Genomic DNA, 57671 nt, shown 5'->3' on the forward strand with positions numbered 1-57671 from the left:
TCAATCCGGGAAAAGAGATTCAGGAGTTGCTCACAAAGGTGGGCCTTGACCCGAAAGATAAGAAGTGTACCAGGAAATTTTCCATGGGTATGAAGCAGCGTCTGGGGATTGCCATGGCACTTTTGGGAGGACCGGATCTGCTCCTTTTGGACGAGCCGATCAACGGTCTGGATCCGGAGGGAATGAACGCAATCCGTTCTTATCTGGTAGAATTAAATGAAAAAAGGGGAATGACCATCCTGGTCAGCTCTCATATTCTTGGAGAGCTTTCCAAGATGGCGACCTGCTTCGGAATCATCAAAGACGGGTGCCTGATACAGGAGCTTACCAGCGAGGAATTAAACGCCCGGTGCCGGGACTACCTGTACTTAAAAACAGGGAATACAAAGACTGCCTCCGTGATCCTGGAGCAGAGGCTTGGGATCACGGATTATGAGGTGCGGCCTGATGGCGAGATCCGGATCTTTCAGGAGACGGATTCCGCTGCTGTGACACAGGAAATGGCTAAGGCAGGAGTGGATGTTTACTCGGTTTATGCGCATCAGCAGGATCTGGAGGGATATTTTATCGAGCTGATGGGACAGGAAGAAAAACAGCAGGGAAATGCCGGACAGAAGGGAGGAAGACGTCATGCTTAATCTTTTCAGAATGGACCTCCGAAGTGTGTTCCGGGATAAGGGGATTTATATTTGCCTGGGCGTTATTTTCCTGATCATCCTCATTGGTATCGGAACCATGAAAATGGTTATCAATGCTGTGCCGGAAGGACAGGGCAGCGCGGCAGTGTCAGCGGAAGACGGTGATGTTACGGTAAAGAAGGAATTGGAATTTGCAGGTATGAACCTGGGGATGGAGTTTGAGGCGGACGATGTGGAGGATGCGCGGGAATTCCAGAATATGAGCCAGACAGAGTTTATCGGAAATCTTCTTTTTTCCGGCGGATTGATGGCAGCGCTGATGGGCGTTTTTGGCTCCCTTGTTATCTGCGGCGATTTCACCACCGGTGTAGCGAAAAATATTTTTTCTTATCATGCGGACCGGAGAAAGTATGTGGTAAGCAAGCTTTTTACCATGGCTGTGGTCAGTGCATTTTATATGGCTGCGCTGGTGCTTTTGACGTTTTTGGCCTATAAAATGATGGGAATGCACAGCAGCATTGGGGATGTGAAAAAGCTGATCCTGATGCTGGTTGTGGGCTGGTTTTGCCTTTTAAGTCATTCTGCACAGAATCTTCTTTTCTGCATTCTGACCAGGAGTTCGGTGATCAGCGCTATCCTTTCCGTTGCCTGCGGGGTGGGCGCGGCAGCAGGCATCCTGAACTTTTTCGCAGGGTATTTCGGATTCCAGATCGCACAGTTTCTTCCCGCATATAATCTGATGACAGCCCTTTTTATCAGCGGAAAGGATGTACGGATAACATCGGGACTGATGTCTCTCATGGACGGAAGCCAGGAGCCAAATGTAGTTCTGGCTATTGTAACAGCATTGATCTGGACTGTTTTCTACGTGTTGGTTTCCGGTCATGTGCTGAAGAAAAAGGATATCTGCTGACAGAAATAGTGTTTGGGAGAGAAAAAAGCTGCGGAGGAGGCAGAGGGAATGATGATTACAGTGACCCTAGTTTTGGGCATTATCATATTGATCCTGGCGGTGCGTCTGTATCTGTACCGCAGACAGGTAAAGGAGTTTTCCAGACAGCTTATGGAGCTAAAGGAGGGCAGCAATCAGCGGCTGACCTGCTTTCTCCATACCCCTGCCGTGACGCAGCTAGGGAGAGAGATCAACCGCTGCATTGATCTGAATCAGGAGGCCGTTCTGAAATCCAGAGAAGCAGAGCAGGAGCTGAAATATACTATCGCCTGTGTTTCTCATGATATCCGTACGCCCCTGACAGGAGCGGCAGGCTATGTACAGCTTCTGGAACAGACTGAAGAAAAGGAGAAGAAGAGCGCATATTGCCGGATCGTTAGGGGACGTTTAAAGGATCTGGAACAGCTTTTGGATGAGCTGTTTCTTTATACAAGGCTTGCAGGCGGCGAGGTGGAGCTGCACTGTCAACCCTGCCAGCTTTTGCCTGTATTAAGCGAATGTCTCATGGGAGGCTATGAGAAGCTTACAGAAAAAAATATGGAACCGTCACTAGATTTTTCACAGGAGAACATCCAGGTTACGGCGGATGTCCAACAGCTTAAAAGGGTGATGGGAAACCTGATCTCCAATGCAGCAGCACACGGAAAAGGAACGCTTTTTATCGCACAGGAAGGGAAAAAACTGACCTTTTCCAACCAGGTGGAAGATCCTTCACAGATAGATCCGGACCGGATGTTTGAGCGTTTTTACCGTGCGGACAATGCACGCAGAGGTTCCCATGCAGGGCTGGGACTTTCCATTGCCAGGGAGCTGATGGAGCGCATGGGAGGAAAGCTTTATGCCCGGCTCGAGGAAGATATGCTGAAGATCACGGTGGAATTTTTGTAGCTGCAGTCAGAAATATTGGGAAAAAGAGAAGAGGTCGGCTTTCATGGATTTAGATAAGATTGAATATTTTTTCAAAGCGGCAGAGCTTAAAAATTTTACAAAAGCAGCAAAGGAATGCCACATCGCGCAGACGACTATGAGCAAATATATCCGTGTTCTGGAGGAGGAGCTGGGCTGCCCTCTGTTTGTGCGGAACCACCATCAGGCGGTGATGACAGCCCAGGGACAGCAGTTTTACGAGGGAATGAAGCCGATTTTTGAACAGTATCAGAGACTTTGCAGAGAGCTTGTCAGGAACAGGGAACAGGAGCTGCGGATCGGAATGATCACCACAGACTATGTGGATTTTCCGATCCTGAGGGCCTTTGAGCAGGAATATCCGCAGTATTCCCTTTATTTTTCATTCGGAAGTGAAGATAGGCTGGCAGAGGAATTGTCTGCGGGGCGGCTGGATGCCCTGATCTGTCCGGATATTCTCAGAGTAGACAGGCGGATTGGAGAAAAGAAGCCTGTGGGCCGGGTTCCGGTGCTTTCCGCTGAGGCGGTCCTGGTATGCTCAAAGGAAGTTTTATCCAGACTTGGCTCCATAGAAAAGGTGATCGAAAGCCAGCCGCTGATCACAAAGACAGAAGGCTCAGGCTACCATGATTTTTGCAGACAGGAACTTGAAAAAATCTACGGTGTGTCCTTTTCGGAGGTGATCACAGTAAAGGGGCTTTCTCAGCAGCTTCTCATGGTCAATATGGCAAACGGCTTCGCTGTCATTCCGAGAAGGAGTCGGATTGAAGCGGGAAATCTTGCATGCTTTCCTTTGCCGGACGTATTTGATGAGGTGTCAGAGCTTTTGTATCCATCCGAAAATATGCCGGAGCCATTGGAACGGCTGGTGCAATACATCCATGAAAAAAAGTGCTGACAAAAGCAAAAGAAATCGTTTTTCAGATCGGTGATTTTCCGTTATGATATGGTTGCTGGCGTAACCGCGCTCCGACGCGAGTGTGCGCCAAAGAGCACACTTTTATCAGGGAGGAAAATCAATGCAGAAGGATTTGACAAAAGGCAGTGTATTCCGGGTATTGATCCAGTTTTCACTGCCTTATCTTTTATCATGTTTCCTTCAGACCTTTTACGGTCTGGCGGATTTATTTATTACAGGGCAGTTTAACGGAGCAGATGCTATCTCTGCTGTTTCCATCGGAAGCCAGGTGATGCACATGCTCACGGTGATCATTGTGGGACTTGCCATGGGATCCACGGTTACCATCAGCCATCATGTAGGGGAAAAGGATCTGAAAAAAGCAGGAAGAGCTGTGGGAAACACGGTGACTCTTTTTCTCATATTTGCAGTACTGCTGACGGCGGGGCTTCTTCTTGGCGTAAACGGAATCTTAAAGTGGATCTCCGTTCCCACGGAGGCGTATTCCCAGGCAAAAATATATCTGATCATCTGCTTTGCAGGGGTGCCGTTTATCACGGCTTATAACATTATAAGCTGCATTTTCAGAGGAATGGGCGATTCCAAAAGCCCGCTGTATTTTGTGGCTGCAGCCTGTGTGCTGAATGTGGCGCTGGATTTTATTTTCATTGGCGGGCTCTCTATGGGAGCGGCGGGAGCTGCCCTTGGAACTGTCATTTCCCAGACGGCAAGTGTGGTGATCGCGCTGGTGACCATCCGGCGGAAAAGCTTTGGGCTGTCTGTAAAAAAAGAGGATTTCAGACCGCATAAAACAAGCATGGGAGGCATTTTAAAAATCGGAATCCCCATTGCTTTCCAGGATGGATTGATCCAGGTTTCCTTTATGATCATTACCATTATTGCAAATAAAAGAGGTGTGACGGCAGCCGCCAGCGTGGGGATCGTGGAGAAGCTCATCAGCTTTTTCTTCCTGGTTCCGTCGGCAATGCTGTCTTCCATTTCTTCCATTACAGCCCAGAATGTAGGGGCAGGAGAGTACAAAAGGGGCGCAAGAACACTGCGTTACGGCGTGACCATTGCAGTTTCCTTCGGGGCTTTGATGGCTGTGATCTGCCAGTTCTTTTCCCCGCAGATCCTGTCGCTGTTTACAGACGATGCCATGGTGGTGGAAATGGGAACACAATACCTGAAGGCTTATGTTCTGGACTGCATTGTGGCAGGTGTGCATTTCTGCTTCAGCGGATATTTCTGCGCTTATGGATATTCGGGAATTTCGTTTATACAGAATGTGGCGTCCATTGTGCTGCTGCGTGTACCGGGGGCTTACCTGGCATCCAAATATTATCCGGATACTCTTTACCCCATGGGGCTGGCTGCGCCTGCAGGCTCTCTTTTGTCTGCGATCATCTGTGTGGCGGTGTTTTTGATATGGAAGAAAAAATTTCTGCCCTCTTCCAGAACTTCCCTGAGGTAAAAGGTTATCCGTTATTACAAATGTGTTACAAAGTGCGTTATAATGTATAAGATATGAAAAAAGACAGGTTCCTCCGGATGGAGGAATTGCAGTGAGGCAAAGCGGATGAAGCAGCTTTGTTGAAAATATGGAGGTATCTTATGAAAAAACGTAATGTGATATTATTGGCAGGAATCCTTACTCTTACGGGAATGACTGGCTGCGGAACCGGGGAGGTAAAGGAAATTCTGGATGAATCCCGTGAAAATACAAAAGAAATCGCTTCTGCATCCGGCGATGTGGAGGTTACCACAGGGGTAAACCTGTCGCAGTGGGGAATGGATATGGATGTAGACCTGGTGCTCGCGGGAGAATGGGAGACGGCGGTGAATCCGGCTGCCTTTCATTTTGATGGAACCCTGGGGCTGGATGTGATGGGACTCGGTATGGATTTCGAAATATATGGAGTGGAGGAGGACGGTAAATACGTCACCTACGCAAAGACAGCAGGCCAGTGGAGTAAATTTGAAGGCCAGGCGAAATCCTTTGACAACTGGGATGGATTTTATGAACTGGAGCCGGACAGCATAGAGCTTTCTCAGGAGAGCGGAGAAGTAAACGAAAAAGAAACCAGCGTGATACATACGGAAATCAGCGGTGAGGATGTAATTGAGCTGATGAAAAAGGCAGAGTTTTTGGAGGATGACCTGGGAGACGCAGATATTTCCGGTTTGAAAGCGGATATTGCATTGGAGATTTATAAAGAAAGCGGCCTTCCGGCATCCGTGAATGTGGATTTCGGCGATAGTCTGAGCAGTGCCGCACAGTCTTCGGAAGAGCTGGCGGGCCTGCCAGGAGTCGGAAAATGCGTGATAAATGTAAATGTGATGGAATACAACAGCGTTGACAGCATTGAGGTGCCTCAGGAGGCGCTGACAGCGGAGGAAACGGAAGGAAATCCACTGAAGGATCTGACAGATGATATGTTTGGCACCGATGGACAGGAGGATGTCTATACACCGGAGGAAGCGGAGGTATCTGAGGACGGCTCATATGTCCTGACCTCATACAGCGGAGACGTAAGCGCCAGGGTGACTGCTCCGGAAGGCTACACGGCAGATTCCACGGAAAAGACCTTCTTAAGCTTTTCAAGGACATCAGAAGATAATAAGCAGACATTTGCGGTGTATCAGATCACGGAGTTAAGCGATAGCTTTACGGAAGAGGATTTTGTTAAAACATATATGGTTTCCGAGGATGAGCTGGCTGATTACGGATATCGTTACTATCGTACGGCAGGACCGGAGGAAATGGAATTGGGTGACATGACAGTTTCCTGCGTGACGGCAGTGTATTCCTACGAGGAGGGAACCGTATGTACCCAGACTGAGATATGGACAAAGCTTGACGATAACCATATTTTACAGTGTATGGTTACAGAAACGGAAGCGGGAGATGACCGGGAGCCGTCCCTGGATGCGGAACTGGCAAAGGAAGTGTTTTCCGGTGTAAGTGCGGATACCCCTTGACATCCGAAAGAGGGCTATGCTATTATCATGTCCAGGTAAACAGAGAGGAGTTGTGGGGATGATTATTTTTTCTTGCTAATGTGATGAACTACACAGTGTGCTTTTATACAGACAGGGGGACTGTCTGTTGTTTGGCACGGCAGGAATAATAAGGATTTCCATAACCGGATTTTAAATATGAGGGTTGGGAAAGCGGCTTGTGAGCCGCTTTCTTTGTAAGCCTCCTTTACGGCAACGGGAAAAGCCTGCTGTGCGTAAAGGAGGTTTTTATTTATGGCAATGATACAAGTGGTAAATCTCACCTTTGAGTATGAGAACAGCCCGGATGCTGTGTTTGAGAATCTGTCCTTCCGGCTTGATACAGACTGGAAGCTGGGGCTGATCGCCCGCAACGGAAAGGGAAAAACCACGCTTTTGAAGCTTCTGTCGGGAGAGCTTTCCGGTCAGGGGAAAATTTCCATGCCTGCTGCGGCGGAATATTTTCCCCCGGTGATAAAAGAGAAAGAATGCCTTACGATCGATGTGGTGGAGGAAGTGGAACCGGGTTACGAGTTGTGGAAGGTCTGCAGGGAATGTAGTTTGCTGGAGCTGGACGCAGAGGTTTTATACCGTCCCTTTAGCACTTTAAGCAACGGGGAGCAGACCAAGGTACTGCTGGCAGTGCTTTTTGCCAGGGAGAGTGCGTTTTTGCTCCTTGATGAGCCGACGAACCATCTGGATGGAGAAGCGAGGGAAGCCATTGCACGATATCTGAAAAAGAAAAAAGGATTTCTTCTGGTTTCCCATGACAGGATGCTTCTGGATGCATGTATAGACCATGTGATGGCAATAAACAGGGAAACTGTGGAAATCCGCCAGGGGAATTTTTCTGACTGGTGGAGAGATAAGGAGAATCGGGATGATTTTGAGCGAAAAGAAAATGAAAAGCTGAAGAAGGAGATTGGGCATCTGCGGGCTGCCTCCCGCCAGTCCGGTTCCTGGGCAGATGCAGTAGAGAGCACAAAAATCGGGCACGATCCTTATGATTCACGGTATGACCATGTGACAAGAGCATACATTGGTGAAAAATCCAGAAAGCTGCAGATGCGGCGCAAAAGTTTGGAAAAGCGCATGGAAAGGGCGATAGAGGAAAAGAAAGGGCTTTTGAAAGACATAGAGGAAACGGAGGGCCTGAAGCTGTTTCCACTTTTCTATCACAAGGAGATTCTGGCAGAGGCAAAGGACTGTACCCTGGCATATCCGGGGAAAACGGCGGTGAATGGCATAACGTTTTCCATAAGGCGCGGCGAAAAGCTGTTTTTAAGCGGAAAAAACGGCAGTGGAAAAAGCAGCGTGATAAAGGCAGTGCTGGGACAGAAGGAGCCTGTGGTCAGTGCAGGCAGTCTTTGGACGGCGCCGGGTCTTGTGATTTCCTATGTCCCTCAGGATGCCTCCTTCCTGACCGGACGGCTGGAGGATTACGCAGAAGAACAGAAAATCGACAGAACGGCTTTTCTGACCCTCCTTCGGAAGCTGGATTTTTCCAGAGAAATGTTTGCGCACAAAATGGAGGATTTCAGCGCCGGACAGAAGAAAAAGGTACTGCTGGCTGCCAGCATGTGCAAAAGGGCTCATTTATATATCTGGGATGAGCCGCTGAATTATATCGATGTTTTTTCCAGAATGCAGATCGAGAGCCTGATCAATGCTTACGGTTTTACCCTGCTTGCAGTGGAGCACGACAAGGCCTTCCGTGAAACAGTCGGAGGGCGGGAGATCCTGCTTTGATGTTATTAGATTTATCTTATCCTTGCTGATTCCTGTGGACGGGAGTATACTATTTATAGATTTTGAAAGAAAAAAGGAAAGGTACATCACATGAATCCTGTATATGAAAAATTGATGAATTGCTATGAAAGTGTAAAGAAAAAAGTGGATTTTACACCTCTTGTTGCGCTGGTTCTTGGCTCAGGGCTGGGAGGATATGCAGAGGAGATCAAAGTAGTACAAACACTGGATTACCGTGAGATTGAGGGCTTTCCCGTATCCACCGTGCCGGGACATAAGGGCAGATTTATATTTGGATATGTGGGGGAGATCCCGGTGGTGATCATGCAGGGAAGAATCCACTATTACGAGGGATATCCCATACAGGACGTGGTTCTTCCTGCCAGGCTTATGAAGCTGATGGGCGCAAAGATTCTGTTTCTCACAAATGCCGCTGGAGGTGTCAATTACGATTTTGCCGCCGGAGATTTTATGATGATAACAGATCAGATCTCAAACTTTGTACCGTCTCCTCTTGTTGGAGAAAATATTGATGAACTGGGTCCGAGATTCTGTGATATGAGCCATGTTTATGACAGGGATCTGCAGGAGATCATACGGAATGCAGCCAAAAAGCTATCTATCCCTTTAAAAGAAGGGGTATATATACAGCTTACCGGCCCGGCCTTTGAAACACCGGCAGAGGTGCGTATGTGCCGGGCGCTGGGAGCGGATGCGGTGGGGATGAGTACAGCCTGCGAAGCGGTGGCGGCTAACCACATGGGAATGAAGATCTGCGGGATTTCCTGCATTTCCAATCTGGGCTGCGGCATGACGGAAAATCCTCTTTCCCACGCAGAGGTACAGGAAACGGCAGACAGAGTTGCACCCTTATTTAAGAAGCTGATCACAGAGTCTATTATGCAGATGGGAGCGGAAAAGCTATGAATATTCGTTTTTATAATGCCAGAATTTTAAACAGGGATTTTGAGATTCTGGAAGGAGAGCTTCATGTAAAAGGAAACAGGATATCTTATATCGGTCCTCAAAAAAGGCAGGATGACCTGCAGTGGGAGAGCTGGGACAGGGAAATAAATGCGGAAAGAAACCTTCTGATCCCAGGCTTTAAAAACGCCCATACCCATTCCGCTATGACCTTTCTGCGCTCTTATGCAGATGATCTGCCGCTGCAGGAGTGGCTGAACAAGCAGGTATTTCCCATGGAGGCAAAGCTTGTGCGGGAGGACATTTACCATTTGTCAAAGCTTGCAATACTGGAATATCTCACCAGCGGTATGACAGCAAATTTTGATATGTACATCTGCCCTGAGGAGATGGCGAAGGCTGCTGCAGACTGCGGATTCCGGACCGTGCTGGCAGCCCCTCTGAACGATTTTACCTCTGACATCCGTGCAGTAGAGGAAGAGTATCTGAAATTTAAAGAGTATGATCCACTGGTCAGCTATATTCTGGCATTTCATGCGGAATATACAACAGGCAGGAAGCGGCTTGAGGAAGTTGCGCGTCTGGCTGAAAAATATAAGGCGCCTGTCTTTTCCCATAACTCCGAGACGTATCAGGAGGTGCAGCAGTGCGTGGCGCGAAACGGTGCTACGCCTACGGCATTTCTGGACCGCCTGGGCATTTACGAGCATGGAGGCGGCGGGTACCATTGCGTTTATATGAGCGATGAGGATCTGGATATTTTCCAAAGAAAGGGCCTTTACGCTGTGACAAATCCAGGCTCCAACACAAAGCTGGCAAGCGGCATTGCACCAGTAAAACGGATGCTGGATATGGGAATCCGCATGGCGATCGGCACAGACGGTCCGGCGAGCAATAACTGCCTGGATATGTTCCGGGAAATGTTCCTTGTGACAGGGCTTGCCAAGCTGCGGGAGCAGGACGCCTCCGCCGTGGGAGCAAAGGAAGTGCTGAAAATGGCTGTTTCAGGCGGTGCTCACGCAATGGGATTAATCGAGTGTGACTGTCTGGCAGAAGGAAAGCTGGCGGATCTGGTGATGATCGATCTGCACAGGCCTAATATGCAGCCGGAGAATAATCTGGTAAAAAATCTGGTATACAGCGGCAGCAAGGAAAATGTAAAGCTTACCATGGTAAACGGCAAGATCCTTTATGAGAACGGAAGGTTTTTCGTGGGAACGGATCCGGAGGAAATTTATGCCCGGGCAAATGAAATCATGGGACGATGCCGATAGGTATAAAATCAGGGAGGTCTTTCGGTTGAAGGTAATTGCGCATATACATAGTGATTTTCCGACAAAATTTGGAATTCCCCATCAGAGCGGACGGATAAAGGAGCTGAAAGCAGAGATCGTTTTCGAACCGGAATACCGCAACCCGGATGCCTTCCGGGGGTTGGAGGAATATACCTATATCTGGATCATATGGGAGTTTTCACAGGCGATCAGGGAGGAATGGTCCCCCACTGTGCGACCGCCCAGACTGGGAGGAAATATAAGAAAAGGAGTATTTGCCACCCGTTCTCCTTTCAGGCCGAATCCAATCGGGCTTTCCTCTGTAAAGCTGGAAAGGGTGGAATTTCATCCCGAGCTTGGACCTGTGCTTCACGTTTCGGGAGCTGATCTGATGGATGGAACGCCGATTTTTGACATTAAGCCTTACCTTCCCTATGTGGACAGCCACCCGGATGGAAAAGGCGGTTTCACAGATACGATCCAGGATCACAGACTCACCGTGGAGTTCCCGGAAAAATGGCTTGCTATGGTTCCGCAGGAAAGGCGGGAGGCGCTTCTTGCTGTGCTGGCAAATGACCCGAGACCGGGATATCAGAGAGACCCGGAGCGGATCTATGGTATGGCATTTGGCAGCCAGGATATACGGTTTCGTGTGGAAGGCGATGTACTGACTGTATGTGAAGTTGTGGAATTATAGCCCTTCCGGTATTTTTGTGGGGATTTTGGGCGAAAAAAAAGGAATCCTTGTGAAATATCACAATTTTTTTCCAGGAGGAAAGAAAGTCTTGCAAAATGCCGGGCTTTTTCTTAAAATAAAATACATGCTTTATAGAGGTAAAGAGAAAAAGTAATGAGGAGCACAGGAATTATGAAAAAAGTAGTAAAATTTGGAGGAAGCTCCCTCGCCAATGCGGAGCAATTCCAAAAGGTAGGCGATATTATCCGCAGTGAGGAGAGCAGACGATATGTGGTGCCGTCCGCTCCCGGAAAACGCTTTGACGGAGACACAAAAGTCACCGATATGCTGTACGGCTGCTATGCCGCGGCTGAAAAGGGTGAGGATTTTGAGGAAAAATTATCTGCCATCAAGGATCGTTATTATGAGATCATCAGAGGACTTTCCCTTGATCTTTCTCTGGAGGATGAATTCAAAAAAATCCGCGAGGATTTCAAAAACCTGGCAGGACAGGAATATGCGGCATCCCGCGGAGAATTTTTAAATGGCAAGGTGATGGCTGCTTATCTGGGCTTCGAGTTTGTAGATGCTGCAGAGGTGATCCGCTTTGACAAAAACGGCAATCTGGAGGCAGAAAAGACTAATAAACTTTTAAATAAACGGCTTTCTAAATGCCAGTGCGCTGTCATCCCGGGCTTCTACGGAGCTATGGAAGACGGCACAGTGAGAACCTTTTCCCGCGGCGGTTCCGATGTGACAGGATCCCTGGTGGCAAAGGCTATCATGGCGGATATGTATGAAAACTGGACTGATGTTTCCGGCGTACTTGTAACAGACCCAAGACTTGTAGAGAATCCTGCTGTCATTGAGACTGTAACCTACCGTGAGCTGCGTGAGCTTTCCTATATGGGAGCCACCGTACTCCACGAGGAGGCTATTTTCCCGGTAAGAAAAGAAGGAATCCCCATCAACATCAGAAACACAAACCGTCCTGAGGACAAAGGAACCTTCATCGTGGAAAGCACCTGCAAAAAGCCGAAATACACCATCACCGGAATTGCGGGAAAGAAGGGCTTCTGCTCCATCAATATTGAAAAATCCATGATGAACAGCGAGATCGGATTCGGAAGAAGGGTCCTTCAGGTATTCGAGGACCAGGGCATCAGCTTTGAGCACATCCCCTCCGGCATCGACACCCTCACCGTATATGTACACCAGGACGAATTCGAAGAAAAAGAGCAGCAGGTTATCGCCGGCATCCACCGCGCCGTACAGCCTGACTTTGTAGAAATGGAGTCTGACCTGGCTTTGATCGCTGTTGTAGGACGGGGCATGAAGTCCACAAGAGGAACAGCCGGAAGAATTTTCTCTGCCCTGGCCCACGCCGATGTAAACGTAAAAATGATCGACCAGGGCTCCAGCGAGCTAAACATCATTATCGGCGTAGCCAACGACGATTTTGAACGCGCCGTAAAAGCCATCTACGACATCTTCGTCATAACCCAAATCTGATAAAGCAGGTTATATTCTATATCCCTGCGAAAGAGGAACAGCAATATATCAAAAATGATTACGGAGGGCTGCCTGAAAGGCAGCCCTCTGATATATACCATTAGATGGCTGAGGAAGATGCAAACATGGAAAAAGTTTAAAAAACATATTGACAGATTTGAATGTATATCATATAATATAGACATATTCAAAAACATAAATGTGAGGTGAAAGAAATGGCAACACAATATAACGAAACGATACGAGTGTTTAAAGCCTTTTGTGATGAGAATCGTTTGGCAATATTAGACTTGCTTCGTACCGGAGAGAAATGTGCGTGTGATCTGTTGGAAGATTTGCGTATTTCTCAGCCTACACTTTCCCATCACATGAAGATATTATGTGATGCTGGTGTTGTCCAGGGACGCAAGGAAGGGAAATGGGTTTATTATTCGATAGACCCGGTAGGTGCAGAGAAAGTAAGGGAGATACTGGAGCAGCAGCTTACGGTTTCCGGCAGTAATAGTGCGGGAAACTGATGAAGTGATTATTTGGGCCATCTGTTAAGGGTGGCTTCCCTTTGAAATAATAAATAGATATTTTTGAATGTATCGATTTGAATTGAGATATCAAGGAGGAAGGGTTATGTGTGCATGTGGTCGGCGGCTTCAGTGCCGTTCTGAATAAAAACATTTCCGTATGTAAACCAATGGGGAAATCTTCCAGAGGCGGATTTCCAGTGTGCTGTGGCGAATTAAAATTTTAAGTAGAAAGAAGGTAATTTGTATGTTTACAACGGAAACTCTTATTCATGCCGGACAGACGTTTCTGATGTTGTTTGGCGAATTATTCAGCCTGTTTATTGGCATCAGCTTTGTGGTTGCTTTATTACAGATTTATATTTCACAGGAGCGTATTAAACGTATCCTGACTACACCGAAAAAGGGGCTGAACAGTGTCCTGGGGGCAGCATTGGGAGCGGTGACACCGTTCTGCTCCTGTTCCACAATTCCGGTGTTGGTAGGGTTATTTAAGAGTGGGGCTCCTTTCTGTGGAGCAATCTCGTTCCTGCTCACATCTCCGATTCTGAATCCGGCGATTTTAACTTTACTGGTTGCATTCTTTGGGCTGAAAGCCACAATCGTATATAGCGCATTTACTTTTGCCTTTGCGATCGTGATGGGGCTTATTCTTGACAAAGCTGGTTTTGAAAAGGAAGTGAAAAATGTTACGGTCAAAGGCGGGCATCAGGATGGTATCTCATGGGAGAACCTGCAGGGAACCTTCTGGCAGAAGCAGTGGCAGGCGGTCAAACTTTCTTTAAAAGATGCCTTTGGCTTGTTCAAGGGCGTGGTACTCTTCCTGCTGCTGGGCGCTGGTATCGGTGCATTTATTTATGAGTTCATTCCTACGGATTTATTAGCGAACTTTGCCGGAGCCAATAACTTGTGGGCAGTTCCGCTGGCAGCAGTCGTGGGTATTCCCATGTATATCCGTACTGAGACCATGATTCCGATTGCAAGTATCCTGATTTCCAAGGGTGTAGCTCCTGGCGTTATGATTGCGCTGATCCTGGGAGGCGCAGGTGCCAGCATTCCGGAAGTATCTCTGCTAAATTCCATTTTTAAGAAGAAAATGGTTGTTGCTTTTGTACTGTGTATCTTTGCTGTAGCCACAATTACAGGCTATGTGTTTAACTTTGTATTATAATTTGAAAGGAGAATTTTATCATGTCTGAGAAAAAAAGTTTTTGGGAAAAGTTGTTTAGCGGCAGTGGATGCAACTGTGGGATGTCTTTGGAGGAAGAAACGGAACCGAAAAAGAAGCCCCAAAAAGGCGGATGCTGCAATATGCAGATCGTGGAAGAAGATGAAACAGATGACGCCGAGCACAGGACAGACAAATAGATAAATGCGCCAGGAATGCAAAAAAGGTAGCCGATACGCATTTGTCAGATTCGCAGGGAAAACTCATCTCCCCAAAAAACCATAATTTTCCCGTCAGACAGGCGGGGCCAACAGGGGGAGTGTGAGGGGGCATTCGGCCTTCGCAACTCCGAGATTGCCCCCTCACGGTTTTTCTACTTCATCCCGTTTTATTACCTTGACAACTACGAACAAGCGTTCTATAATAAAACAAGAACATTTGTTTGGAGAGTCAATATATGATAATACAGGAATCAATGACCCTAATGAAAAAACTGGAAATCCTATCCGACGCCGCCAAATACGACGTGGCATGTACCTCCAGCGGAATAAACAGAAACGGTGACGGAACCGGCATCGGAAACAGCATTTCCGCCGGAATCTGCCACAGCTTTGCAGGAGACGGCCGCTGCATCAGCCTTTTAAAAATCCTGTACACAAACGAATGCGTATTCGACTGCAAATACTGCATCAATCGCGCCTCCAATGATGTAGTCCGCGCCAGCTTTACGCCAGAGGAAGTGTGCAGGCTGACCATCGAGTTTTACCGCAGAAATTATATCGAGGGTCTGTTTCTAAGCTCCGGAGTGAAAGGAAGCCCGGATGCCACGATGGAAGAATTGTGCCAGACCGTGGAGCTGTTACGAAAAAAATACCGCTTTCAGGGTTACATCCATCTAAAAGCCATTCCCGGGGCAGCCCCGGAGCTGATTGAAAAAGCCGGATATCTGGCTGACAGAATGAGCGTGAATCTGGAGCTTCCTACTGCAGACGGACTAAAACGGCTGGCACCCCATAAATCCCGTAAAACCATCTTAAAGCCAATGAAACAGATCCAGCTTCACAGGGACGGAAATAAGGAAGAACTGACGTTATACCGCCATGCTCCCAAGTTTGTTCCCGCAGGCCAAAGCACCCAGATGATCATCGGCGCAACAGGAGAAAGTGATTACGAAATCGTATCGGTAGCAGAATCCCTGTATCGTAATTTTGAGTTAAAAAGAGTATTCTATTCCGCATTTGTTGCGGTAAACCAGGATAAGGATCTTCCTATGCCGACTTCCGGTCCGCCTCTTCTTCGGGAACACAGGCTTTATCAGGCGGACTGGCTTTTGCGGTTTTACGGATTTACTGCTTCGGAGCTTTTGTCGGAAAAACATCCTAATTTTAATCTGTTCTTAGACCCCAAATGTGACTGGGCGCTGAGCCATCTGGAATTCTTCCCGGTGGAGATCAACACAGCAGATTATTATAAGCTTTTGCGCGTGCCAGGGATCGGGGACAGATCGGCAAAAAGGATCGTGGGAGCACGGAGGACCCATTCGCTGGATTTTTGCGACCTGAAGAAAATCGGCGTAGTGTTAAAACGGGCATTATACTTTATTACATGCAATGGAAAAATGATGTACCCAACCAGGCTTGAGGAGGATTATATTCTACGGAACATGCTGGACCCAAGAGAGAAGAATCCTGCAGCAGATGATCAGTCAGATTACAGGCAGCTCTCTCTGTTTGAAGACTATGGTATGAAAGCTGCCGCGGGTTTTGAGAGGATGTGAAGATATGAACGGCGAAAAGACTGTACTGATCTGTGAAGATTCTATGGAAGGGATCTTTACGGCTGTGTATGACGGATGGCTGGACGGGGCAGGAAACAGGGAAGTGGAGGTGCGGGTCTGCGCCCCGGAAAACCTTGAACTTTTCTGTACCTACCGTCGCATCGAGACGGACTGTGAAAAGGCAGGAAAGGTTATGCGCACCATTCTGATGAAGCTTGGGGTAAAAACATATGAGGATATCTGTTATGCCGCAGTATCCCAAAATCCGGACAGAGGAACAGCCATCTACCGGGTGGTGAGAAAGGCACTTGGAAACGGACGGTGTGATGCCAGGATCATGGAAGCCTTGGCAGACCCGGACGTATCTACAGTGGCGAAGCTTCGCACAAAGGTCTGGCATGAGTTCCATCGGTATTTTGGCTTTGTAAGATTCAGGGAGCTGGGAGGCGGTATACTGTTTTCGAAGATCAAACCGGAAAATGATATTCTGGCTATGCTGGGTCCCCACTTTGCCAACCGGTTTCCAAATGAGAACTGGATGATATACGATGAGGGACGGGAAAAAGTACTGCTCCACCGAAAAGGGGAGGAGTGTACCCTGCGAAGCGGTGTAACTCTTTCACAGGAATACCGGGAGGATTTGACGGAAAAGGAAGAATATGAGGAACTGTGGCGGGCTTTTTGCAGCAGTATTACTGTACAGGAACGCAGAAACGGAAAGCTTCAACAGCAGTTGGTCCCGCTGAAATTCCGGGATAATATGCTGGAGTTTTCCTGAAAGCGATTTCCAAACGCACGCCTTTTGTGCTATACTTGTTACATTATGCAGCAGAGGCAGGAGTGCAGTGATGGAAAAACCAGTTATCCGTATATCCGTCAGAAATCTGGTGGAATTTATTTTAAGAAGCGGTGATCTTGACAGCCGCCGCGGTTCCGGGGACAAGGAAGCCATGTTAAAGGGCAGCAGGCTCCACAGAAAAATACAGAAGCAGATGGGGAGCAGTTACCGCGCTGAGGTTGCCCTGAAATGGGAAACTGTTTATGATGATCTGATCATTCAGGTGGAGGGAAGAGCGGACGGAATCCAGACTGAGGATGGCAGGACAACGGTGGATGAGATTAAAGGAATCTATGGAAAGCTGGAGCACTTAAGTCAGCCCATAGAGGTTCATCGCGCACAGGCTATGTGCTATGCCAGAATATACGGAGAAATGGAAGAACTGGAGGAGATTACGATCCAGATGACCTACGCAAACCTGGATACGGAGGAAATCAAGCGTTTTCAGGAGAACATGTCCTTGGAATCGTTAAAGGAATGGTACAAAGAACTTCTGGATGCATATTATAAATGGGTTTCCTACAAGCTGCAGTGGCAGCAGGAGAGAAATGCTTCCATGGAGGGACTGCAGTTCCCTTTCCCATACCGGGAAGGACAGAGAAAGATGGTGAGCAGTGTCTACCATACGATCAAGTCGGAAAAACAGATCTTTATCCAGGCGCCAACAGGAGTGGGAAAAACCATGTCCACGATTTTTCCCGCAGTGCGTGCGGTGGGAGAAGGCAAGGGAGACACCATTTTTTATCTGACTGCAAAAACCATCACAAGGACAGTTGCGGAGGAGGCATTCTCCATTTTGAAAGGAAAAGGACTGAAATACAAGGTCATTACCATCACTGCAAAGGAAAAGCTGTGCGGAAACGATGAAAAGCTTCAGTGTAATCCGGAAAGCTGCCCCTTTGCAAAAGGACATTTTGACAGGGTAAATGACGCGGTATTTGAGCTTTGGACACAAGGCAGTCTTTATGACCGCAGCGCAATTCTGGAGCAGGCCGTTAAGTGGCAGGTGTGCCCTTTTGAGATGTGCCTGGATCTTGCAATATGGGTGGATGCGGTAATTTGCGATTATAACTATGCCTTTGATCCAAATGTACATCTGAAGCGTTTCTTTGGGGAATCGGTATCAGGCAAATACATTTTTCTCATCGATGAGGCGCACAATCTGGTGGAGCGAGGAAGAGAGATGTACAGCGCGTCCATCTGTAAAGAAAACGTATTGGAAGCAAGAAAAAAGGTAAAGCCTTATGCACCGGCGCTTTACAGGGCGCTTGGAACGGTGAATAAGCAGCTCCTGGAGTTGAAAAAAGACTGCGGCAGGTATCAGGTGCTTGAAAATCCGGGCGCTTTGCCGATCAGTCTTCTGAAGGTGCAGGGAGAGATGGATAAGCTGATGGAGGAGCCGCCTGGTCAGGAGATTATAGAGGAAATCCTGGATTTCTATTTTGAAGTGAGGGATTTTCTGAATACAGCGGAGCTTGTGGATGAAAACTATGTAGTGTACACGGAGGACGGGGAGGATGGAAAATTCCGTATGAAGCTGTTCTGTGTGAATCCAGCCGGAAACCTTAGGAGTTATCTGGAAAAGGGAATCAGCACTGTGTTTTTTTCCGCAACCCTTCTGCCGCTGCATTATTACAGGAAGCTTCTGAGTACGGAGAAGGATGATTACGGCATCTATGTCCAGTCGCCTTTTTCACAGGAGAAACGGTGTATCCTCCTTGGGGGTGATGTAAGCAGCCGTTATACCAGAAGAAATTATACAGAGTATCGCAGGATCGCGGAATATATAGCCAGGATGGTCTGGCAGAAAAAAGGAAACTATATGGTATTCTTTCCGTCATATAAGCTGATGGAGGATGTATATCAGGTTTATGAGGAAGAGTTTTCCGCAGACTGGGTAAGATGTATCTGCCAGTCCTCATCTATGAATGAGCGGGAGAGAGAGGAATTTCTGGAGGAATTTGAGAACGATCAGGATTCCCTCGTGGCGTTTTGTATCATGGGAGGTGTATTTTCCGAAGGAATCGATTTGATGGGAGAGCGGTTGATCGGAGCCGTGGTGGTGGGAACAGGGCTTCCTCAGATCAGCAATGAGCGGGAGATCTTAAAGGAATACTACGGAGCGAGAGGTGAGAATGGATTTGATTATTCATACAGATATCCGGGCATGAATAAGGTATTGCAGGCAGCAGGCCGGGTTATCCGTACCCAGGAGGATGTGGGGGTGATATTGCTTTTGGATGACCGGTTCAGAAGCTATGAATACCAGGGATTGTTTCCGGTGGAATGGTCGGACAGGAAAAACTGTACGTTGTCCAGTATGGAGAGTTTCCTGAAAGATTTCTGGGATAACGTACCAGTATCGTGATGGACTTCGCACGAATTGGATATTGGCATTGTCCTTAAATAAAAACAAAATGCAATCTGCTTGACAGATATGAAAATTCAGGTATACTTTAGTTTGATTGAAAATGCAAAAAAATAAGCTGATTGTGCAAATTATATACAGGAGGTAACAATATGTGCGGAATTGTTGGATACATTGGGGAACATGAGGCAGCTCCCATTTTGCTGGATGGTCTTTCCAAGCTGGAGTACAGAGGCTATGATTCTGCTGGAATTGCAGTATACGACGGAAGCGAGCTGAGAATGGAAAAGGTTATGGGGCGTCTGAAGGTTCTGGAGGAACTGACCCATGGCGGAGAGACAATGAAAGGCACCGCAGGGATCGGTCATACCCGATGGGCTACTCACGGCTGTCCGTCCGACGTGAACGCACATCCTCATTTTAACAGTGAGCATTCCATTGTAGTCGTTCACAACGGTATTATCGAAAACTATGGAAAGCTGAAAAGGAAGCTGGAAGCAAAAGGATATGAATTCCTTTCCGAAACCGATACGGAGGTGCTGGTTCATCTGCTGACAGAGTATTATGACGGCGACCCGATTTCTGCCATTGAGAAGGTTATGCATCGTGTGGAGGGTTCCTATGCGTTGGGAATCATGTTCAAGGATCATCCGCACCATATTTATGCAGCCCGCAAGGACAGCCCATTGATCGTGGGTGCCAGCGATAAGGGAAATCTTATTGCATCAGACGTGCCAGCGATTCTCCGGTACACGAGAAGTGTATACTATATGGAAAATGAGGAGATCGTATGCCTTTCCAAAGAAAACATCCGTTTTTACAATATTGACGGCGATAAGCTGGAAAAGGCTCCCACAACCATTGACTGGGATATTGACGCTGCGGAAAAAGGCGGTTATGAGCATTTCATGCTGAAGGAAATCTACGAGGAGCCAAAGGCAGTGAGAGATACCATCAGCCCGCGTCTGAAGGACAACGATGTTGTTATTGAGGAGCTGGGTATGACAGACGAGGAAATACGTGCGATCCGCAAGATTGATATTGTGGCCTGTGGTTCCGCCTACCATGCAGGCGTGACAGGAAAATATGTATTGGAAGGCATGGCGCGTATCCCTGTTGAGGTGGATCTGGCAAGCGAATTCCGTTACCGTGACCCGATTTACGAGGAAGGAACCATGGCGATCATTATCAGCCAGTCAGGTGAAACGGCAGATTCCCTTGCTGCTCTGCGTGACGCAAAGGAGCATGGTGTCCGTGTTCTGGGAATTGTTAATGTAGTGGGAAGCTCTATTGCCAGAGAAGCAGACAATGTCATGTATACCTGGGCAGGACCGGAGATTTCTGTTGCCACCACAAAGGCTTACAGTGCTCAGCTTGCAGCTCTTTACCTGCTGGCATTGAAATTTGCGAAAGTCCGCGGAACCATTTCCAAGGAGGAGTTTGGGCAGCTTCAGAGTGATCTGATCCAGCTTCCGGAGCAGATTGAAACACTGCTTGGAATGAAAGAAAAAATCCAGCGTTTTGCATACCGCTATCTGGCGGCAGACCACATGTTTTTCATAGGCAGGGGCATTGACTACGCAATAGCACTGGAAGGATCCCTGAAATTAAAGGAGATCTCCTACGTGCATTCCGAGGCATATGCTGCCGGAGAATTAAAGCACGGAACCATTTCCCTGATCGAAGATGAAACACTGGTAGTTGCCGTAGCGACTCAGGAGAAGCTGTATCCAAAGACTATCAGCAACATTGTGGAAGTAAAGACACGAGGCGCTTTTGTTATGGCGCTTACCAACTTTGGGCATAAAGAGATAGAAAAGAATGCGGATTATGTGATCTACATCCCGAAGACCAGTTCTTACTTTACCAATTCCCTGGCGATCATCCCGCTGCAGCTTTTCGGCTACTATGTATCCGTGGGCAGGGGCCTTGACGTGGATAAGCCGAGAAACCTGGCAAAATCTGTTACGGTTGAGTAAGGCTGCCAGGAATGTGAAATAAAACGGAATTTTGTCAAAAAGAATTGCACTTGCGGGGAAAAGCAGTTATACTTTTTCTGAATTACAAAAAGGAGAAGTATATGAGAACTGATAAAAAGATACGTTTAGCAGGAGCTTTGCTTGGAAGCCTGTTGTTGTCTGTCTCTGCATCTGCATACTGTGTCAGCGCATCCGCTCAGGAAGAAAGCCTTGCTTCGGTTACGGAAGAATCCCAGATACTTCCCATTCCGTCAAGCGGCGGCAAGTACATGCTGAAAAGCAACGGGTTTTATTGTCTGAACGCGAACGGCACAAAGGACACGGCAGCCGCTGTCCACTATTTTGACCATTTTGTGATAGACGGTACTATTTTTAACGGTTACTACTATCACGACGAGAGCGGCAAATTTAAAGCAGCAGATTCCCATCTGGTGTATATGAAACAGCTTTCTCTCCCTGTAGAGGAAGGAGAAGACAGCGCAGTACAGTTGATGTTTGACGGGTTTCATATGGTGAATAACCTGGGGAAAATATCAGCGGCGCCGCAGGTTCGGTATCTTGATAATATAAATATAAACGGTACGGTGCTGAATGGCTTTTACTATTTTGACGAGTTAGGAAGGCTGGCATCGGAAGGCGGCATCCATTATATTGATGGCATGTACTTCCAGGAGCGGGAGTTTTCAGGATATTATTATTTTGGGGGTACAGGCGGCGTACTGTCCCAGGGAGGTACCACCCCGGACGGGCTGGAAGTGGACGATTCGGGAAAGATCACAGACATGGGAGAGCCGGGAATCCGGGATCTTAAGAAAACATTGAATACTCTGGTGTCTGGCTATGAAGGGGACTGGAGCATTTATGTAAAAGATCTTGGAGCGGATGAGGAACTTGTGATCAATGATAAGCAGATGGCATCCGCGAGTCTGATCAAAGCGTTTGTTATGGAAAAAACGTACCAGAATATGGAAACGGTACAGAACACCCAGGCAGCTCTTTTAAAATCCACTCCCGACAGTGATGCGGTGGCGAAAAAGCTGGGAGATCTGCTTACCAATATGATCACGGTCAGTGATAACGAATCATTCAATGAACTGGTGAGGCTTCAGACGGAGAACTATGATTTTGCTCTTGGTGCCAGAACCATTAACCGTTATCTGAAACAGGAGGGATATGCGGACACCTCTGTTTTACATACTCTGGCTCCGTCCGCTTCCGCGTCAACGGGAATCGGAGAGAGCAATACCACTTCAGTGACAGACTGCGGTCTTTTGCTGGAGCGGATTTACCGAAAGAAGTGTGTCAGCAAAGAGGCGTCCAAGGAGATGCTGCGGCTTTTGCTTGCCCAGGAAAATACGACAAAAGTTCCTACACCTTTGGAGTCAGGAATCAAGGTTGCCAACAAAACCGGGGAAAATGATAACGCCCAGCATGATATTGCCATTGTCTATGGAAGAAGGACGGATTATATTATTTGTGTCATGTCCCAGGATTATAAAAATGAAAATGATGCCATTGATCATATCAGAAGTATATCCAAAATGGTTTATAACTACTTAAACTGGTGATCTGTAATTATGGATATTACGAATATACAAAAATATTGCTTGACCCTAATAATCTTTTAGTATAGAATAAGGGCAGGACAGAGATTCTTGAAAGGAGATTCATTATGAAAGTAGTTTATACGGACAAGGCTCCGGCAGCAATCGGACCATATTCTCAGGCAATGATTTTAAATGGTGTATTGTTTACATCAGGACAGATTCCGGTAGATCCGGCTACAGGAGAGATCGCAGGAGATACGATCGAGGTTCAGGCAGAGCAGGTGATGAAGAACCTGGGCGCTGTACTGGCAGAAGCAGGTACCAGCTTTGAAAATGCTGTAAAGACAACATGTTTCCTGGCTGATATGGGTGATTTTGCAAAATTCAATGAAATCTACGCAAAATATTTTGTGAATAAACCGGCACGTTCCTGTGTTGCAGTAAAGACCCTTCCGAAGAATGTACTTTGTGAAGTGGAAGTTATTGCAGCAGTGGAGTAATTTATATACAGCCTGTTTTGAAATGATATCTGCAGCCTCCCGGAGTTCCGGGAGGTTTTTTGTTGCTAAGAAACCGCCGAAAGCCTGCGGCGAGACATTGATTTTTGCAGGAAAATCATGTATAATAGCAAACTGTAGTATTGTCTGGTTTTGTCAAGGCAATCGGTACTTAAATTTATATGGCAAAGTCACTTAAATCAACAGTTATAAAGTCAGGAGGAGATAATTACATGCGAGTCGATGCGGATGATTTTGGCCGACCTTGCGGTTGCGGAAAGGAGCATCACATAGAAGTCAAAGAAATTTTGATTGAAGCAGGGGCCATAGACAAGCTGGAGGAGGAAATGTCAGACGGTTTTCTGAAACAATACATTTCTCCCCTCTTAATCTGTGACACGAACACTTGCAGGGCAACGGAAGAAATCATGGAAGAAATATTTGATCGTTGTCAGGTACTTGTGCTGGAGGCGGAAGGTCTCCATGCAGACAATCTTGCGGTGGAAATTGTGGAGAACAATATGGATGAGGATATAGACATCATCCTTGCTGTTGGTTCGGGAACGATCCATGATATCAGCCGCTACGTTGCATTTCAATACAGAATACCTTTTATTTCTGTTCCTACCGCAGCCAGTGTGGACGGATTCGTATCTACTGTGGCAGCTATGACATGGAACGGTCTGAAAAAGACTGTACCTGCCGCTGCTCCCATGTGTGTCTATGCTGACACAAATATTTTTGCAAACGCACCCAAACGGCTCACAGCATCCGGCGTATCGGACCTGATGGGAAAATATATCTGTCTGGCAGACTGGAAGATCGCCCATCTGCTGACAGGAGAATATTATTGTGAACGTATTGTGGAAATGGAAGAAAAAGCACTGAAAACTGTCAGGGGAGCCTTGCGTGACATTGCAGCAGGAGAGCCGGAAGACTGTGAAAAGCTGATGTACGGGCTGATCCTTTCAGGGATTGCCATGCAGATGGCGGGAAACTCCAGACCAGCCTCCTGTGCGGAGCACCATATGTCCCACCTCTGGGAGATGGAGGTTTTAAACGGTCCTCTGGACGCACTTCACGGAGAAAAGGTTTCCGTGGGGATGATGACCGTATTAAAGGAATACAGACGGATCGCCAGAGCGATCCGTGAGGGAAGATGTCAGGTAAAGCCATATGCGGACTGTGATGAGCAGCTTCTTTCTGAGACATTTGGCAAAAAAGGACTTCTGGACGGAATCCGAAAAGAGAATGAGCCGGAGCTTTTGCTGGACGTGTCACCGGAAAGATTAAAGCGCTGTCTGCCTGATATTGCGGAGGTTATAGATGATCTTCCTGATGAACAGGAAATGGAGCATCTTCTTGACAAGGCTGGCTGTAAAAAAAGCGTTTATGATATCGGACTTGAGGAAAGTATCGTTCCCTTAAGCCTGCAGCTTGCGCCCTATGTGCGCAGGCGTTTAAGCCTTCTCAGAGTAAGCAAGATGCTTGAAATCAGATAGAAGCCGGCTGCAAAGCAGCAGCCTGAAGAAAAATTGGGAGGAAAACGACGAATTGGAAAACAGGATGAGAGTGGGAATGGGTTATGATGTACATCGTCTGACGAAAGACCGTGACCTGATCCTGGGAGGAGTAAACATTCCGTGGGAAAAGGGACTGCTGGGGCATTCTGATGCGGATGTGCTGATTCATGCGATTATGGATGCTCTTTTGGGAGCTGCTGCTCTTGGAGATATCGGAAAGCATTTTCCGGATACAGATCCTAAGTATAAGGGTATTTCCAGTGTTCTGCTTTTGGAACATGTGGCAAAGCTTTTGGAGGAAAAGGGATTTGGCATCACAAACATTGACGCTACGATCATTGCCCAGAAACCAAAGATGGCGCCTCATATTCCCCAGATGCGGGAAAACATTGCAAAGGCACTGGGAATTGAGACATCCAGTCTGAATATCAAAGCCACTACTGAGGAAGGGCTTGGTTTTACCGGAAGGGAAGAGGGTATCGCCTCACAGGCAATCTGCCTTCTGTATGTCCGAACACCGAAAAAGGACTGATCGTCTGCTATGTGTGTATCGGGCTTAAAAAAATGGAGGAAAAGAGACTATGAAATTATTTAATACATTAACCCGCAGAAAAGAGGAGTTTATCCCTCTGGAAGAAGGTAAGGTAAAAATGTATGTTTGCGGGCCTACCGTATACAATCTGATTCACATCGGAAATGCCCGCCCTATGATTATTTTTGATACGGTTCGCCGCTATCTGGAATATAAAGGTTATGAGGTGAATTTTGTTTCAAACTTTACCGATGTGGATGACAAGATCATTAAAAAGGCAATCGAAGAGGGTGTAAGCGCCCAGGAAGTTTCCGACAGATATATTGAAGAATGCAAAAAGGATATGGCCGGCATGAACGTAAAGCCTGCCACAACCCATCCTCAGGCAACCCAGGAAATCCAGGGAATGATCGACATGATTACGACCCTTATTGACAAAGGATACGCTTACCCTGCTGCAGATGGAACCGTATATTTCCGGGTTAAGAATTTCAAAGAATACGGTAAGCTTTCCCATAAAAATCTGGATGATCTGCAGTCAGGCTTCCGTGCCCTTCAGGTTTCCGGTGAAGACCAGAAGGAAGACCCTATGGATTTCGTACTGTGGAAACCGAAAAAAGAAGGAGAGCCATCCTGGCCCTCTCCCTGGTGTGACGGTCGTCCTGGCTGGCATATTGAATGCTCGGTTATGTCGAAGAAATATCTCGGAGAGGAAATTGATATTCATGCAGGCGGCGAGGATTTGATCTTCCCGCACCATGAAAATGAAATTGCACAGAGTGAATGCTGCAACGGCAAGACTTTTGCAAAATACTGGATGCACAATGCGTTCCTGAATATTGACAATCGAAAAATGTCCAAGTCCCTGGGGAACTTCCGTACAGTCCGTGAAATCAGCGAGCAGTATGATCTGCAGGTTCTGCGTTTCTTTATGCTGAACGCCCACTACAGAAGCCCGCTGAATTTCAGTGCAGAGCTGATGGAATCCTCGAAAAACGCTCTGGAGCGTATCAGGGAGGCAGCAGCGCGGTTAAGCGACAGAAAAGCAGCGGCTGTCTCGGCAGAAGCGACAGAGGAGGAGAAAGATCTTCTTGTGTCTGCAAAGGAATACGTGGCAAAATTTGAGGAAGCCATGGATGATGACTTTAATACTGCAGACGGTCTCGCGGCTGTTTTTGAGTTGGTGAAATTTGCTAATACCAATGTAAACGAGAGCAGCTCCAAAGAACTGGCAGGAGGAATTCTGGACATTCTGACAGGGCTTTGCGATGTTCTGGGCCTGACCATTGAGAAAAAAGAAGAGATTCTGGACAAGGAAATCGAGGATATGATCGCAGAGCGCCAGGCAGCGAGAAAGGCAAAGGATTTCAAGAGGGCAGACGAAATCCGCGACGAGCTTCTCGCGAAGGGCATCGTTTTAAAGGATACCCGTGAAGGTGTGAAATGGAAACGGGCTTAGAAAATTTAAAGGAGCTATTTCATCTGGAGGATAGGGACTTAAGGACCTATTCTCCTTTGACGCTTGCTTATATCGGAGATGGGGTCTACGAGCTTGTGATCCGCACTATCCTGGTGAAGCACGGAAACTGTCCGGTGAACCAGCTTCATAAGCGTGCCAGCAGTCTGGTCAAGGCAAGTGCGCAGTCCGCTATGATGGAGATACTTGAGCCAATGCTGACGCCGGAGGAGCTGGCTGTTTATAAACGGGGAAGAAATGCCCATTCCCCTACCATGGCAAAACATGCTACCATGGCTGATTACCGCAGAGCTACAGGATTCGAAGCTCTGATGGGATATTTGTACCTGAAGGAAGATTTTCTTCGTATTTTTCAGCTTGTGCGGGCTGGAATCCCGGAAGATAAGATTTAGAAAACAGGAGGACGAAATGAGCGAACAGATTGAAGGCCGCAACGCGGTGCTGGAAGCCTTCCGTTCCGGAAGATGTGTGGACAAGCTGTTTATTCTGGACGGCTGTCAGGACGGTCCGGTGCGTACCATTGCCAGAGAAGCCCGGAAAAAAGATACCATTATCAACTATGTGTCCAGAGAACGTCTCGACCAGTTAAGCGAGACGGGAGCGCATCAGGGAGTCATTGCGCAGGTGGCTGCCTATGATTACTCCACTGTGGAAGATATTTTGAATAAGGCAAAAGAAAAAGGAGAACCGCCTTTTATTTTTCTGCTGGATAATATTGAAGATCCTCACAATCTGGGGGCGATCATCCGTACAGCAAATCTGGCGGGCGCCCATGGAGTGATCATTCCAAAACGCCGCGCAGTGGGGCTGACAGCTACCGTTGCGAAAACCTCTGCAGGCGCTTTAAATTATACGCCAGTTGCAAAAGTAACGAATCTGGGTCAGACGATTGACGAGTTAAAGGAACAGGGACTTTGGTTTGTCTGTGCGGATATGAACGGAGAAACGATGTACCGTTTGAATCTGACAGGACCAATAGGGCTCGTGATCGGAAACGAAGGCGAGGGAGTGAGCCGCCTGATCAGGGAAAAATGTGATTTTACTGCATCGATTCCCATGAAGGGAGACATTGATTCTCTGAATGCTTCTGTGGCGGCAGGAGTTTTGGCCTACGAGATCGTGCGCCAGCGTTTGGCATAAAGGAGAAAAAATGCAGCCGTCCCAGGGCGGCTGCGTAAGCTGTTTTGGAGGTGTTTGAGGTAACATGGAGCGGTATGACAATGTCAGTGATGAGGAATTGATTGCCCGCCTTCGCAAAGGGGAAACCGGTATAGCAGATTATCTGCTGGAAAAATACAAGGGGCTTGTGCGCCAAAAAGCGCGTGCAATGTACTTGATCGGCGGCGATACGGATGATCTCAGCCAGGAAGGAATGATAGGGCTTTTCAAGGCTGTACGTGACTACCAGCCGGACCGAGAGGCTTCTTTTATGACTTTTGCGAGAATGTGCATAGATCGTCAGCTTTACAGCGCAGTCCAGAATTCCAACCGTCAGAAACATATCCCTTTAAACCACTATGTTTCCTTAAGCAATGAGGATGAAGAAGAGCCTGTAATAGAACAGTGGGTAGCCAATCCGGAATCTATTATCATCGGCAAGGAGAGCATCCGGGATCTGCAGGACAAAATTGCCGGTTCCTTAAGCCCTATGGAAAATAAGGTCCTGAATTATTTTCTAAGCGGCAAGACCTATGCGCAGATCGGAGAAGCTATGGGAAAATCGCCCAAATCCATTGACAATGCACTGAAGCGGATTCGTGTAAAGGTCCGTGAGGAGTTGGATAAATACGGGAAATAAAGAGTTTATAATTCTTTCATTTTTTCCCGTATTGACTTTTGAAAAAAATATGGTAACATAACAGATAATCAAAACATTTCACAAATGATAAATCTTACAATATCTGAAACATATATCTTAAATCTTAATTATTTCATTTAACTTTTCAGTTTTATCCCATTTTTTATTTTGTCAGTACTTTTCTGTATTTCTATTCTCTAATGCGCCGTCTTAGCTTTTCTATAGATACGGAGGTGATTCCCTTGTGCTTATAACATATCAGTTATCATGTTCAGAGAAAGGAGAACACAGGCAGAAATGTCTGTAGGTTTGTTGAGATATGAAGAAAAAATGGTTAGTTTTTAGCCTCATCATCGGTCTTATCGCAGGCTTCAGCGGTGCAAGTGTGTATGCCTGGCTGATCGATACGAAAGAGGTTGATAATGCTGTCCGCTTTGTCCAAAACAAAGTACATATTGAAGAGGAATTTGATCCTCCTCCTGACCCCAAGCCAGGTGATGTAATTGTAAAAAAACCATCGATTGTAAACGATTCTGTGATTCCGGTATATGTCCGTGCGCGTATCTGCTTTACTGATTCAGATGCACAGGCGCAGTGTGAGCCGCTTGTTATTCGGGAGGGCTGGGATCTTGAAAAAGATGGATATTATTATTACAGAAAAAAGCTCGAAACAGGTGAGGGTACAACCGATATTTTTGATAATATTGTGATAAAAAACAGTGTAAAAAAAGAAGAATTGATACCTTTTGACATTTTGGTCTACGGTGAGGCAGTTCAGGCGCGGAACTATGCCTCTCCGCAGGAAGCCTTTGAAATGCTGTAGGAGGTATGTATGACAGGGAAGAAAAAAATAGCGGGTCTGCTTTTGGCTGCTATCTGCCTGGGTGGATTCTGCGCAGATAGGACAATGGCATATATGAGTGATAAGGAACAGGTGAAAAACCATCTGGATTTTGTGGGAAAAGATGGCTTAAATGCCATTCTCACAGAGCCGGACTGGCGGGAGGAAAATGGTCTGAAAGTGATTCCCAACACCGTGATACCTAAAAATCCGCAGGTCACCAATACATCGGAAATAGACCTGGACGAGCTGGTGGCACTGAAGTGCGAATTTGTCTATACGGCAGAGTGCCCTGACAGATCAAGGACCGGCAGGGTATTAAGTTCTCAGGATATGGCTTCTGTAGTTGAGGTGTTTCAGATTGATTACAACAGTGACGATCCGAAAAAAGGCGATTGGGTCAGATTTGAGGGCCAAAATGAGACAGATGCTGTTCAGTGTTTTTATTACAGAAAGACGCTGAACCGCAATTATCCCGGAACGGGGGAAACGACAGTGCCCTTATTTACGGAGCTTAAAATTCCTAAAACCGTTAATAACAGGCGATTTTCAAAAATACAGACCATAGGAGGTTTTGATATCCGGATTTCAGGGCATGTACTGCAGCAGATGACCGGAGAAAATTATTTTGGACTGAACTGCGCAGAAGATGCTTACAGGGCTGGATTGTTTGAACTATAGCCGGAATAAAGGCATAGGGCGAAACGAAGCAAAAAGCGAAAAGGAGAATATTGTTATGAAACGAAGAGATTTAATACGATATACAGCGGCTGCTGCCATAATATCTGCGATTGCTGTCGTTGGAGTGGGAAATACCATTGCTTATTTTACGGAGTCATCCACCAAGGTAAACTCGTTTACAACAGGTGATCTGGATCTGGGATTGCGGGAGCCGGAATGGGAACCGGATGAGGAGGATGGCGAAAACATGTATCCTGGTTATACGGTATATAAAAATCCCACTGTAAAAAACATTACTTCTGATAAGAACGGTGAGGAGCCCTGTTACTGCCGGATCAATGTGGAGATTCTGGACAGGAATGACCGGGAGGTGACAGGAGCGGACGCGCTGAATCTGATTTACAAGACGATTTATTTTGATCCCAGCTTTACCGGGACATATGACAGTATGGCTGGAGAGGCACAGGGACTGGTGCAGGGGCGGATACCTGGATATAACCTGGCGGAGCTCTCCAAATATTCCATGGTAAATCCGTTATGGACAAAGGACACAGCCCGCTCTACTCCGTCTAAGCTTGTATTTAATTACGTGGGCGAGGATGGGGACGGAATTCTGGATATCGGGGAGGAATCCACACTTTTTACAAATATCGTGATTCCTACGGACTGGAACCAGACACATCTCACTACAATGGGAGATTACAAGCTGAAAATCACGGCACAGGCAATCCAAAGCAGCGGATTTGCGGCTCAGGAGGATGCTTATGAGATGCTGGATGAGGAAATTAACGGAGGGACGATCCAGGAAATCGTAAGGGATACTGTCTGATGAGTAAAACAGAGGAGAAGCTTATGAAAAAACGTAAATGGATTTGGCTGGCCACCTCTGTGATGGCGGGAATCCTCCTGTTTTCCGGTTCGGCTCTGGCAGCATGGAATGTTACAGGGCGTTCGACTAATTTTATTACCATGTCCTCATGCAAAAATACCATTATAGAAGAATATAAGATGCCCAGTCATGTGGAACCGGGACAAAAGGTGGTAAAGAAGGTGAATATCCAAAATGAGGGAAATTCAGATACCTTAGTCCGGGTAAAAATTGAAAAGATACTGGGAACCCGCGGAGAGGATGAGAGCTTTCTTGCAGATAAGGAACTGGACCCGGAAATGATAGAGGTGGATTTTAATCAGGACTACTGGAAGAAGCTTCCGGATGGATACTGGTACTATGCAGATGTGCTGCGTGCCGGAACATCCACAAAGGAACCGCTTATGAAAAGCTATCGGCTCTCAGAACGGGCAGACAACCGATATAAAAACAAGGAGGCACAGATTGTTGTAAGCATGGAATGCATCCAGGCAGAAGGCGGTGCCATGGAAAATCTGTGGGGAATTGAGCAAAGGGAACTTGGAATTACTTATTTGCCCTGCCGCTGCGAAACAGTGACAAAGGTGATTTTTACCGGGGATAAAAAGCTTCGCATCGAAGCGCCGGATGACAACCTTTTTTCCAGCTTCCAAAATCTGCTTCCAGGCTGCGGAAGGACCCAGACGGTAAAGCTTGTGAATCAGTCAAAGGAAGCGATCTCTCTTTATCTGCGTGCCGAGGCAGCAGAGCAGAACAGGATGAGCGAAGAAAAGCTGCAGCTTGTGCAGCAGCTCCTGTCAAAATACGCCGTGATCCAGGTGAAGGAAGGAAATACGGTGCTGTATCAGGGAACCGTAGATGGAAACCTCAACGGAAAAGGCTGGTCCATGAAAAAGGATATTTCTTTGGGCACCTTCCGAACTAAAGAAACAAAAAATCTGGTGGTAACCCTGTCTCTGGATTCACGGATGGACAATCAGTACGAGGAGCTTTTGGGAAAGGTGAACTGGGTATTTACTGCCAGCGGCGGGCGTGATACGGAAACGGAATCCAATGATCCTTCAGGCTCCGGCGGGAATCCCGGACAGCAAAAGGCAGTTGGAACGCTCAGTCCGAAAACTGGTGATGCCACATCTATTCTGGCAGAGCTGTTTTTAATGGGATGTGGTCTGATCGGCGCAGTCTTCAGCGGTTGGAAAATTTACGGAAGGGAGAAGACAGGGTGTGCAGGAAAAAGACAGTGAGTCGGCTGATTTGCATAACCGTAAATGTGCTGCTGGGATGCTGCTGTACTCTGCTGATGTTGCTGGCTGTTCCACAGCTTGTCGGTTTGGAATGCTATGCCGTGGTTTCCGGCAGCATGGAACCTGCACTGCCTGTAGGGAGTGCTGTGTATGTGAAAAGGATCCCCTTCTCTGACATTTCAAAGGGGGATGTGATCACCTATGTGATCGGAGAGAGCGGAATGCGGGTTACCCACAGAGTGGTGGAGACAGATGAGAAAAAGCAGCAGTTTGTGACAAAAGGAGATGCCAATGAATGTGTTGACGGAAAAACGGTAAGCTTTCAAAATGTCTGCGGTGTAGTGAAATTTTATCTGCCATTGTTGGGATATTTGCAGAAGTTTTTAGCGAATGACAAGGGGAAAAGAGCAGCGGTCAGCACATTGCTGGGTCTTTTCCTTATGTCGGAGCTATTGGAAAAAGATAAAATAAGAAAGAAGGTTTTTGCAGACAATGAAGGGTAAAAAGAAAAATTATGTCCTGGTGCTGGCGGCTGTGCTGTTGGCGGCTCCCGGAGCTGCTGCGGGGGTGACGGCTGCATATTTAAGCCGTTCTCCCGGTGAGGTTCGGAATGTGATCACAGCAGGTTCCGTAAAAGCTGAGCTGAAAGAGGAGCATTGGAAACCGGAAAACGGGGCGGCGGTATATCCGGGACAAAGCATTGATAAGGATCCCGCGGTAAAGAACACGGGGGAGAATGACGCATATGTGTTTTTGGAGGTATCAGTTCCCGTGGAAAATATTGCGCTTGTGGATGAAGCGACAGGCAGAAAAATGGAAAGGCGAAGCTGCGAGCTTTTTTCCTTTCGGGCAGATGAGGAAAACTGGCAAAAATTAGTGTATGAAACTGCCGATGGGTATGCCCGTTATACCTATGGCTATAAGACGGTGCTTCAGCCGGGAGAAATGACAGCGCCTCTGTTTGAACAGGTGACTGCTGCAAATTATCTGGAAGGAGAGTTGGAGGAAGGCAGAAGCTACGGAATCCAGGTGACTGCGAAAGCGATTCAGGGAAATGTAGATGAGCGGGAGCTGGAACAGATTTACAGAGAATTTGTAAAGCAGTATGAGGATGACGGGAAAGGAGGAATGGAATGAGCAGAAAGACATGGGAGAGCAGGGGACTGGCACTGATCCTGGCGGCAGCCATGGTGTATGGATCGGGCGTCCAGAAGCTGACAGCAGCAGAGGAGACGCAGCTTGAAACAGAAGAAGAGGGGATAAGCCAGGAAGAAACGGATGGCTTTCAGGGAGGCGAAGAAGAGTCAGAGTGGGGAGAAAGCGGGAATTTCTATGGGCTGGATGAGAAAGAACCTGGTGAAGAAAATGCAGCCGCTGAGCAGGATGCAGAAGAAACCTGGTACAGTGCAGAAGACGGGAAATCAGAAGAGCCTTGGCTCTATGACTGGTACAGCGAGGAATTTCAGGAATGGGTTGACGAAAAATGTACCTGTATCTTGAAAGGAGAGGGGATTGACATTCTGGAGCATGATGACGGATGTCAGGCTTATGAGGAAATCCTGGAGAAAAAATGTACTTGTGGTATATCAGGAAGCATTACGGATCATAAGGAGGAATGCGCGCTGGTTACCCATATGAGAGAAACGGCAGCATTTATGGATATTATGCCGTACGCTGTCACAAGCGGAACAGGGATTTCATCAGGACAAAACGGATGGACTATTGTGGATAGTTATGACCGTGTATATGACAGTTCCTTCAGGCAGATCAGTTTTCATTCCAATACAGAAGTGCTTCCTTTCAGCGATGTTTCGTCTGCGGCGGCAGAGAGCGTGGATGGGGATGAGCATTGGTTTGTGGTAAAAAAGGAAGGCGCAGCAGGTCGTATTGGCTACAGGGTTACAAATGTGGCTTACCAGGATGGAAAAGCCATAGATGCGGTGATCACGCTGGCTGAATTTAACCCATACGTATACAGTATGGGAGATGTGGCAGTCAAAGTGATGACAAGCCTTGGTATCAGAAAACAGAAATTTTATACAAACGGTATTATGCTTCAGGCGAGCGGCGGCGACCAGGCGTTGAGAGTGGACCTGGTAGAGCATGGTACAAGCAACCGGATAACGGGAAACTACGGCTTTCGTATCGGAAATATTAATTACGGGCAAAGATATGGAATCTGCGCAAGGTCCGACCTTACAGGAAAGAATTCACTTACCGGAAAATATGCTACAAGAGACTGTTCGCTTTCCTATGAAAAATACCAGACTCTGGGGATTGACTGGGATATGATCAATGCACCGCAGTCGGGCAATGAGGGAACTTCCGTTTATCTGGAGGTGAAAAATACCAGCAGCTTTTATTTCTTTATCGGGGCACCGGGGGACCATGAAAACGATCATCCGGGGCACCGGTATTCCAAAACAGGCTTGGAGGAGAAGCGAAAATCTATTTTGGATCATAATTTTAGCGATGCAAAACCGGTGACCGTGAGCTGGTCCGGCAATGCTTATGGTCCAAAGGACCCTGTGATCCATAAATTTGTCAGCAGCAGCGGAGACAACGGAAGGGAAACTTCCCTAACCCTGAATACGTCCACGGCATCATTTTATTATGATCTTGAGATGTATGTACCTTATGATGAGCCGTCTAATACAGCAGGGTGCGCTTACAACAGCCTGTGGATTACAGATGCTTTGCCTGTTGGAATTGATTATGATCATGATTTCAGCGTGTGGGACGCGCTGACAGGAGCTAACCGTACCGGATGGTTTACTTTGACGGACAATTATGATACGCTGACTATTTCTGCTACAGCGGCTGCTCTTGCTGACCCGGGCTTTTATGAAAATACATACCGGATTAAGGTAAGGGCAAAAATGGATCCCGCAGAGAAGGAACCGGAAAGAAACGGGGATAGTTATACATATACGGCAGTGAACTCCGGTACGCTGTATGTAAACCATAAAAATGACACCAGAGGAAATGTTGCTATTCCCACTGGAAATGCGTCAACTGTTTACAGAGGAACCATCAACAGGCAGTATGGTGTCCACAAATATATATCAGTTTCCGGGGGAAACTGGGCTGATTCGGGTAATGTGGCAGATATTGCAGACGCATTCAGCTATAATATGACGGTGGATGTTCCATATAATGAGTATGGCGGTTTTGCCGATCATTTTGTTGTAACGGATACACTTCCTGCGGGCCTTGCCTTTGCCGATAATAGCTTTTATGCAGTAAATGAGGACGGAGATGTAACAAGATACTTTACGGCAAGCTTCAGCGGGCGTACCCTGACGGTAACTGCATCAGCGGGAGCACTTGCAAGTCAGGCATTCTATGGAAAGCATTATAATCTTGTGTTCAATGCCAGGATGCTCCACAGTGAAATGACACCGGAATATAGGGGAAATGAAGCGGTCTTTACTGCCAGAAACCAATTCGGGTTGGCAATTAAGCATAAAGCTGACGGAGCAGCGTCATCTCTGCATTCTAATATTGTCCCGGTGTCAGGAAGCCTTGTGAGAACGGATCCACCATCGCCTGTAAAAAAAGTGAACGGAAAAGATAGTGCGGAGTTTTCCGGAAGAGGGCTTACTGCAGTTTTTTCTGTGACCCAGGCGATCCCGGCATATGATCGCTGCTGGTCTTTAAGCAGCTTCGGCTTTGAGGATGTTCTTGAGTCGTGTTTTGAGCTTCAGTCGGCAAAGGTGTATGTGAACCAGGTTGAAAAGGCTTCATTCGGAAAAAACAGCGGATCTTCAAACGGATGGAATTTGTCCGTGGATGGGCAGAAGGTTTCGGTAAAGACAGAGAATGGTGTTGCGGATGGTTGTTACGGGAGCAGCATAAGGCTGGAAATGACGGTAAAGCTGAAGGCAGGATGCAGCCTGAAAAGCTATTATGTAAGCAATTCCAATGCTGAGATTCTGGAATCGCATATTCCCAATGGGGCGACTACAGTTTTTCAATGGGCGAAAAATGGATTGGAATCCCTCACAAAGAATACGGGGCTTGTTCAGGTGATTGTGAAAGAAACGACTCCCAAAGGGAGAATTTCGGTGAAAAAAACTTCAGAAGCAGGTTCGCCTCTGAAAGGAGCCGTATACCGGATCACAGCAAAAGAGGACATCCTGTCTATGGCAGGAAAGGTTCTTATGAAAGCCGGATCATTGGCAGATACAGTTACTACTGACGGAGACGGGAATGCTGTGACGAAAGGTTTGTATGTGGGAAAATATACGGTGACAGAGGAACTGCCGCCCCAGGGTTACACCAGAAATCTGAGTCCGACCGATGTGGAGATCCGTTATACGGAGAGTCTTGAAGCTGGAACAGAAGAAAGAGTATCCTTCCAAAACAAAGAGACACTTGTTTACTTGAAAAAAGTTTCGGAACTGGCTCCGGGTGAAAGTGAAGCACTACCCCTTAAAGGGGTCGGGTTCCGGATCTGGAATAAGACGGAATCCGAGGGGCAGGGAAAGACTTACGAAACAGATGAAAGAGGATTGATAGAGCTGAAAGGAATAAAGCCTGGTACATATTGCTATCGGGAAATATCTGTTCCGGTGGGCTATGTGGCGGACAGCCGGGTCCGGGAATTTGTAATGGATGAGTATGGACAGGTTGAAAAAGAGCATGGACATATCATTCCGGTGGAAAACCTTTTTATTAAGGCAGAATTTTTAAAAACCGATAAAGTGACAGGCCAGGCTCTGCCAGGGGCAGAGCTTCAGCTCACGGACAAAAGCGGCACGGTGGTGGATACCTGGATATCGGAAACAACACCTCACAGGATCAACCGCATTCCAAAAGGAACCTATACTCTTACAGAATTAAAAGCGCCGGAGGGATACAAAGAGGGCAGGCCGGTAACGTGTGAGATCAGCGCAGCATCAGATGTTCAGACATATAAAATGACGGACGCCAAATATGTGAATATCCGTCTCACAAAGCGTATTTATGCGAACGAGATCGTCATGGCGCACGGCAATCCTGTGTTTATTTTCCAGGTAACAGGAACAGATGTGGACGGAGATGCGTACACCTGGTACAATACAGCAGAGTTTTCCGGGAATAACGCAGCAGAGGATGGGATAATATCAATGTTTGTAGATTTTCAAGTACCTGCAGGCGTATATACTGCATCGGAGCTTTCAACCGCCAGATATGAGCTGGAAGCTATAACGGGAGCTTTAAACGGCACTGCATCTGAAAACGCTGTAAAATTTGACTTATCCGGAAACAAGAATGGAGGCGCTGTTTTTACAAATAAAAAAATTACAGACAGTGAGCTGACAGATACGGCACTGGTAAGAAATCAGGTGATACAAGAAAAGTAGAACCGTTTCTTTATATTTTTCTTTCCTTTTTGCGATAAAAGTATTACAATAAGGATAAGCTATATTTCATGTTAAATATAGGCAGAAGGTGAATACTTGAAAGGAGCATAAACTTTTATGGCAAAAATGAACAAATATTGGGGAATGGTAGCAGTTGGAGCTATGACAGCGGCAGCCGCCGGATTTATGGCAGCAGCATTTATGAAGAAAAAAGCTGTTACTGACGGACCTGATTTTGAGGACGAGTTTGACGAAGATTTTGACACTCCGGAAAAGGCGGATGAAGAGGGAAAAGAGACACAGGAAGATTTTGCTTCCTGGGAGCCGTCATCTGAGGAGGAAGAAAAATCAGAGGCTGATGAGCAGGAAGAATCTGAAGAAGAGACTGCCGCAGCTTCCGAAGAAGCTGAAGAAGAGACAGCACCGGAGGAGTCCGCTGAAGAGGCAGAAGAGAACGATGCCGAGTCTGTAAAGATTGACTGATGAGACTGCTGTTGTATCATGATACATCTAACGTCCGGATATAAAATTAACCCGTAAAATAAAACGTCCCGCAGATTCCTGCGGGGCGTTTGTGCTGATATTATGTATTTTTTTATGCTTCTTTAATTTCCAAAACTCCCATTGGACAGGCTTTTGCGCAGATTCCGCAGGCGATACATTTGCTTGCATATTCCTTGTCCTCTGCTTTTACCATTACGCCAAATGGACAGGCTTCCACACATTTGCCGCAGCCCACACATTTCTTTTTGTTGATCATGTAAACACCCTTTGCATTCTGAGTGATAGCGCCTTCCGGACAGGCTTCTGCACATTTTCCGCACTGTACGCAGGTAACAGGCTTCGGGGTCTCACCGTCTTTTTTTACAGAAATGTGGATACAGGATAAATTCTCATTGAATTCCTTGTAAAAAGCCTCAGAACAGGCAATTTCACATTCTTTGCATGCCATACATGCGTCTTTTTTTGCTACATAGAGTTTTTTCATTTTTGTTCCCTCCGCTTTTTTCTTTTAGTTTTTATTCCCGCAGGCAACAAGCCAAACGGACGTGATTCCACGTCCATTTAGCGGTTGCTGATGCTTTCTTTTGAAGTTTTTCATGCCTTTGGAAGCTTGAATGAGCTTTTTAGTGACACGATACGGTTAAATACAGGAGCGCCTTCCTTGGAGTCATGGATATCGGCACAGAAGAAACCGTTTCTTACAAACTGGTAGCTGTCATATCCCTTTGCTTCCATCAGGGCTGGTTCCACATATGCGGTCATTTTGGTGAGAGAATTCGGATTGAGATTCAACTCACCGGTTTCTTTGTCATATACGCCCTTTTCCTCATCCACGATATTTTCGTACAGACGCACAACTGCCTGTCCTGCGCTGGATGCCTCAACCCAATGGATGGTTCCCTTGACCTTTCTGCCGTCCGGAGCATTGCCTCCTTTGGTAACAGGATCATAGGTGCAGTGAACGACCCTGACTGTACCGTCATCATCAGCCTCAAAGCCTGTACAGGTAACAAAGTAGGCGTTCATCAGACGGACCTCTGTACCTAAAAACATTCTCTTGTATTTCTTGGGAGGCTCTATCATAAAATCGTCCCTCTCAATATAAAGCTCTTTTCCGAATGGAATCCGGCGGCTTCCCAGCGCTTCGTTCTCCATATTATTAGGAGCATCCAGATATTCCAACTGCCCTTCCGGATAGTTGTCGATCACAAGCTTAATGGGATCCAGAATTGCCATAAGGCGCGGACGTTTCAGCTTTAAATCTTCGCGGATGCAGTATTCAAGCATGGCATAATCCACAGAGCTGTCTGCCTTTGCCACACCGCACAGCTCCACAAACATTTTGATAGCCTCCGGGGTATAACCGCGGCGGCGGAGCCCGGAAATGGATACAAGACGCGGATCATCCCAGCCGTCCACAATGCCATCCTCCACAAGCTTCTTAATATAACGTTTTCCGGTTACCACATTCGTCAGGTAAAGCTTGGCAAATTCAATCTGCTTCGGCGGGTGGGGATATTCCAGTTCCCTTACGACCCAGTCATATAATGGTCTGTGATCCTCAAATTCCAAAGTACAGATAGAATGGGTGATTCCCTCTATCGCATCCTCGATTGGATGGGCAAAATCATACATAGGGTAAATACACCAGGTATCGCCGGTTCTGTGGTGGCTTCTGTGGGCGACACGGTAGATTACAGGGTCGCGCATGTTGATATTCGGAGAGGCCATGTCGATCTTGGCACGGAGAACCTTTTCTCCATCCTGGTATTTCCCATCCTTCATATCCTGGAAAAGCTGGAGATTTTCTTCTACGCTGCGGTTGCGGTAAGGACTCTCTTTTCCAGGCTCTTTTAAGGTACCGCGATACTCCCGGATCTCGTCAGCGCTTAAGTCACAGACAAATGCTTTTCCTTTTTTGATCAGGGTCACAGCAGCCTCATACATCTGCGGGAAATAATCGGACGCAAAGTAAAGCCTGTCCTCCCAGTCAGCACCCAGCCATTTGATATCTTCTTTGATAGATTCCACAAACTCAGATTTTTCCTTGGTAGGGTTGGTGTCATCGAAGCGCATATTAAACTTACCATGATATTCCTGAGCAAGTCCGTAATTCAAAAGAATGGATTTGGCATGTCCGATGTGAAGATAGCCATTAGGCTCCGGCGGGAAACGTGTGTGTACAGTGTCATAGACACCCTCTGCCAAATCTTTATCAATAATATTCTCAATAAAATTTTTGGAAACTGTCTCGTTATCCATCTCTTTCCCTCCTAAAAATACTCTTAGATTATTTATCTTACCATAAATCAATCTGTTTTAAAAGATTTTATGCGAAATTTTGGCTCATTTTGGGTAAAAAATAACCCCAGAAAATCTGGGGTTAAAAGCTGCTGACGGGAATCGGACCCGTGACCTCCGCCTTACCAAGGCGACGCTCTACCGACTGAGCCACAGCAGCGCTCTGTTTATGATAGGCATTTCTGCCGCTCACAGTTGATTATATTACCAGACAAAAATGGGATTGTCAACACCTAAATTTAATATTTTGAAAAAATATGGTTGGATAGTTGTTACGGGTTACTGTGAACGGTAGCGGATTGTACCGATAAAGATACTTGGTTTTTGCTGCCAATTTTGTTATAATGCAGTTGGAGATAGTATTTGTTCCAAAACTATACTCTATCTGATGAACTGCTATTTTATGATTTATGGTCAGAACGCAGAATGTCCTTTTGGGCGGCGTGCTGATCAGGCTATACAACTACATATTTTTTTAATGGGCTTATATTTGAAAGAAATAGGACTCAAAAAAGAAAGCTGTAAAAGTAATTGTATGAAAATGGATAATTATTATTTGTGCATCTTTAGGGTCGGTTTATGCCTGAAGGTGCTTTTTATTTTGTAAAAAAGGAGGTGCTGGCAGTATGACAGTGGAAATGCTGAAGGGCAAGATCCACCGCGCGACGGTTACGCAGGCAGAGCTGGATTACGTGGGAAGTATCACGGTGGACGAAAGTCTTTTAAAGGCTGCAGGGATTCTGGAATATGAAAAGGTTCAGATTGTGGATGTCAACAACGGAAACCGGTTTGAAACATATACCATCAGCGGCGAAGCGGGAAGCGGCATGATCTGTCTCAATGGTGCGGCTGCAAGATGCGTCAGCGTGGGAGATAAAGTCATTATTATGGCATATGCCGGATACAGCGAACAGGAAGCAAAAGAGCATAAACCTGCAGTGGTTTTTGTAGATGAAAGCAATCACATCAGCAGGACAACAAACTATGAAAAACACGGTTTGTTAAAGGACATGGAATAACAGGGAATCGGAACGAGGCTATCTTCAAATCCATAGGAAGAGAGGAAACAAAAATGCAGGTAACAAAAACTGTAGATGAAACAAGAGCACTGGTAAAAGGATGGAAAAGAGAAGGCAAAACCGTTGGACTGGTTCCTACTATGGGATATCTTCACGAGGGACACGCCAGCCTGATCAAGAAATGCCGGGAGGAAAATGATATTGTTGTAGTATCCGTATTTGTCAACCCGACACAGTTCGGCCCGAACGAGGATCTGGAGGCTTATCCGAGGGATTTCCAGAGGGACAGCGCCCTTTGTGAGAGTCTGGGAGCGGATCTGATCTTTCATCCGGAACCGGAGGATATGTATATCAATCCCTGTGCTTATGTCAGCATTGACACACTTTCCCAGAATCTCTGCGGAAGAACACGGCCCATCCATTTCAAGGGCGTTTGTACGGTGGTATCGAAGCTGTTTCATATCGTTGCGCCGGACAAGGCATACTTTGGACAAAAGGATGCACAGCAGTTGGCGATCATTAAAAAAATGGTGCAGGATCTGAACTTTGACATTCAGATTGTGGGATGCCCGATCGTGCGTGAGGAGGATGGCCTTGCAAAATCTTCCCGCAATACCTATCTGAATGAAGAGGAGCGCCAGGCTGCACTTTGCCTGTCCAGAGCAGTCAAAAAGGGCCAGGAGATCATTGCAAAGGATATGGACAGTGAAGCAGTCCTGAAAGAAATGCGTGCAGTTATTGAAGCTGAGCCTCTGGCAAAGATCGATTACGTTTCCGTGGTAGACGCGCTGACCATGCAGGACGTAGATAAGGTTGACCGTGATGTTCTGGTTGCTATGGCAGTTTATATCGGCAAAACGCGCCTCATTGACAATTTCAGTTATGAGGTATAGCGTATGAAAAAAATTGAGAGCATTATCTCCGGCCTGACTCGTTATATTGGAATTATCATCATCATTTTTTCCATATTTGCCTTTATCGCGCCCGCCGGTTTTGCATGGGCGACCAATTATACCTCCTGGTTTCTGGGAGCAGCCATGTTCGGCATGGGGCTTACTATAAAGGCGGAGGATTTTAAGGCAGTTTTGATGCGCCCCAAGGAGATTATTATCGGATGTATTGCGCAGTATACGATCATGCCGGTAAGTGCATGGGCATTGTGTATGCTGCTAAAGCTGCCGCCGGATCTGGCGGTAGGAGTCATTTTGGTTGGATGCTGCCCGGGTGGCACAGCAAGTAATGTGATAACCTATATTGCTGGCGGAGATGTCTCCCTGTCGGTGGGCATGACCATTGTATCCACATTGCTGGCACCTATCATGACGCCGTTCCTTACCTACCTCCTTGCCGGTGCCTGGGTAGATGTATCGCTAATAGCTATGATCATTTCCGTGACAAAGGTGATCCTGGTTCCGGTGCTTCTGGGGCTTGTGGTCCATCGTCTCCTGGGCAAAGCCATGGAACGGATTTCGTCTATGGTACCTTTGATCTCTGTGGTCGCCATTGTCATGATCATTGCGGGAATTGTGGCAAACAATGTGGAAAAGATATTGACCTGTGGACTTTTGGTACTTGGTGTTGTGATCTTGCACAACCTTATGGGACTCTTGCTGGGATTGCTGGCATCCAGGATATTTAAAGTGGAATACGATAAAGCTACTGCCATTGCGATCGAGGTTGCAATGCAAAACAGCGGGCTTGCCGTCTCGCTTGCTGCAGCTAATTTTGCTTCCAATCCCCTGGCGACACTGCCGGGAGCGATCTTCAGCGTGTGGCATAATATCTCAGGTTCTGTTTTTGCCAGTCTGAGACGTGCAGGAGCCAAAAAAGGTAATGCCCGGAATCTTATTTTGACAGATAATTGAAAAATATGACGTTTTGCGCGGCGCACTTTCACTGTATGATCAGCGAAGGTGCGCTTTTTCGGTATTGCAGGAGCCATAAGAGGCAAAAAACAGGTTGCACAGATATTTTAGAGAGGTTATACTATTATGTCGGAAAGGTGGATATTATGGAAAAAATAGTATTAGCTTCTGCCTCACCAAGAAGAAGAGAGCTTCTGGAACGGGCAGGCATAGGATTTGCGGTAATCCCCAGTAAAGGGGAGGAAGACATACAGGGAAACTCTCCGGAACAGGTGGTGGAGATGCTTTCCAGGACCAAAGCGTTTTCTGTTGCAGATGAATTAATGGAAAACAGGGAAGCGGAGCTTGTGATCGGAGCAGATACCATTGTGGCTTTTCAGAATAAAATCCTGGGAAAACCGGCTGATGAACAGGAGGCTTTTGAAACTCTGAAGCTTCTTGCGGGGAAGGCTCATCAGGTATATACCGGAGTTACGATCCTTGTGCGAAACGGGGAGAAATGGGAACCCCATAGCTTCAGCGAATGTACGGACGTAGAGTTTTACCCGGTATCCGATAATGAGATCCTGGATTACGTCAAAACAGGAGAGCCTATGGATAAGGCGGGGAGCTACGGTATTCAGGGAAGATTTGGAGTTTACGTAAAGGGAATCAGAGGAGACTATAATAACGTTGTGGGACTTCCTTTAGGAAGATTGTTTTATGAGATGAAGAAACTTGGGATTGATATGAGAGGTATGGAAAAATGATAAAAGCCTGCATTTTTGACCTGGATGGTACATTGGCATATACATTGGATTCCATGGCTTGTGTTGCCAATGAAGTAATGGAAAAATATTCCCTTAAAACGCTGCCGGTGGAGAATTTTAAATATTACTGCGGAAATGGAGCTGACCGGCTGATAGAACGGTGTCTGAGGGATGCCGGAGATGAGGGGCTGATTCATTATGAGGAGGCGAGGAGGATATACAGGGAACTGTTTGACAGAGATCCGCTCTATAAGGTAAGCCATTATCCCGGGATGCCGGAGACGATCAGGGAACTGAGAAGACAGGGCGTGAAGCTTGCCGTCTGCTCGAATAAGCCTCATTTGGCGGCTGTTAAAGTCATCTCAGAGATGTTCGGAGATGGTGAGTTTGATATTGTGATCGGGCAAAGTGATTCCATGCGGAAAAAGCCTGCTCCGGATGAACCTCTGAAAGCAGCGGAGGAAATGGGAGTAAAGCCGGAGGAATGTATGTATTTCGGGGATACCGGCACGGATATGCAGACCGGAAGGGCTGCAGGCATGTATACGGTCGGCGTTTTGTGGGGCTATCGTGACCGCGCTGAGCTGATGGAAAACGGTGCGCAGGCTTTGCTGGAAAAACCGGAAGAGATTTTAAAGCTTTATGGAGAAAGAAAAAATGATTAAGCTGGTTGCAAGTGATTTGGACGGCACCTTGCTGCTGAACGGAGCCCAGGAGCTGCCGGAGGATATTTTCCCTCTGATACGCAGGCTGAAAGAAATGGGTATTTTGTTTGTGGCAGCAAGCGGAAGACAGTATAATAATATAAAACGGCTGTTTCAGCCTGTGGCATCGGATATTGCCTTTATCTGCGAAAATGGCGCTTTGGCTGTCCAGAACGAAAAATTTTTATATGAGGATTTCCTGGATAGAGATCTGATGCTGGATATTATCCGGGCGGCAGATGAAACAGAAGGATTTGAATTCTCATGCTCGACAAAAGAATTTCATTATATTATGCCAAAAACAGAGCATTTTAAAAATCTTCTTCTGAATGTGGTAAAGGTAGATTGCAAAGTGGTGAAAAGTGTGAGTGAGATCACGGAGCCTTGCGTCAAGATGGCGGTTTATGAAAAAGACGGTGTGACAGACGAGGCAATCCGCTATTGGAAGGAGCGATTTGGAAAACGCTGCCGTGTCGTGACATCAGGCTTTGCATGGATCGATTTTATTCCGTTTGGAATTAGTAAGGCGAAGGGCATTCGGAAATTTCAGGAAATGCTTCAGGTTTCCCCGGATGAGTGCCTGGCTTTCGGGGATGAATATAATGATATCGAAATGCTGCAGTCGGTAAAATACGGTTACGCCATGGCACATGCAAAAGAAGGAGTGCGGGCACAGGCACATTATGAAACAAAGCGGGTGCAGGAAGTGTTGGAAAAGCTGATCGCAGCCGGAGGAAAAATGGAGGAGGTAATTTAATATGTATACGGAAGAGTGTATTCGTGTGTTTTTGGAAAAACAGGAGCAGCTTTTTGATGAACCGGTAGCGGAAACCTATGAGGAGGCGGAAGCCTTTCTGGAGGACTGTATGGCTGTCGTGGTAGATTCCATAAAAGAAGTAAAGGAGTATCTTTCCGGAATGGGTGCTGATGTAGAGGGGATGAGTGAGGATGAACTGAAGGAGGCAAGTGAGGTATTTTCGCTTTCCGATGGCACTTATTTAATCGTAGAAGGTTGAGGCAAATTCAAATTACATGAACAAAAACGAGTTTGATATAATAGGACTGAGCAAAATAACAAGAAACAAATATGAAAAATAACTTGTGAAAGTATTTAGAATATGTTACAGTAATGTTACAATTCAAACTTGACAGGGGAATGTAAAGGAGGATGGCATATGAAGCCTAAGAAAATCTTATCAATGGTCATGACATTTCTCATGGTTCTTTCACTGTTACCGTCTTTTGTATTCGCAGCAGAAGCACCGGCAGGGGAGCTGGGCGGCAAGCTGAAGATCAAAGGAACGGCGGCTGTGGGAAGTGTCCTGAGTGCAGATTATACGAAGGTGACACCGGAAGGGCTTACAGATGATTATGTAAGTATTACATGGTCCAGAATGGTCGGTGACCAGGTTACAGAGGTAAGTAAAGAAAAGACTTACACGTTGGTAGACGAAGACCTGGGAAATAAGATCCAAATGAAGATCACAGGTGTGACAGAGCTTGGTGTAACCGGCGAGATGAAAGCAAATACGGTTGCGATCGCAGCTACACCGGAGGAAGCGCCGGCAGAGACTACGGAAGAAAAAAACGATGAGGGAGCCGAAACAGGTTATGTGGAGGAACCTACAGTCGATGAGATCCCTGGAGGAGAAGAGGATGTGCTTCTGTTAGATCCGCCTGCAGAGGAGTTAGGAGAGATACCGGAAGCAGTGGATGAACAGGGCGTACCGGCTGATCAGGCAGAGGTTATGCAGCCTGCTGAGAATACGCAGGAAGAGTATATTCCGGAAACAGCAGATGATGACAGTGTTGACAGCAGCGTTCTTGATATTGGAACAGAAGAAACTCTCGTTGTTCCGGAAGGTGGAGAGCCTGCAGAAACACCGGATGCCGCAGTAGAGCCTTTGACTTATGAGGCTGTGGCAGTTGTGGACAATGAGAATGGCGTGATGGATTTCGGTACTCTTGAAGAAGGTTATACCGAAGTTCCGGCAGAACAGTATGTAACCATTAAGAATACTGGTACTGGAACACTGAACTTTAACGGAATCGCGCCAGAGCATTTTATGGCGCAGGATATTATGGCACCGTTGGGCGCAGGAGAGTCCGTTACGTTGTGGATCGTCCCGAGAGAAGGAATCGCGGCAGGGATTTACCAGGATCCCATTACCTATACCACAGAGGAAGGGATAAGCGTATCTTTTGATGCTGCTGTTACCGTAAATGCGCCTCAGGCACAGGATAATGGAACAGATACAGTAGTCACAGACCCAGCAGTCACAGACCCAGCAGATCCGGTTGTGACAGACCCAGCAAATCCAGCAGATCCGGTTGTGACAGACCCAGCAAATCCAGCAGATCCGGTTGTGACAGATACACCAGATCCAGCAGACCCGAGCGTGACAGATACGCCAGATCCTGCGAACCCGGTTGTGACAGATACACCAGATCCAGCAGACCCGAGCGTGACAGATACGCCAGATCCTGCGGAGCCAGTTGTAACAGGTACTCCGGACCCTGCAGATCCGGATGTGACGGTCACTCCGGAACCAACTGTGATACCTGAACCGCCAAAAGCAAACGTACAGGCCACAGAGGGATTGACAGACGGTGCTCTTACCTTTGACACGATCAAACAGGGGCAGCAGGCACCAGCGGCAAAGACGGTTAAGCTGTTTAACAGCGGTGATAAGGATGTCGTGCTCCAGCCGGTAAGCAACAATTTCCAGATCACTGCAGCAGAGGGCAGCTTTGAATTAAAAGCCAACTCAGCTCTCACTCTGAATGTGGCTCCTGCAAAAGCAGAGGCTGGAACTTATGATGAAACCATTACTTTAAAGGAAGCTGATACAGAAAATGTTCTGCTCACCTTTAGCGTAAAATATACAATTGCTGATGCCGATAACCCGAATCTTTCCGCATCAGCAGCACCAGTTTTTGAAAGTATGGAAGAGGGTTACGCACAGGCTCCGGCAGCCCAGACGGTGACTCTTACTAATACAGGCAACATTCCTCTCACAGAACTTTCTGTTGAGGCTGGCGGACAGGAATTTAACGTAAGTGCTCTTTCCGCAGCAACGGTAGATGTAAACGGCACAGTAACCTTTAATGTGGCTCCGATCGTGGGTCTGAAGGAAGGTACACATGTCCAGAGTATTACAGTAAAAAGCAAGGAAGCACAGCCTGTAACTGTGACCGCAACCTTTACGGTAACAGCAGCAGCCGTGAAGCTTACAGGAGTAAATAAACCCGGTGATATCAATCTGGCGAACGGTGTGGAGAAATCTGCAGCAGGTTTAAAGCTTCCCTCCAGTGTTACCATTAATACCAATAAAGGAAGCATGAATGCTTCTGTGACCTGGGATGTAAAGGGTTGCGCTTATAACCAGAAAAGTACGGACGCACAGAAGTTTTCTGTAAAAGGTACTATTGCTCTCCCGAATGGAGTTACAAATCCAGACGGACTTAATCTGATCACCTCAGTAAATGTAGTTGTAAGCCGTGCTCCCAAGATCGCGGATGCGGCAAATAACAGCATTACAGGTATCAGCGCTGACGGTGCTTATACGACGGAAACAAAGATTACCTTCACCGCAGTCGGAGCAGGTATGGACAATACAAGCCCTATTAAGGGAGATACCAGATACCTTCCGTTGTATTGGGAAGTCCTGGAAGCAAGAAGCTGGGACAGCGCTCCATATTCCGCAACATTCCGTATGGGCAAGAACGGCAGTTATACACTGACTGTTACCTATAACCAGCAGAAGTTTGACGGAAGCAACTGGGCAAGTACCGGAACACAGGACACCAAGCAGGTAAGCTTTTCTGTATCTGCAGCCGGAAATGTAACGGTTACACCGGCAGCAAATAAGGCAGATGCAAATCAGAAGAAAGCAGTTCAGACAGGCGATGATACACCAATCATGACCTTTGTTATCATCCTTGTGGTGGCAGTGGTATTGATTGCCGGAATTCTTGTTTACCGCAAGAAAAAAAGATGAGCTGTAGAGTGGAGCTATCATAGGAAAATCAAGAGGAAGCCTTAAATGGCTTCCTCTTTTTATAAAAATTATTTTGTTAGCACTCGAATAAAATGAGTGCTAAATTTCTCTTGACTTTTCTTGTGAATCGTATTACTATATATTTCAGAATTTAAGTAGCTGGTCACGTGTGAGAAGGAAAGCGGCAAACACACGGGCTGATACAAATAAAATCAAATCATAAAGGAGAGTGAGCTGCATGGCTGAAAAGCATGGTAGTTTGTCAATTAACAGCGAGAATATTTTTCCGATCATTAAGAAATGGTTGTATTCTGACCATGACATTTTTGTAAGAGAGATGGTTTCCAATGGTTGTGATGCGATCACAAAATTAAAGAAACTGGATGTAATGGGAGAATACACCCTGCCGGATGATTATAAGGCAAAGGTAGAGGTTATCGTAAATCCAGAAGAAAAGACCTTGAAATTTATTGATACCGGTATTGGTATGACTGCTGATGAGGTGGAGGAGTATATCACCCAGATCGCATTCTCCGGTGCTACCGAGTTCCTGGAGAAATATAAGGACAAAACAACGGATGATCAGATCATCGGTCATTTTGGACTTGGATTTTATTCTGCATTTATGGTAGCAGATGAGGTTCATATCGATACACTTTCCTATAAAGAAGGTGCTGCTCCTGTACATTGGACCTGTGACGGCGGTACAGAGTACGATATGCAGGATGGTAATAAGACGACAGTTGGTACGGAGATCACCCTTTTCCTCAATGAAGACAGCGTGGAGTTTTCCAATGAGTACAGAATGAGAGAGGTCATTGAGAAATACTGTTCCTTCATGCCTGTAAACATTTATCTTTCCAAGGAAAATGCAGAACAGGAATATGAGACCATTGAGGAATCCGAGCTTCGTGAGGATGATGTGGTAGTTGAGCATATCCATGAAGAAGCAAAAACTGAGGAAAAAGAAAATGAAAACGGAGAAAAAGAAATCGTTGAGATTTCTCCGGCTAAGGATAAGGTTAAGATCAACAAACGTCCTGTATCCTTAAGTACGCCTGCTCCGCTGTGGATGAAGCATCCAAACGACTGCACAGATGAAGAATATAAAGAGTTTTACCGCAAAGTCTTTATGGACTACAAGGAACCGTTATTCTGGATCCATTTGAATATGGATTATCCATTTAACCTGAAAGGTATCCTGTACTTCCCGAAGATTAATACAGAATATGATTCTATTGAAGGAACCATCAAGCTGTACAACAATCAGGTGTTTATTGCAGATAATATTAAGGAAGTGATTCCGGAATTTCTGCTTCTGTTAAAAGGTGTGATCGACTGCCCTGATCTGCCGTTGAATGTTTCCAGATCAGCGCTGCAGAACGATGGCTTTGTGCAGAAGATTTCCGAATATATTACAAAGAAGGTTGCTGACAAGCTTACCGGTATGTGTAAGACAGATCGAGAAGCCTATGAGAAATATTGGGATGATATCAGTCCGTTTATTAAGTATGGCTGTATCAAGGATACAAAGTTTGCAGATAAGATGAATGACTATATTCTTTTTAAGAATATTGATGGAAAATATCTTACCCTGAAGGATTGTATCGAGGAAAACAAGAAGCCGGAGGACACTGCTGAGGAAGCAGAAAAGACTGAGGGTGAAGAGAACAAAGATACAGATGCTTCCGATGATAAAAAAGAGCCGGAGAAGACAACTATTTTCTATGTGACCGATGAAGTGCAGCAGGGGCAGTACATCAATATGTTCCGTGAAGCAGGAAAAGATGCGGTTATCATGAAGCATAATATTGACACCCCATTTATTTCACATCTGGAGCAGAAGGATGAGCATATCCAGTTCAAGAGAATTGATGCAGACCTGACTGAGGAGCTTCGTGAGGACAGTGAAGCTGACGAGGAGATGGGAAAAACACTCACAGAGCTTTTTAGAACCAGCCTGAAAAACGACAAGCTGGAGGTTCGTGTTGAGAAGTTGAAAAATGAGAAGGTGGCTGCTATGATGACACTTTCCGAGGAGAGCCGCCGTATGCAGGAAATGATGAAAATGTACAATATGTACGGTATGGATCCTGGAATGTTCGGAGGACAGGAAACACTGGTGCTCAATGCAAAACATCCGCTGGTTCAGTTTGTGGCAGACAATAAAGAGGATTCCAAAGCTCCTCTCATCTGTGAGCAGCTTTACGACCTGGCAATGCTGAGCCATAAGCAGCTTTCGCCGGAAGAGATGACACGTTTTGTGCAGAGAAGCAATGAAATTCTTATGATGCTTACTAAATAAATAGTCAAATATATGGTACAGGGGCCAATTGCCCCTGTATTTTTGCGTATTGACAAAGCTGTTGGTGCGTACATATTCTATTGGCTGTGGACGGCGCTGAGATACTAACAGTTCGAGGCGAGCTCTATTTTTATCGAAGAAGAACGAAATTTTTAGGAAATTCGAAAACTTAAGAAAAAAGTCGTATAATGAGGTGAGATAAGCAAGGAAATTACGGCAGTAAAGTTCGGTAACAGGCGGCAAGGCAAGGGATTCAAGGAGGAACACTAAGGAAATGAAAAAGGTTTATGGGTTGATCAGGAAATTAGGCGTGACATCAAAATATAAAGGATATTATTTTCTGGCAGAAGCCATTCACATGACTATGGAATTCCAGGAGAGACCCATAAAAATTACAAAAGATATTTATCCGTGTCTGGCGAAAAAATTTAAATCCACACCTATGAATGTCGAACATGATATTCGGACAGTTATCAATGTGTGCTGGGAAACAAACAAGGAAAGGATGGAACAGATAGCTGGTTATTCTCTGAACTACAGGCCAACAAACAGTGAATTTGTTGATATGATGGCATACTATCTCAAGGAGGAAGAGTAGAATAACAGAGATTATAATTCTTCAAAAAGAATGTGATTCTGGCTGAAGAAATCCAGGATTGTGCTGTTCCAAAGCTGCTCCAGATGTTTTGTCTGCATAAAGGTATTGAAAGAGATACCGGTTGTACAAAGAAGAGTTTTATTTTTGTACTGCAGATTTAAATAAAGTCCGCTGATACTGTCTGCTGACAGACCTGGTTCGGAATGCTTAAGGAGTGATATGGTTTTCTTGTAAGAAAGCTGTAAAACGATCTTGAAGTATAAAGGGGTGCGTCTTCCGCGGATAATAGAATAGCAGTAAGGCTTTACCTCTTTCCATAGGGAATAGGTCCGCCCGGTCCCGGCTAGAATCTCTTTTTCATCATTGTCGAAGAAATTCTGCTGCAGCTTTCCGTCTATAGTAAACCTGTTATACGTAGAGATTTCAGCGCTGTTCAACCAGAAATGGTCAAAAACTTCACCGATAAACAATTTATTGGTAAAATCTTTCAGATCAGTAATTTTTAGAGCAAGCATTTCATAACTCCTTTCGTTTCGGTAATACTTATTATAGCATGTTCACACTAGATTCGCCCAGCGCCTGCGGCTTGTGCTCATCAAGTGTTCACATTATAAATCATTTATCAAAAAAAGAACAGAGTTTTAAAAAAAGTCTTTTCAAATATATGGTAATATGATATGATTATCTGGTATTCAAAACTACATATAATAGAAAAGAGGACGATATTTTGAGTTATAAAATTGTGATAGATAGCTGTGGAGAATTGTTGGAGGAGTGGAAGCAGGATGAGCGTTTTGAATCCATACCGCTGACCCTTATGGTAGGGGGAGAGGAGATTGTGGACGATGCGAGCTTTGACCAGGCGGATTTTTTGAGAAAGGTTGATGCCTGTCCGGAGTGCCCGAAATCAGCGTGCCCGTCCCCGGAGCGCTATCGGGACGCTTTTGACTGTGAGGCTGACCATGTTTATGGAGTCACCTTGTCTGCCGAATTAAGCGGCTCTTATAACAGCGCTGTTTTAGGGGGGAATCTTCTTAAAGAGGAAAAACCCGGCAAAAAGGTTCACATTTTTAATTCACGTTCCGCATCTATCGGACAGACTCTGATCGCCATGAAAATCCAAGAATGCGAGGAAGCCGGACTTCCTTTTGAGGATGTGGTGAGTATCGTGGAAAAATATATTGAGGGGCAGAACACCTTTTTTGTTTTGGAGAATCTGGATACACTGCGGAAAAACGGACGTCTCAGCAAGGTAAAGGCGCTGGTGGCAACAGCCCTTAAGATTAAGCCTGTTATGGGATCGACCCCGGAGGGCACTATTTGCCAGCTCGATCAGGCAAGAGGCATGAACAAAGCTCTCGTAAAAATGGCAGAGCATATTGTGGAAAAAACAGTGGACAGCGAGCATAAGGTCCTGGCAATTTCTCACTGCAACAGTGCAAAACGGGCGCAGATGCTGAAAGAAGCCCTTCAGGAAAAGATGAAGCTTTCAAAAATTGTGGTCCTTGATACTGCAGGAGTCAGCAGTATGTATGCAAATGACGGCGGTATTATAGTAGCAGTCTGACAATACTCTTTTCTTTTGAAAATAAATATGCTATAATAGGACAAATACTATATGAGTCAGCATGACAAAAGGAGATAGATTATGAGTCAGAAGAAAGTTGACATTTATAAGCAGCAGAAGGCAAACCGTGAAAAGATCATGAAGAAAGAGAAGCTGATCCTTACCCTGGAGAAGTTGGCAGCTTTGGTGATTTGCCTTGTTGCAGTTTGCTGGATCGGTTATTCCGTATACGGAAAGGTAACAGAGGGTCAGACAGAAACTGAGGTGGAAACCGTTATGGATACTTCCGCGCTGGATGATTATCTGTCAGGAATTGCTGAAGCAGAATGAAATGATTAAAAAATAAAAAACCCCGGATTGAGAAAATCCAGGGGTTTTTTATTAGTGTTAGGTTTAATCTACATGGTGCCAATACACCAAACAATTATCAGAATTATAATAAATTATAATTTAGTAACGTTTGCTGCCTGCATTCCACGAGCGCCTTCAGTCAAATCATAAGTCACAGCCTGGCCCTCTTCGAGAGACTTGAAGCCTTCACCATTGATTGCAGAAAAGTGAACGAAAACATCTGCTCCGTCTTCGCCGGTAATAAATCCGTAACCCTTTTCAGCGTTGAACCATTTTACAGTTCCTTTGTTCATTTTGTTACCTCCATAAAAAATAAAAGTTAAAAGCAGTTTTCTGGCGAAAAAAAATCACCAGATTTTACAGACTATATCATGTAATATATAATCTCTAAAAACTAGTGATTTTACATTAAATAATCTTTTTTACGACTTGATTATATAACCAGTTTTAAGAAATGTCAAGGATTAATGAGAATAGTTGGTAAAAAACTGTTGTTGCTGTTTTTTCGGCGGCAGATACGGGCGGGGGTCTGAAAAAAAGGGCTTTATTAAATTCAGGTTTTCGTGTATTATGTAGCTTAGAATATGATTTGAAATTTATACCAGAAGGGAGAGATTCATATGGGTATTCTGATTCGGGGTGGACGCATGATCGATGCAGCCACCGATACGGATATCATTGGAGACATTTATCTGGACGAGGGTGTTATACAGGAAATAGGTAAAAAGCTGACGAAGAAACAAGAGGATGACAGAGTGATTGACGCGGATGGCTGTCTGGTGCTGCCAGGCTTGATCGACCTTCATGTACATTTCCGTGATCCGGGTCAGACCTATAAGGAAGATATAGAAACCGGTTCACGGGCAGCAGCGAGGGGTGGCGTGACTACGGTGGTCACCATGCCGAACACCTCTCCTGTGATCGATAGCCCGGACAGGGTGAATTATGTACACAATAAGGCTGCTCAGGTTTCCGGCATTCATGTTTTACAGGCCGGAGCTATGACAAAGGGGGAATTGGGCAAAGAGCTGGCTGATATCGCAGGTATGGCGGAAGCAGGAGTGCCTGCCCTTTCCGAAGACGGAAAATCCGTCATGGACAGCAAGCTGTGCAAGGAAGCTATGAAAGAAGCTGCAAAAGCGGGACTTCCTGTTTTTGACCACTGCGAGGATATGAGCCTTCGCGGTAACGGCTGCATGAACGATGATGAAAATGCCAGACGGCTGGGTCTGCCGGGCATCAGCAATTCTACAGAGGACGTGATTGCTGCCAGAGATATTATCCTGGCACTGGAGACAGGTGCGCATCTTCATCTTTGTCACTGTTCCACAGAGGGAGTTGCCCAAATGATGAAAGTATTGCGGGATCAGGGCGTGAAAAATGTGACCGCTGAGGTTTGCCCTCATCATTTTATACTGACTACAGATGACATTGAACGGGATGACCCCAATTACAAAATGAATCCGCCGATTCGCACCAAAAAGGATGTGGAGGCATTAAAAGAAGGACTGAAGGAAGGCTATATCCAGGTTATCAGCACAGACCATGCACCCCATGCCCAGAAGGATAAAACTGGTTCCATGAGAAACTGTGCGTTTGGTATTGTCGGGCTGGAGACAAGCTTTGCTTTAACCTACACAGAGCTTGTAGAAAAAGGTGTTCTGACTATAAAGCAGCTTGTGGAAAAGATGAGCTTAAATCCTGCGCGTATCCTGGGACTGGAATGCGGCACCCTGCAGGAAGGACACCCTGCTGACGTGATCGTGGTGGATGTAGAACATCCATATAAAATTGACAAGACCAAATTCGTCTCAAAAGGCCGGAACACACCTTTTAATGGACGTGAAGTAAAGGGAAAAGTCCTTTATACCATTTGTGACGGCAAGGTTGTGTACAGCGAAAAATAGATACAAAAAGATAATATAAAACCTTAACATTTAGGAGGAAGAATTCATGATCAACAAGCTGGTTAGCAAAATTCAGAAGACAAACGCTCCCATCGTAGTAGGGCTGGACCCAATGCTGAACTACATTCCGAAGCATATTCAGGAGGCTGCTTTTAAGGAATTCGGAGAGACTCTGGAAGGAGCTGCGGAAGCTGTCTGGCAGTATAATAAAGGCATTGTAGATGCAACCTGCGATCTGATCCCTGCGGTAAAGCCTCAGATTGCCATGTATGAGCAGTTCGGCATTCCAGGGCTCATTGCATATAAGAGAACTGTGGATTACTGTAAATCAAAGGATCTGGTAGTGATCGGAGATATTAAGCGCGGTGATATCGGCTCCACCTCCGCTGCCTATGCGGTAGGACATCTGGGCAAGGTACAGGTGGGGAGCAAGACATACGCAGGCTTTGACGAGGATTTTGCAACTGTGAACCCCTATCTGGGAACAGACGGTGTGAAGCCCTTTGTCGATGTGTGCAAAGAGGAAAAGAAAGGTATTTTCGTACTTGTTAAAACATCAAATCCATCCAGCGGTGAATTCCAGGACAGAGTGATCGAAGGACGTCCGCTTTATGAGTGGGTGGGAGAAATGGTAAACAAATGGGGCGCAGACCACATGGGCGACAGCTACAGCTATGTAGGAGCTGTTGTGGGAGCAACCTATCCGAAAATGGGAAAAGTCCTGAGAAAGCTTATGCCAAAGACCTTTATCCTTGTGCCGGGCTACGGCGCGCAGGGCGGAAAGGGAGCAGACCTGGTTCATTTCTTTAATGAGGATGGTCTTGGCGCCATTGTAAATTCTTCCCGCGGTATTATTGCGGCTTATAAACAGGAAAAATATGCGAAGTTCGGTGAGGAAGGCTATGCAGATGCGTCCCGCCAGGCTGTGAAGGATATGATCTCAGACATTGCAGGCGCACTGGAAAGCCGTTAGGAGGCAGAACATGGGCAAAAAAGCAAAAGAAACGTGCACCATCATAAGCCAGGAGTGCATTGGAACAGATATTTACAGTATGTGGCTTCAGACACAGACTATCGGAAAAACGGCTGAGCCGGGGCAATTTGTGTCCCTCTATACGAGAGACGGCAGCAAGCTTCTTCCACGTCCCATCAGCCTTTGCGAGATTGACAATGAACAGGGCAGACTGCGCCTTGTGTACAGGGTGACAGGAAAAAACACAGGAACAGAAGGTTTTTCCAGACTGCATGCAAAGGTTCCGGTAGAGGTATTGGGACCTTTGGGAAATGGCTTCCCTCTGGAGGAAGTAAAAGGAAAACGGGTATTCCTGATGGGCGGAGGAATCGGAATCCCGCCCATGCTGGAAACTATGAAACGTCTGGAAGGAGAAAAGACAGCCATTCTTGGTTACCGGGACGAGCTGTTTTTGAATCAGGAATTTGAAAAATACGGCAGCGTGTATGTAGCTACAGAGGATGGTTCTGCCGGAACAAAGGGCAATGTTATGGATGCTATCAGGGAAAACAATCTGGAAGCAGATGCCATTTTTGCCTGCGGTCCCAAACCGATGCTGCGTGCGATCAAAGCCTATGCACTGGAGAAAAACATTCCCTGCTGGATTTCCATGGAGGAGCGTATGGCATGTGGAGTGGGCGCATGTCTGGGATGTGTGTGCCAGTCCACAGAAGTAGACGGGCATTCCCATGTGCATAACAAGAGAGTGTGCAAGGACGGTCCTGTATTTTTAAGCACGGAGGTAGAGTTATGAGTAAAACAAGCGTGAACCTTGCCGGAGTGGAACTGAAAAATCCGGTCATGACAGCCTCCGGAACCTTTGGCTCCGGTGAGGAGTACAGTGAATTCGTGGATTTAAGCAAGCTTGGCGCAGTTGTGACAAAGGGTGTGGCAAATGTGCCGTGGCCGGGAAATCCTACGCCCCGAGTGGCGGAAACTGCCGGGGGAATGCTCAATGCCATTGGACTGCAGAATCCGGGAATCGACGTTTTCTGCAAACGTGATATTCCTTTTTTAAAGAAATTTGATACAAAAATTATTGTAAACGTGTGTGGAAAAACCACAGAGGATTACTGCGAGGTTGTGGAAAGACTGGCTAATGAACCCATTGATCTGATGGAAATCAACGTTTCCTGCCCCAATGTAAAGGAGGGCGGAATTGCCTTTGGACAGAATCCAAAAGCGCTGGAGACCATCACAAAAGAAGTGAAAAAATATGCCAAACAGCCCATTATCATGAAGCTTAGCCCAAATG

Annotated in this window: 54 protein-coding genes and 1 tRNA gene (2 of these 55 running past the window's edge); 50 read left to right on the forward strand and 5 right to left on the reverse strand. The window is 46.3% G+C overall.

Annotated features, from left to right (window positions below):
- The 34 genes from ACESZH_RS13615 to ACESZH_RS13780 all read left to right on the forward strand — a co-directional run.
- Window positions 1–638 carry the 3' portion of an ATP-binding cassette domain-containing protein gene (locus ACESZH_RS13615; protein ID WP_373217046.1) on the forward strand. It extends 316 nt beyond the left edge of the window, so 638 of the gene's 954 nt are visible here — the last part of the coding sequence; its start codon lies off the left edge, out of view; its stop codon occupies window positions 636–638.
- On the forward strand, window positions 631–1551 hold the full coding sequence (locus ACESZH_RS13620; protein ID WP_373217048.1) for an ABC transporter permease: 921 nt from the start codon (window positions 631–633) through the stop codon (window positions 1549–1551). Before ACESZH_RS13615 ends, ACESZH_RS13620 begins: the two co-directional genes overlap by 8 nt.
- 48 nt (window positions 1552–1599) lie before the next feature.
- Window positions 1600–2478 (forward strand): sensor histidine kinase, encoded by an 879-nt coding sequence (locus ACESZH_RS13625; RefSeq protein WP_373217050.1) that lies wholly within the window; start codon window positions 1600–1602, stop codon window positions 2476–2478.
- Window positions 2479–2521: 43 nt separating this feature from the next.
- Window positions 2522–3394, forward strand: coding sequence for a LysR family transcriptional regulator (locus tag ACESZH_RS13630; RefSeq protein WP_373217051.1), 873 nt, complete (start codon window positions 2522–2524; stop codon window positions 3392–3394).
- 121 nt (window positions 3395–3515) lie between these two features.
- Complete coding sequence (locus ACESZH_RS13635; protein WP_373217052.1) at window positions 3516–4868, forward strand: MATE family efflux transporter; 1353 nt, start codon at window positions 3516–3518, stop codon at window positions 4866–4868.
- A 140-nt stretch (window positions 4869–5008) separates the two neighbouring features.
- A complete protein-coding gene (locus ACESZH_RS13640; RefSeq protein WP_373217054.1) occupies window positions 5009–6376 on the forward strand; it encodes a DUF6612 family protein in 1368 nt (455 codons plus the stop codon).
- 273 nt (window positions 6377–6649) lie between these two features.
- Window positions 6650–8143, forward strand: coding sequence for a ribosomal protection-like ABC-F family protein (abc-f, locus tag ACESZH_RS13645; protein ID WP_373217055.1), 1494 nt, complete (start codon window positions 6650–6652; stop codon window positions 8141–8143).
- Window positions 8144–8233: 90 nt separating this feature from the next.
- Window positions 8234–9070: a purine-nucleoside phosphorylase gene (locus ACESZH_RS13650; RefSeq protein WP_373217057.1), complete on the forward strand. Its 837-nt coding sequence runs from the start codon at window positions 8234–8236 to the stop codon at window positions 9068–9070.
- Window positions 9067–10341 carry an amidohydrolase gene (locus ACESZH_RS13655; RefSeq protein ID WP_373217059.1) on the forward strand — a complete coding sequence of 425 codons (1275 nt, stop codon included), beginning with the start codon at window positions 9067–9069 and terminating at the stop codon, window positions 10339–10341. Before ACESZH_RS13650 ends, ACESZH_RS13655 begins: the two co-directional genes overlap by 4 nt.
- Window positions 10316–11038, forward strand: a complete 723-nt coding sequence (gene tsaA, locus ACESZH_RS13660) for a tRNA (N6-threonylcarbamoyladenosine(37)-N6)-methyltransferase TrmO (protein WP_373217174.1) — start codon at window positions 10316–10318, stop codon at window positions 11036–11038. Before ACESZH_RS13655 ends, tsaA begins: the two co-directional genes overlap by 26 nt.
- Before the next feature lie 171 nt (window positions 11039–11209).
- A complete protein-coding gene (locus tag ACESZH_RS13665; protein ID WP_373217061.1) occupies window positions 11210–12529 on the forward strand; it encodes an aspartate kinase in 1320 nt (439 codons plus the stop codon).
- 215 nt (window positions 12530–12744) lie between these two features.
- Window positions 12745–13047, forward strand: a complete 303-nt coding sequence (locus tag ACESZH_RS13670) for an ArsR/SmtB family transcription factor (RefSeq protein ID WP_373217063.1) — start codon at window positions 12745–12747, stop codon at window positions 13045–13047.
- 247 nt (window positions 13048–13294) lie between these two features.
- Window positions 13295–14218: a permease gene (locus ACESZH_RS13675; RefSeq protein WP_373217065.1), complete on the forward strand. Its 924-nt coding sequence runs from the start codon at window positions 13295–13297 to the stop codon at window positions 14216–14218.
- A 20-nt stretch (window positions 14219–14238) separates the two neighbouring features.
- A complete protein-coding gene (locus tag ACESZH_RS13680) occupies window positions 14239–14415 on the forward strand; it encodes a hypothetical protein (RefSeq protein ID WP_373217067.1) in 177 nt (58 codons plus the stop codon).
- A gap of 257 nt (window positions 14416–14672) precedes the next feature.
- Window positions 14673–15992, forward strand: coding sequence for a putative DNA modification/repair radical SAM protein (locus ACESZH_RS13685; protein WP_373217068.1), 1320 nt, complete (start codon window positions 14673–14675; stop codon window positions 15990–15992).
- A 4-nt stretch (window positions 15993–15996) separates the two neighbouring features.
- Window positions 15997–16770: a TIGR03915 family putative DNA repair protein gene (locus ACESZH_RS13690; RefSeq protein WP_373217070.1), complete on the forward strand. Its 774-nt coding sequence runs from the start codon at window positions 15997–15999 to the stop codon at window positions 16768–16770.
- Between the two features lie 70 nt (window positions 16771–16840).
- A complete protein-coding gene (locus ACESZH_RS13695; RefSeq protein ID WP_373217072.1) occupies window positions 16841–19198 on the forward strand; it encodes an ATP-dependent DNA helicase in 2358 nt (785 codons plus the stop codon).
- 152 nt (window positions 19199–19350) lie between these two features.
- Complete coding sequence (gene glmS, locus ACESZH_RS13700) at window positions 19351–21177, forward strand: glutamine--fructose-6-phosphate transaminase (isomerizing) (protein ID WP_373217074.1); 1827 nt, start codon at window positions 19351–19353, stop codon at window positions 21175–21177.
- Between the two features lie 101 nt (window positions 21178–21278).
- Window positions 21279–22745, forward strand: a complete 1467-nt coding sequence (locus tag ACESZH_RS13705; RefSeq protein ID WP_373217075.1) for a serine hydrolase — start codon at window positions 21279–21281, stop codon at window positions 22743–22745.
- A gap of 104 nt (window positions 22746–22849) precedes the next feature.
- A complete protein-coding gene (locus ACESZH_RS13710) occupies window positions 22850–23224 on the forward strand; it encodes a RidA family protein (RefSeq protein WP_373217077.1) in 375 nt (124 codons plus the stop codon).
- Window positions 23225–23454: 230 nt separating this feature from the next.
- Window positions 23455–24723, forward strand: coding sequence for a sn-glycerol-1-phosphate dehydrogenase (locus ACESZH_RS13715; RefSeq protein WP_373217079.1), 1269 nt, complete (start codon window positions 23455–23457; stop codon window positions 24721–24723).
- 64 nt (window positions 24724–24787) lie between these two features.
- Window positions 24788–25276 carry a 2-C-methyl-D-erythritol 2,4-cyclodiphosphate synthase gene (gene ispF, locus ACESZH_RS13720; RefSeq protein ID WP_373217175.1) on the forward strand — a complete coding sequence of 163 codons (489 nt, stop codon included), beginning with the start codon at window positions 24788–24790 and terminating at the stop codon, window positions 25274–25276.
- 49 nt (window positions 25277–25325) lie between these two features.
- Window positions 25326–26735, forward strand: coding sequence for a cysteine--tRNA ligase (gene cysS, locus ACESZH_RS13725; protein ID WP_373217081.1), 1410 nt, complete (start codon window positions 25326–25328; stop codon window positions 26733–26735).
- Window positions 26720–27145, forward strand: coding sequence for a Mini-ribonuclease 3 (locus ACESZH_RS13730; protein WP_373217082.1), 426 nt, complete (start codon window positions 26720–26722; stop codon window positions 27143–27145). Before cysS ends, ACESZH_RS13730 begins: the two co-directional genes overlap by 16 nt.
- A 16-nt stretch (window positions 27146–27161) precedes the next feature.
- Window positions 27162–27893: a 23S rRNA (guanosine(2251)-2'-O)-methyltransferase RlmB gene (gene rlmB / locus ACESZH_RS13735; RefSeq protein ID WP_373217084.1), complete on the forward strand. Its 732-nt coding sequence runs from the start codon at window positions 27162–27164 to the stop codon at window positions 27891–27893.
- Between the two features lie 64 nt (window positions 27894–27957).
- Window positions 27958–28551 (forward strand): sigma-70 family RNA polymerase sigma factor, encoded by a 594-nt coding sequence (locus ACESZH_RS13740; RefSeq protein ID WP_373217086.1) that lies wholly within the window; start codon window positions 27958–27960, stop codon window positions 28549–28551.
- Window positions 28552–28870: 319 nt separating this feature from the next.
- Window positions 28871–29374 (forward strand): hypothetical protein, encoded by a 504-nt coding sequence (locus ACESZH_RS13745; protein ID WP_373217088.1) that lies wholly within the window; start codon window positions 28871–28873, stop codon window positions 29372–29374.
- A gap of 9 nt (window positions 29375–29383) precedes the next feature.
- Window positions 29384–30073 carry a hypothetical protein gene (locus ACESZH_RS13750; RefSeq protein ID WP_373217090.1) on the forward strand — a complete coding sequence of 230 codons (690 nt, stop codon included), beginning with the start codon at window positions 29384–29386 and terminating at the stop codon, window positions 30071–30073.
- Window positions 30074–30128: 55 nt separating this feature from the next.
- On the forward strand, window positions 30129–30902 hold the full coding sequence (locus ACESZH_RS13755) for a TasA family protein (RefSeq protein ID WP_373217091.1): 774 nt from the start codon (window positions 30129–30131) through the stop codon (window positions 30900–30902).
- A gap of 23 nt (window positions 30903–30925) precedes the next feature.
- A complete protein-coding gene (locus tag ACESZH_RS13760; protein ID WP_373217093.1) occupies window positions 30926–32185 on the forward strand; it encodes a hypothetical protein in 1260 nt (419 codons plus the stop codon).
- Window positions 32182–32688, forward strand: coding sequence for a signal peptidase I (locus ACESZH_RS13765; protein ID WP_373217095.1), 507 nt, complete (start codon window positions 32182–32184; stop codon window positions 32686–32688). Before ACESZH_RS13760 ends, ACESZH_RS13765 begins: the two co-directional genes overlap by 4 nt.
- The gene (locus ACESZH_RS13770) at window positions 32678–33322 is read left to right on the forward strand and encodes a hypothetical protein (RefSeq protein WP_373217097.1); all 645 of its coding nucleotides are present in this window, start codon (window positions 32678–32680) and stop codon (window positions 33320–33322) included. The genes ACESZH_RS13765 and ACESZH_RS13770 overlap by 11 nt, the downstream gene beginning before the upstream one ends.
- A complete protein-coding gene (locus ACESZH_RS13775; RefSeq protein ID WP_373217098.1) occupies window positions 33319–37533 on the forward strand; it encodes a SpaA isopeptide-forming pilin-related protein in 4215 nt (1404 codons plus the stop codon). Before ACESZH_RS13770 ends, ACESZH_RS13775 begins: the two co-directional genes overlap by 4 nt.
- A gap of 117 nt (window positions 37534–37650) precedes the next feature.
- Complete coding sequence (locus ACESZH_RS13780) at window positions 37651–38016, forward strand: hypothetical protein (RefSeq protein WP_373217099.1); 366 nt, start codon at window positions 37651–37653, stop codon at window positions 38014–38016.
- A gap of 112 nt (window positions 38017–38128) precedes the next feature.
- On the opposite strand, the gene ACESZH_RS13785 is transcribed toward ACESZH_RS13780, so the two are convergent.
- The 3 genes from ACESZH_RS13785 to ACESZH_RS13795 form a co-directional block, all read right to left on the reverse strand.
- Window positions 38129–38521, reverse strand: a complete 393-nt coding sequence (locus ACESZH_RS13785) for a 4Fe-4S binding protein (RefSeq protein ID WP_373217101.1) — start codon at window positions 38519–38521, stop codon at window positions 38129–38131.
- Between the two features lie 110 nt (window positions 38522–38631).
- Entirely contained in the window at window positions 38632–40299 is a 1668-nt protein-coding gene (locus ACESZH_RS13790; protein WP_373217103.1) for a glutamine--tRNA ligase/YqeY domain fusion protein, read from the reverse strand.
- 126 nt (window positions 40300–40425) lie between these two features.
- Window positions 40426–40498, reverse strand: a tRNA-Thr gene (locus ACESZH_RS13795).
- Between the two features lie 466 nt (window positions 40499–40964).
- Between ACESZH_RS13795 and panD the strand changes: the two genes are divergently transcribed.
- From panD to ACESZH_RS13845, 10 genes are all read left to right on the forward strand, one after another.
- Window positions 40965–41357, forward strand: coding sequence for an aspartate 1-decarboxylase (gene panD / locus ACESZH_RS13800; protein ID WP_373217105.1), 393 nt, complete (start codon window positions 40965–40967; stop codon window positions 41355–41357).
- Window positions 41358–41410: 53 nt separating this feature from the next.
- On the forward strand, window positions 41411–42250 hold the full coding sequence (gene panC, locus ACESZH_RS13805) for a pantoate--beta-alanine ligase (RefSeq protein ID WP_373217107.1): 840 nt from the start codon (window positions 41411–41413) through the stop codon (window positions 42248–42250).
- A 3-nt stretch (window positions 42251–42253) separates the two neighbouring features.
- On the forward strand, window positions 42254–43222 hold the full coding sequence (locus ACESZH_RS13810; protein ID WP_373217108.1) for a bile acid:sodium symporter family protein: 969 nt from the start codon (window positions 42254–42256) through the stop codon (window positions 43220–43222).
- A gap of 146 nt (window positions 43223–43368) precedes the next feature.
- Window positions 43369–43971 carry a nucleoside triphosphate pyrophosphatase gene (locus tag ACESZH_RS13815; protein ID WP_373217109.1) on the forward strand — a complete coding sequence of 201 codons (603 nt, stop codon included), beginning with the start codon at window positions 43369–43371 and terminating at the stop codon, window positions 43969–43971.
- A complete protein-coding gene (locus ACESZH_RS13820) occupies window positions 43968–44636 on the forward strand; it encodes an HAD family hydrolase (RefSeq protein ID WP_373217111.1) in 669 nt (222 codons plus the stop codon). Before ACESZH_RS13815 ends, ACESZH_RS13820 begins: the two co-directional genes overlap by 4 nt.
- Window positions 44629–45432 (forward strand): HAD family hydrolase, encoded by an 804-nt coding sequence (locus tag ACESZH_RS13825; RefSeq protein WP_373217113.1) that lies wholly within the window; start codon window positions 44629–44631, stop codon window positions 45430–45432. Before ACESZH_RS13820 ends, ACESZH_RS13825 begins: the two co-directional genes overlap by 8 nt.
- Window position 45433: 1 nt before the next feature.
- Window positions 45434–45691 (forward strand): glyoxalase, encoded by a 258-nt coding sequence (locus ACESZH_RS13830; protein ID WP_373217115.1) that lies wholly within the window; start codon window positions 45434–45436, stop codon window positions 45689–45691.
- Between the two features lie 159 nt (window positions 45692–45850).
- On the forward strand, window positions 45851–48676 hold the full coding sequence (locus tag ACESZH_RS13835; protein WP_373217117.1) for a hypothetical protein: 2826 nt from the start codon (window positions 45851–45853) through the stop codon (window positions 48674–48676).
- Between the two features lie 238 nt (window positions 48677–48914).
- Window positions 48915–50981, forward strand: a complete 2067-nt coding sequence (htpG, locus tag ACESZH_RS13840; RefSeq protein WP_373217119.1) for a molecular chaperone HtpG — start codon at window positions 48915–48917, stop codon at window positions 50979–50981.
- A 274-nt stretch (window positions 50982–51255) separates the two neighbouring features.
- Window positions 51256–51579 (forward strand): sporulation initiation factor Spo0A C-terminal domain-containing protein, encoded by a 324-nt coding sequence (locus ACESZH_RS13845; protein ID WP_373217121.1) that lies wholly within the window; start codon window positions 51256–51258, stop codon window positions 51577–51579.
- A gap of 11 nt (window positions 51580–51590) precedes the next feature.
- On the opposite strand, the gene ACESZH_RS13850 is transcribed toward ACESZH_RS13845, so the two are convergent.
- Window positions 51591–52094: a DUF5721 family protein gene (locus ACESZH_RS13850; protein ID WP_373217123.1), complete on the reverse strand. Its 504-nt coding sequence runs from the start codon at window positions 52092–52094 to the stop codon at window positions 51591–51593.
- A 212-nt stretch (window positions 52095–52306) separates the two neighbouring features.
- On the opposite strand from ACESZH_RS13850, the gene ACESZH_RS13855 reads away from it, so the two are divergent.
- Together ACESZH_RS13855 and ACESZH_RS13860 are read left to right on the forward strand one after the other, a co-directional pair.
- Window positions 52307–53146: a DegV family protein gene (locus ACESZH_RS13855; protein WP_373217125.1), complete on the forward strand. Its 840-nt coding sequence runs from the start codon at window positions 52307–52309 to the stop codon at window positions 53144–53146.
- Window positions 53147–53227: 81 nt separating this feature from the next.
- Entirely contained in the window at window positions 53228–53476 is a 249-nt protein-coding gene (locus ACESZH_RS13860) for a hypothetical protein (RefSeq protein ID WP_373217127.1), read from the forward strand.
- Window positions 53477–53589: 113 nt separating this feature from the next.
- Here ACESZH_RS13860 and ACESZH_RS13865 read toward each other — a convergent pair whose 3' ends face one another.
- Window positions 53590–53790: a cold-shock protein gene (locus ACESZH_RS13865; RefSeq protein ID WP_008705499.1), complete on the reverse strand. Its 201-nt coding sequence runs from the start codon at window positions 53788–53790 to the stop codon at window positions 53590–53592.
- A 327-nt stretch (window positions 53791–54117) separates the two neighbouring features.
- Between ACESZH_RS13865 and ACESZH_RS13870 the strand changes: the two genes are divergently transcribed.
- The 4 genes in view from ACESZH_RS13870 to ACESZH_RS13885 are tightly spaced (at most 46 nt apart) and all read left to right on the forward strand, a layout consistent with a single transcriptional unit that may run on beyond the window.
- On the forward strand, window positions 54118–55404 hold the full coding sequence (locus ACESZH_RS13870) for a dihydroorotase (RefSeq protein ID WP_373217129.1): 1287 nt from the start codon (window positions 54118–54120) through the stop codon (window positions 55402–55404).
- Window positions 55405–55450: 46 nt separating this feature from the next.
- Window positions 55451–56377: an orotidine-5'-phosphate decarboxylase gene (gene pyrF, locus ACESZH_RS13875; RefSeq protein WP_373217131.1), complete on the forward strand. Its 927-nt coding sequence runs from the start codon at window positions 55451–55453 to the stop codon at window positions 56375–56377.
- 10 nt (window positions 56378–56387) lie between these two features.
- Window positions 56388–57170, forward strand: coding sequence for a dihydroorotate dehydrogenase electron transfer subunit (locus ACESZH_RS13880; protein ID WP_373217133.1), 783 nt, complete (start codon window positions 56388–56390; stop codon window positions 57168–57170).
- Window positions 57167–57671: the 5' portion of a dihydroorotate dehydrogenase gene (locus tag ACESZH_RS13885; RefSeq protein ID WP_373217136.1), read on the forward strand. 401 nt of this gene lie beyond the right edge of the window; only the first 505 of its 906 coding nucleotides appear in the window; the start codon lies at window positions 57167–57169; the stop codon falls past the right edge of the window. The genes ACESZH_RS13880 and ACESZH_RS13885 overlap by 4 nt, the downstream gene beginning before the upstream one ends.

Source organism: Ruminococcus sp. 5_1_39BFAA (assembly GCF_964240875.1).
Classification (GTDB): domain Bacteria; phylum Bacillota; class Clostridia; order Lachnospirales; family Lachnospiraceae; genus Blautia_A.

Excerpts from the sequence above, each read along its gene's own strand:
- ACESZH_RS13620 (WP_373217048.1), top strand. The coding sequence starts at position 631 with ATGCTTAATCTTTTCAGAATGGACCTCCGAAGTGTGTTCCGGGATAAG.
- ACESZH_RS13625 (WP_373217050.1), top strand. The coding sequence starts at position 1,600 with ATGATGATTACAGTGACCCTAGTTTTGGGCATTATCATATTGATCCTG.
- ACESZH_RS13630 (WP_373217051.1), top strand. The coding sequence starts at position 2,522 with ATGGATTTAGATAAGATTGAATATTTTTTCAAAGCGGCAGAGCTTAAA.
- ACESZH_RS13635 (WP_373217052.1), top strand. The coding sequence starts at position 3,516 with ATGCAGAAGGATTTGACAAAAGGCAGTGTATTCCGGGTATTGATCCAG.
- ACESZH_RS13640 (WP_373217054.1), top strand. The coding sequence starts at position 5,009 with ATGAAAAAACGTAATGTGATATTATTGGCAGGAATCCTTACTCTTACG.
- abc-f (WP_373217055.1), top strand. The coding sequence starts at position 6,650 with ATGGCAATGATACAAGTGGTAAATCTCACCTTTGAGTATGAGAACAGC.
- ACESZH_RS13650 (WP_373217057.1), top strand. The coding sequence starts at position 8,234 with ATGAATCCTGTATATGAAAAATTGATGAATTGCTATGAAAGTGTAAAG.
- ACESZH_RS13655 (WP_373217059.1), top strand. The coding sequence starts at position 9,067 with ATGAATATTCGTTTTTATAATGCCAGAATTTTAAACAGGGATTTTGAG.
- tsaA (WP_373217174.1), top strand. The coding sequence starts at position 10,316 with ATGAAATCATGGGACGATGCCGATAGGTATAAAATCAGGGAGGTCTTT.
- ACESZH_RS13665 (WP_373217061.1), top strand. The coding sequence starts at position 11,210 with ATGAAAAAAGTAGTAAAATTTGGAGGAAGCTCCCTCGCCAATGCGGAG.
- ACESZH_RS13670 (WP_373217063.1), top strand. The coding sequence starts at position 12,745 with ATGGCAACACAATATAACGAAACGATACGAGTGTTTAAAGCCTTTTGT.
- ACESZH_RS13675 (WP_373217065.1), top strand. The coding sequence starts at position 13,295 with ATGTTTACAACGGAAACTCTTATTCATGCCGGACAGACGTTTCTGATG.
- ACESZH_RS13680 (WP_373217067.1), top strand. The coding sequence starts at position 14,239 with ATGTCTGAGAAAAAAAGTTTTTGGGAAAAGTTGTTTAGCGGCAGTGGA.
- ACESZH_RS13685 (WP_373217068.1), top strand. The coding sequence starts at position 14,673 with ATGATAATACAGGAATCAATGACCCTAATGAAAAAACTGGAAATCCTA.
- ACESZH_RS13690 (WP_373217070.1), top strand. The coding sequence starts at position 15,997 with ATGAACGGCGAAAAGACTGTACTGATCTGTGAAGATTCTATGGAAGGG.
- ACESZH_RS13695 (WP_373217072.1), top strand. The coding sequence starts at position 16,841 with ATGGAAAAACCAGTTATCCGTATATCCGTCAGAAATCTGGTGGAATTT.
- glmS (WP_373217074.1), top strand. The coding sequence starts at position 19,351 with ATGTGCGGAATTGTTGGATACATTGGGGAACATGAGGCAGCTCCCATT.
- ACESZH_RS13705 (WP_373217075.1), top strand. The coding sequence starts at position 21,279 with ATGAGAACTGATAAAAAGATACGTTTAGCAGGAGCTTTGCTTGGAAGC.
- ACESZH_RS13710 (WP_373217077.1), top strand. The coding sequence starts at position 22,850 with ATGAAAGTAGTTTATACGGACAAGGCTCCGGCAGCAATCGGACCATAT.
- ACESZH_RS13715 (WP_373217079.1), top strand. The coding sequence starts at position 23,455 with ATGCGAGTCGATGCGGATGATTTTGGCCGACCTTGCGGTTGCGGAAAG.
- ispF (WP_373217175.1), top strand. The coding sequence starts at position 24,788 with ATGAGAGTGGGAATGGGTTATGATGTACATCGTCTGACGAAAGACCGT.
- cysS (WP_373217081.1), top strand. The coding sequence starts at position 25,326 with ATGAAATTATTTAATACATTAACCCGCAGAAAAGAGGAGTTTATCCCT.
- ACESZH_RS13730 (WP_373217082.1), top strand. The coding sequence starts at position 26,720 with ATGGAAACGGGCTTAGAAAATTTAAAGGAGCTATTTCATCTGGAGGAT.
- rlmB (WP_373217084.1), top strand. The coding sequence starts at position 27,162 with ATGAGCGAACAGATTGAAGGCCGCAACGCGGTGCTGGAAGCCTTCCGT.
- ACESZH_RS13740 (WP_373217086.1), top strand. The coding sequence starts at position 27,958 with ATGGAGCGGTATGACAATGTCAGTGATGAGGAATTGATTGCCCGCCTT.
- ACESZH_RS13745 (WP_373217088.1), top strand. The coding sequence starts at position 28,871 with ATGAAGAAAAAATGGTTAGTTTTTAGCCTCATCATCGGTCTTATCGCA.
- ACESZH_RS13750 (WP_373217090.1), top strand. The coding sequence starts at position 29,384 with ATGACAGGGAAGAAAAAAATAGCGGGTCTGCTTTTGGCTGCTATCTGC.
- ACESZH_RS13755 (WP_373217091.1), top strand. The coding sequence starts at position 30,129 with ATGAAACGAAGAGATTTAATACGATATACAGCGGCTGCTGCCATAATA.
- ACESZH_RS13760 (WP_373217093.1), top strand. The coding sequence starts at position 30,926 with ATGAAAAAACGTAAATGGATTTGGCTGGCCACCTCTGTGATGGCGGGA.
- ACESZH_RS13770 (WP_373217097.1), top strand. The coding sequence starts at position 32,678 with ATGAAGGGTAAAAAGAAAAATTATGTCCTGGTGCTGGCGGCTGTGCTG.
- ACESZH_RS13775 (WP_373217098.1), top strand. The coding sequence starts at position 33,319 with ATGAGCAGAAAGACATGGGAGAGCAGGGGACTGGCACTGATCCTGGCG.
- ACESZH_RS13780 (WP_373217099.1), top strand. The coding sequence starts at position 37,651 with ATGGCAAAAATGAACAAATATTGGGGAATGGTAGCAGTTGGAGCTATG.
- ACESZH_RS13785 (WP_373217101.1), bottom strand. The coding sequence starts at position 38,521 with ATGAAAAAACTCTATGTAGCAAAAAAAGACGCATGTATGGCATGCAAA.
- ACESZH_RS13790 (WP_373217103.1), bottom strand. The coding sequence starts at position 40,299 with ATGGATAACGAGACAGTTTCCAAAAATTTTATTGAGAATATTATTGAT.
- panD (WP_373217105.1), top strand. The coding sequence starts at position 40,965 with ATGACAGTGGAAATGCTGAAGGGCAAGATCCACCGCGCGACGGTTACG.
- panC (WP_373217107.1), top strand. The coding sequence starts at position 41,411 with ATGCAGGTAACAAAAACTGTAGATGAAACAAGAGCACTGGTAAAAGGA.
- ACESZH_RS13810 (WP_373217108.1), top strand. The coding sequence starts at position 42,254 with ATGAAAAAAATTGAGAGCATTATCTCCGGCCTGACTCGTTATATTGGA.
- ACESZH_RS13815 (WP_373217109.1), top strand. The coding sequence starts at position 43,369 with ATGGAAAAAATAGTATTAGCTTCTGCCTCACCAAGAAGAAGAGAGCTT.
- ACESZH_RS13820 (WP_373217111.1), top strand. The coding sequence starts at position 43,968 with ATGATAAAAGCCTGCATTTTTGACCTGGATGGTACATTGGCATATACA.
- ACESZH_RS13825 (WP_373217113.1), top strand. The coding sequence starts at position 44,629 with ATGATTAAGCTGGTTGCAAGTGATTTGGACGGCACCTTGCTGCTGAAC.
- ACESZH_RS13830 (WP_373217115.1), top strand. The coding sequence starts at position 45,434 with ATGTATACGGAAGAGTGTATTCGTGTGTTTTTGGAAAAACAGGAGCAG.
- ACESZH_RS13835 (WP_373217117.1), top strand. The coding sequence starts at position 45,851 with ATGAAGCCTAAGAAAATCTTATCAATGGTCATGACATTTCTCATGGTT.
- htpG (WP_373217119.1), top strand. The coding sequence starts at position 48,915 with ATGGCTGAAAAGCATGGTAGTTTGTCAATTAACAGCGAGAATATTTTT.
- ACESZH_RS13845 (WP_373217121.1), top strand. The coding sequence starts at position 51,256 with ATGAAAAAGGTTTATGGGTTGATCAGGAAATTAGGCGTGACATCAAAA.
- ACESZH_RS13850 (WP_373217123.1), bottom strand. The coding sequence starts at position 52,094 with ATGCTTGCTCTAAAAATTACTGATCTGAAAGATTTTACCAATAAATTG.
- ACESZH_RS13860 (WP_373217127.1), top strand. The coding sequence starts at position 53,228 with ATGAGTCAGAAGAAAGTTGACATTTATAAGCAGCAGAAGGCAAACCGT.
- ACESZH_RS13865 (WP_008705499.1), bottom strand. The coding sequence starts at position 53,790 with ATGAACAAAGGAACTGTAAAATGGTTCAACGCTGAAAAGGGTTACGGA.
- ACESZH_RS13870 (WP_373217129.1), top strand. The coding sequence starts at position 54,118 with ATGGGTATTCTGATTCGGGGTGGACGCATGATCGATGCAGCCACCGAT.
- pyrF (WP_373217131.1), top strand. The coding sequence starts at position 55,451 with ATGATCAACAAGCTGGTTAGCAAAATTCAGAAGACAAACGCTCCCATC.
- ACESZH_RS13880 (WP_373217133.1), top strand. The coding sequence starts at position 56,388 with ATGGGCAAAAAAGCAAAAGAAACGTGCACCATCATAAGCCAGGAGTGC.